This is a genomic window from Pseudomonas sp. P1_A1 (genome assembly GCF_056406935.1).
Map to the genome: position 1 here is coordinate 88731 of NZ_JBFTZE010000013.1, position 57236 is coordinate 145966.

The following is a 57236-nucleotide window of genomic DNA, read 5'->3' on the forward strand; positions in this document are numbered from 1 at the left end:
CAGGCATTGACGGGTGAGGCAGAGGTTGCGCGACATGGCGGCGACCCTCGGTAGATCCGGTATTCAGCCTCCACGGGAAGGCTGTCTCGATCCAGTGATAACTGTCGATATCCTTGAGCAGAGAATAGAAGAAAAGTTCAGCTCGCACGCGGCCCGTAGCCAGAAGGCGCCGAGTGGTCGCCGTGCAAATATTGACGCCAGAGATGTGACGAAATGCTAATCCTTTGAGGATCGCATTTCGCTGAAAAGATCGCAGCCTGCGGCAGCTCCTACGCCGAACGCGTTTCCCTGTAGGAACTGCGGAAGGCTGTGATCTTTTGCTTCACATCAGGCCGGTTTGACTTCCAGCAATGCTTCCTGCGCCAACTCCTTTTCGGCCTCCTTGAGGTCTTCGTCGCTGACCATTTCCGCGATCACCCGCAAGCGTTCCACCACCCGCGCGTTGACGCTGCCCTCGGGAAAGTCGCCATTCTCATCCGGCGTACCGGCCGGCTCGCCGACCAGCAGGCTCAGGGCTTCGTCGGCCTGGCGCACCGCGTAGACATGGAACTGCCCCGCGCGCACCGCCGCCAGCACCTTCTCGTCAAGCATCAGCGTGGCGACGTTGGCCTGAGGAATGATCGCTCCCTGCTCGCCCGTCAGGCCGCGAGCCTCGCAGAGCCGGAAGAAGCCTTCGATCTTCTCGTTGACCCCGCCTACCGCCTGCACTTCACCGAATTGGTTGATCGAACCGGTAATCGCAAAGCACTGCTTGAGTGGAGTTTTCGACAAAGCCGAGATCAGCGTGCAGGCCTCGCCCAACGATGCGCTGTCACCGTCGACATAACCGTAGGACTGCTCCAGGGCGATGCTTGCGGAAATCGCCAACGGGAATTCCTGGGCATAGCGGCTGCCTAGGTACCCGGTGAGGATCATCACGCCTTTGGAGTGAATCGGCTGGCCGAGGTTGACCTCGCGCTCGATGTCGACGATGCCGCTGCCGCCCGGATACACCGTGGCGGAAATCCGCGCCGGTATCCCGAAGGCCGAATCGCCGACTTCCAGGACCGTCAGCCCGTTGCACTTGCCGACCGCCGCGCCATCGGTGTCGATCAGAATGATCCCGGCCAGCATGTCATCGAGAATCCGCGCCGAAACGCGCCCGGTACGGGTGGCCTTGGCCTTGAGCGCACGCTCGATGTGCCCGGCGTCAGTCATCTCGTCACCCGCCAGGTGGCGAATGAAATCTGCCTCGCTGACCAGTTGGAACAGATCGCCGATCCGCGCCGACAAGCGTCCCTGATGCTCGGCCAGACGTGCGCTGTAAGTCGCCAGGCGCGCCACCGCATCGGCGGTCAGCGGCGCCATGCCTTCTTCCGAGGTACGGGTTTTGAGTAGCTGGGCGAACTGCTCCAGGCTTTCGTCGACCATCGGAATGTCTTCGTCGAAATCCACCAGGACGCGGAACATCTCCTGGAAGTCCGGATCGAGGTCTTGCAGCGTGTAGTAGAGCTGCCGGGCGCCGATGATCACGACTTTGACCTGCAACGGAATGTGTTGCGGCGTCAGCGTCACGGTGGCCAGACGGCCCAGCTCACCCAGTGGCGATTCCATTTTCAGCTTGCGCGATTGCAAGGCACGCTTGAGCGCATCCCACACGAATGGCTCGCTGAGCATTTTTTCCGCTTCGAGGATCAGGAAACCGCCGTTGGCCCGGTGCAAAGCACCCGGTCGCAGCTGCCGATAGGTGGTATAGAGCGCGCCCTGATCGGTGCTGTATTCGATGCGGCCGAACAGGTTGTCGTAGGTCGGGTGCGGCTCGAACACCACCGGCGCACCGCCGCTGTGCGGATGCCCGACCACCAGGCTCGGGGCGTATTGCTCCTCAAGCAATTTGCGGGCGATGGCGTCGGTCTTGCTGTCGTCCACCAGTTGCTCGACCACCGTTTTAAGCAGGTACACCTGCATCGCTTGCAAATAACCGCAAACGCCTGCGTTTTCCGCGTACTTTTCCGACAGCGGCGCCAGCAATGGCTGCAAGGCCAGGGTGATGGTTTCTTCGTTGAGCTGGCGCAGCTGATTGCTCGATTCGCGCTTCCATTGCGGCAGGCTGGCGAGCTCTTCGTTCAACCGCTCTTCGAGCCCGGAAATGTCATCATGAAAGCGCTCGCGCTCGGCTTCCGGCAACTGGGCGAATTCCGCCTCATCCAGGGCCTTGCCTTCGCTCATCGGGGTGAAGGCAATATTGCTGCTGTCGCGGTAGAGCGCGACGTCTTTCTCCAGCGCCAGACGCTCGATCACATCCAGCGCACGGTCATAACGCTGGTTGAAGGCGCGATCGATGGCGCTCTTCTTCTGCTGGTAAGACGGGTGCTCGAATACTGCCGGAAAGGTCGCCAGCAGGTTGTCGATCAAGCCATTGATGTCACCGATAAAGGCGCCAGCGGTACCCGACGGCAACTCCAGGGCGCGAGGCTCGCGCGGTTCATCGAAATTATTGACGTAGACCCAATCGGCCGGGGTCTGCAGGCGTTTGCCTTCGGCCTTGAGGTAGCGTTTGACGAACGAAAACCGGCCGGTGCCGGGCTCGCCCATGACAAATACGTTGTAACCGGGGCGTGGCATGGCCACACCGAACTGCAAGGCTTCGACCGCACGTTCCTGGCCAAGCACACCGCGGAAGGGCTCCAGATCATTGGTGGTAGAGAAGCTGAACTGTTCAGCGGAAAACGGACGGGTCAGCGCTTCAGGCGCTAGACGCAAGCTGGCAGCAACAGGATCAGGCATCGGGCTTCCTTACATCAGGCGGGGCAGATAACGGCATTCTGGCGCTGCCCGTACCCACTGGCAAGGCGCACCTCAAGCCAAAGCTTAGACAAGCCCCCATCCTCGGGCCGCGCGGGTCAAAATCAAGGTTTTCAGGGAATGTTTCGCAAAAAATCACGGAACCCCTGGAACCTGCCTAAACTCCAAACTGCGCGGCTGGAACGAATAACCGGCCCACTGGCACCATTAGGGGCCAGCACCCTGTCCATTGGTATGCACACAAAGAGAACATAGCTATGAAACGGATTCTTCTTGGTACTCTCTTCACCGTTGTATCCATCAACGCCATGGCTCAGGCGCCAGGCGGTCCGGACTGCGGTTGGGGCAACATGCTGTTCGAAGGTCAGCGTGGCACCCCGGCACACTTCCTGGCATCCACCACCAACGGCACCTCAGGTAACGCAACTTTCGGCATGACCTCCGGTACCAACGGTTGCTCGACCAATGCGGCGCTGACCTATGGCGGCAAATCCTGGATTGCCATGAATGGCATGATGAACGAGCTGTCCGAAGACATGGCTAAAGGTCAGGGTGAAGCGCTGACCACTTACGCCGTGGTACTGGGTGTGGCGCCGGAAGACCGTGCGCACTTTGCCGCCGTGACCCATCAGCACTTCCAGCAAATTTTCAGCAAAGCTGATGTGACCGCTGAGGATGTGCATACCAATACCCTGGCCGTATTGAAGAACGATCCTCGTCTGGCCAAGTACGCCACTCAAGCTTAAGCTCGACCCGTCCCGCTCTCTTTGGGGAGCGGGTTTTATTTTTTGACCCTGGCCCTTTTTCGCCTGCCTCTTTGGGTCTTTGTTTCTTTCGACTTAAGTTGCTCACTATGCTCAAACGCCTTGCCTGGCTGGCGCTCTGTGTCTGCGCCCCGCTGTCCGCCGCGCCTCACATCGACAATCAACGTTTGCAGCAACTGGCCAACGACCCCTTCTGGATTTCCCTGGGTCATTACGAAACCGCCAAGCTCGGTGGCTGGCGCAGCTATGTCAGCGACAAAAAATTCTTTGTTGCCCCCGACGGCAACGAACACCCCGACCGTGAACTGGCGGCGACCGTACAGGCGTTGTATGCCCCGGCCAGTGCCGGCGAGCAGCATGCGCAATGCGTCTACCCGGCCCGTACTCGCTGGCTCAAGGCGCAACTTGAGCTGACGGATCTGCCGTCGCTGGACTGTGCTGAATTCAAGCAATGGTTCAAGGACGTTTCCCCCCACAGCGCGGTGATGATTTTCCCGGCCGCCTACCTGAACAGCCCGTCGTCGATGTTCGGCCATACCTTGCTGCGCATCGATCAGGCCGATGTGCAGCGCGACAAGACCTCGCTGCTCAGTTACGCGATCAACTTCGGCGCCTACATCGAAGGGTCGGACAACAGCATTTTGTACGCGTGGAAAGGCCTGATGGGTGGTTATCCAGGGCTGTTTGCGCTGGTGCCCTATCAGGAAAAACTCTCGGAATACCGTAGCCTCGAAAACCGCGACCTGTGGGAATACCGCTTGAACCTGACCCAGCAGGAAACCGAGCGCATGGTCGAGCATGTCTGGGAGCTCAAGCAGATCCAGTTCGACTACTTCTTCTTCGATGAAAACTGCTCCTATCGCCTGCTTGAGCTGCTGCAGGTGGCGCGGCCGGGCCTGAAGCTGACCGAGCAATTCCCGTTGACCGCCATTCCCACCGACACCGTCAAAGCGGTGAAACAGGCCGGGCTGGTGGAGTCGATCGAATATCGCCCGTCCCGCGAGCGTGAACTGCTGAGCCGCGCGCAGCCGTTGACCGATGAAGAGCAGCAGTGGGTGCTGAAAATCAGCGCCGATCAGAAGCAATTGCAGGAACCGGCGTTCAAGGCGCAACCGCGCGAGCGTCAGACGTTGATCATCGATGCGGCCTATCGTCTGGAGCGTTATCGCGCCAACGGTCAGGAACGTGACTCGCAACGGGCTCAGCGCAGTTTCGAATTACTGCGCGCGATCAATCAAAACCCGCCTCCGGAACTCGCCATCGCGCGACCAGGCTTGCCCGAGGACGGCCACGAGTCCCGCACCTGGCAGGCCGGCATCGGCACCCGGGGTGACAAAGCCTTCGGCGAATATGGCCTGCGCATGGCCTACCACGACCTCAACGACAACGCCGAAAGCTTCCCCCTTGGCGCGCAGATCGAAATCCTGCAGATGAAACTGCGCCAATACGAAGGCAATCACTGGCAGTTGCAGCAACTGGACCTGGCGACGATCCGCTCCCTGACCCCGCGCAACGCGCTGTTGCAGCCGCTGTCGTGGCAAGTCACCGGCGGCCTGGAGCGTGTGCCGGGCAAGCATGATGACGAAACCCTGGTCAGTCATGTCAACGGCGGCGGCGGCGGGACCTGGCAACTGAGCGACGACATGCTCGGGTTCGCCTTGGGCACTGTGCGCGTGGAGCACAACAACGACTTCGCGGGCTTCATTGCCCCGGCAGCGGGCTTCAACAGCGGTCTGCTGTGGAAAAACCCGCTGGGAAATTTCAGCCTGGAGGCCAAGGGCGATTATTTCACCAATGGCGAAGTGCGCCGGAGCATGAGCCTGAATCAGCAGTGGGAATTGTCGCGTAACCTCGGTTTGCGCCTGAGTGCCCAACGCGAATTCAGCCACTTGGCATCACCTGAAAACGAAGTGATGCTTGAAGTGAAGTGGTATCACTATTGATCTTTTGACCTTTCTTTCACTCCCATCCGACAAATCCGCTTCTAGACTTCCCCTATAGGCCGTTGAACGGCCCTGGAGTCCGAGATGTGGCGTTGCGTGGGTGTGTTGGGGTTATCGGTCCTGATCACAGGGTGTCAGTCAACCCACGAGGATCTGATCGCCAAGGGGTATCCGCCGGCGTTCGCCGATGGCTTCGATGACGGTTGCAGCAGTGGTCGACAAGCCGCCGGGGCGATTACCGGTGAATTTCGCAAAAACGTCCCACGCTACCTCAAGGACAAGCAATACGCCGAAGGCTGGACCGATGGCTTGCGTCAATGCCAGGCCATGCGGGAAAGCGAGGATCGCAACGAGTACAGGGAACGCCATTGGGATGAGCGCGAACGGGCCTGGCAACGAGAGAAAGACCGGGACGCCGCGCGAGCCTATCGCTCGCAATAAGTCGTTTACAGACATTCGTCGAAACTTAAAGCACGCGACCATGGCCCAAACCCTATAACGGGAGAACAACATGAGTCGCGCCTTCGTCAATGAAGATAACGCCGCTGCGCAAGCCGACCTGCCAGTCGAACGACAGGTCAGCGCGCAGCCCAATTACGTCACACCCGCCGGGCTCGCGCAGCTTCAGGCGAAAGTCGCCGCGCTGCAAAGCCTGCTCGACGAGGAAAGCGCCAAAGGTGACCTGGCCGACAAGCAGCGCCAGGCTGACCTTGATCGCGACTGGCGCTACTTCAAGCAGCGCCTGCAAAGTGCGCAGGTGGTTGCACCAGCCTCCTCCACCGACAAAGTGCAGATTGGCAATTGGGTAACTTTTGCCGACGAACACGATCACGAGCAGCGCGTGCAATTGGTTGGAGAAGACCAGGCGGATGCCGCCCATGGGTTGATCAATTGGAGTTCGCCGCTGGGACGGGCGTTGCTGGGTGCGCACGTGGGCGATGAAGTGTCGTGGAAACGCCCGGCGGGGGATTTGGTGATTGAGGTGCTGGCCATAGAGATTGGGTGACCCGAAGCCGCCTTCGCGGGCAAGCCTCGGTCTTACTGAGCGCCCATAAAAAAAAGGAGCCTCGAAAGGCTCCGTTTTTTATGCGACCAACCTGAAATCAGGCCAGTTTCTTGTGCCGTACCCGGTGCGGCTGGGAGGCCGCTTCACCGAGGCGTTTCTTGCGATCGGCTTCGTACTCGGTGTAGTTGCCTTCGAAGAACACCGCTTGCGAGTCGTCTTCGTACGCCAGGATGTGAGTCGCGACGCGGTCAAGGAACCACCGATCGTGAGAGATCACAATGGCGGCGCCCGGGAAGTCCAGCAAGGCTTCTTCCAGGGAACGCAGGGTTTCAACGTCGAGGTCGTTGGACGGTTCGTCGAGCAGCAGGACGTTGCCGCCCTCTTTCAGGGTCAGGGCCAGGTGCAAGCGACCACGCTCACCGCCGGACAGGTCCTTGACGAACTTCTGCTGATCGCCACCCTTGAAGTTGAAACGACCGACGTAGGTACGCGATGGGATCTCGTAGTTGCCGATGCGAATCTGGTCGGAACCGTCGGAGATCTGCTGGAACACAGTCTTGCTGCCATCCAGGTCTTCACGGCTCTGGTCGACGCACGCCAGTTGCACGGTTTCGCCGACTTCGATGCTGCCCGAATCCGGCGTTTCCTTGCCCATCAGCATGCGGAACAGGGTCGATTTACCGGCACCGTTACCACCGATCACGCCAACGATGGCGCCTTTAGGCATGGAGAACGACAGGTTGTCGATCAGCACGCGATCGCCGTAGCCCTTGGTGACGTTCTTGAACTCGATAACCTTGTCGCCCAGGCGTGGACCGGCCGGGATGTAGATCTCGTTGGTTTCGCTGCGCTTCTGGAATTCCTGCGATTGCATTTCTTCGAAGCGTTGCAGACGAGCCTTGGACTTGGACTGGCGGGCCTTGGCGCCTTTGCGCACCCACTCCAGTTCCTCCTTCATGGCCTTTTCGTGAGCCGATTGCTGCTTGGATTCGGCCGCCAGACGATCGGACTTGGCTTCGAGCCAACCCGAATAGTTGCCCTCGTACGGGATACCGGCGCCGCGGTCGAGTTCGAGGATCCAGCCGGCAACGTTGTCCAGGAAGTAACGGTCGTGCGTGATCGCAACCACGGTGCCCGGGAAATCGTGCAGGAAGTGCTCCAGCCAGGCGACGGAGTCGGCGTCCAGGTGGTTGGTTGGTTCGTCGAGCAGCAGCATGTCCGGGGCGGACAGCAGCAGGCGGCACAGGGCCACACGACGTTTTTCACCACCGGAAAGATGTTCAACCCTGGCATCCCAGGCCGGCAGACGCAGCGCATCGGCGGCGACTTCCAGTTGACGATCCAGGTTGTGGCCATCGCTGGCCTGCAGGATGGCTTCAAGTTTGGCTTGCTCTGCAGCCAGCTTGTCGAAGTCGGCATCCGGATCGGCGTAGGCCGCGTAGACCTCGTCCAGACGCGCCTGGGCGTCCTTGATCACGCTGACCGCTTCCTCGACCACTTCACGCACGGTCTTGGTCGGGTCCAGGATCGGTTCTTGCGGCAGGTAGCCGATGTTCAGGTCCGGCATCGGACGGGCTTCGCCGTCGAACTCGGTGTCGACGCCTGCCATGATTTTCAGCAGCGTGGACTTACCCGAACCGTTGAGACCGAGGACGCCGATTTTGGCGCCGGGGAAGAACGACAGCGAAATGTTTTTCAGGATTTCCCGCTTCGGCGGAACAACTTTGCCCAGCCGATGCATGGTGAAGACGTATTGAGCCATGGAGAACCTAGGGTCAGTGACTGATGAATGATTGGAGCGCAGGCGATGCCCGGCCAGGCCATGCGCGTCGTTCGTTTGATGGGTATCAAGGCGGCGCGCTGAAAAAACCTAGGAGCTGGAACGCTCCCGCGTAACCGGCAAAGCTACCTCATTGACAGAAGTCAGTCCAGCCGAGCGGGGCTGGCACTTCGCCACAACTCAAGGCATGCTAGCCGCCCTTCGGGCGTCCGGCTTATAGTGCACGCCGCGCCAGTCCAGCCAAACCGCAGGATTACAGTTTGTCCAATGTCACTCCGCCACCGTCCGCGAGCGTGCTCACCCCTGGGCTCGGCTCGCCCCTGCGCGGAAGCTTGAAGGGCGCGCTGGCGACTCTCGTACTGTTGTTGCTCGCACTGCTGTTCTGGCAGTTGCTGGATCAACTGCGCGAAACCCAGAAAAACCAGCGCCAGTACACCATCGACTACACCGCCGACCTGGCTTCGCAAGTCAGCCTCAACATGGCGCTCAACGCCCAGATCGCCCTTAATCTGCTACCGATCGTCGAACAACCGCAAAGCGCCGACGAACAGCAGGCGTTGCTGCGCAAACTGCAACAATCGCTGCCCGACCTGCGCAGCCTGGCGCTGCTCAGCCCCTCCGGGAAAGTCCTGAGTGACAGCGCCGTCGACAGCCAGGACGCCAACTACCTGAGCGAACTGGTCCAGCGCAGTCGCGCCCAGGCCCACTATTTCAGCAATGCCGATGACGGCTCGGTGGTGCACCTGCTCCTGCATCAGGCCAGCGGCAGCACGCGCGGCTACTGGGCCCTGCGCCTGACACCGACATTTTTTTCTTCATTGACCAAACAGGGCGACGCCGGCCTTCGCCCCCTGTGGCTGGTGGAAAACCGCATCAATCATCAGATCATCAGTCGCGATGACGCCCTGCCTTCAGCCAAACCCGCGGCGCTGACACCCGACGAACTGACCAACAGCGTATTGATCGTCCCCCTGAGCAGCAGCGACTGGCAACTGCGCGGGCTGTTTGACCGGCAACGGGTGATCGAACAAATGCTGCCGGCGTTCATCGGCAAATGCCTTCTGGGCCTGGCGTTCTCGCTGTTACCGTTCATCGCTTTGCTGAACATTCGTCGCCGCCAACGCCAACTGCATGAAGGCCGCCGACGCTATCAGGACATCTTCGAAGGCACCGGTGTTGCCCTGTGCGTGCTGGACCTGTCCGGGCTCAAAAGTTTTTTCGACAAGGCGCAACTCACCAGCAGCGAACAGCTGAGAACCTGGCTCGAGATACCGGAGCAACGCCAGCAACTGTTGCAGGAACTGCGCATCACCGAGGTCAACCAGGTCGCCCTGCAACTGCTCAATGTCAATTCCTGTGAGCAGGCCTGGAAACTGCTGATCAACGGCTGCCCGCTGGACTGCACGGCCATCGGCAATCAAGTGCTCGAAGCGGTGCTCCACCAGCAGAAACAGCTTGAGCTGGAAATCAAGCTTCAGGACGCCAATGGCCGCGACCAGCACTTGTGGCTCGTGCTGCGCCTGCCGGAAGATCAGCCCGACTATAGAGCGGTGATCCTGAGCATCAGCGACATCACCAGCCGCAAACTCATCGAGCTCTCGCTGCTGGAGCGCGAAGGATTCTGGTCCGATGTGGTGCGTACCGTGCCGGATCACCTATATGTGCAAGACGTGATCAGCCAGCGGATGATCTTCAGCAACCATCACCTGGGGCAGACGCTGGGTTACAACCGCACCGAGCTGCACCAGATGGGCGAGTACTTCTGGGAAATCCTCTTGCACCCGGAGGACGCCGACTACTACCACCGCTCGCGCCAGTCCCAGCGTCAGGCGGGTTACACCCAATTGCTGCAGTGCCAGCTGCGTTTCCGCCATCGCGATGGCAAATGGCGGCGTTTCGATATTCGCGAACAGGCCCTGGCGCGGGACAAGCACGATCAGGTCACGCGCATCATCGGCGTGGCCAAGGACATCACCGAGCAGATCGAAGCCAGTGAATCCCTGCGCGACAGCGAGCAGCGCTACCGGATGCTCGCAGAAAGTATCAGCGACGTGATTTTTTCCACTGACAGCAAGATGGCGCTCAATTACGTCAGCCCTTCGGTGCAAGCGGTGCTGGGCTTCGACGCCGACTGGATATTCCAGAACGGCTGGCAATCGACCATCGCCAACCCGCAACAACTGAGCGGCATCTACAGCCTGATGGACCGGATCAGCAAAGCGCTGGATAAACCCGATCAACTGACGCTGCTGCGCAGTCAGGTGCAGACCCAACTGTTTTTGTTCGACTGCCTGCGGGCCGACGGACGCAAGATCCCTATCGAGCTGCGTCTGGTGTTGGTCTGGGACGAACACGGCGCCTTCGAAGGCGTGCTCGGGGTCGGTCGCGACATCAGCCAGCAACGCCGGGCCGAGAAAGACCTGCGCATGGCGGCCACGGTATTCGAGCACTCGACCTCGGCGATTCTGATTACTGACCCGGCCGGCTACATCGTCCAGGCCAACGAGGCCTTCAGTCGCGTCAGCGGCTATGCGGTGTCCCAGGTGCTCGATCAGTTGCCGAACATGCTCACCGTCGACGAGCAGCAGGAAACTCATCTGCGCTACGTGCTCAAGCAGTTGCATCAGCACAGCACCTGGGAAGGCGAAGTCTGGCTCAAGCGTCGCAACGGCGAGCACTACCCGGCCTGGGTCGGGATTACGGCGGTGCTCGACGACGAAGGCGATCTGGCCAGTTATGTGTGTTTCTTCAGCGACATCAGCGAACGCAAGGCCAGTGAGCAACGGATTCACCGCCTCGCCTATTACGACGCCCTGACCCACCTGCCCAACCGCACGCTGTTCCAGGATCGCCTGCACACCGCGCTGCAATCGGCCGAACGGCAGAAGTCCTGGGTGGTGCTGATGTTCCTCGACCTGGACCGCTTCAAGCCGATCAACGACTCCCTGGGCCATGCCGCCGGCGACCGCATGCTCAAGGAAATGGCCACGCGCCTGCTCGGCTGCGTCGACGATGACGACACCGTGGCGCGCATGGGCGGTGATGAGTTCACATTGCTGCTGCAACCCCGGGTCAACCGCGACATCGCGCTGAACCGAGCCATTCACGTGGCCGAACAGATCCTCGCCAGCCTGGTGAAGCCGTTCGTGCTCGAAGGCCGCGAGTTCTTCGTCACCGCCAGTATCGGCATCGCCCTGAGCCCTCAGGACGGTAGCGAACTCAGTCAGCTGATGAAGAACGCCGACACCGCGATGTACCACGCCAAGGAGCGCGGCAAGAACAACTTCCAGTTCTATCAGGCCGACATGAACGCCAGCGCCCTGGAGCGTCTGGAGCTGGAAAGCGACTTGCGCCACGCCCTGGAGCAAAACGAATTCGTGCTGTACTACCAGCCGCAATTCAGCGGCGACGGCAAACGCCTGACCGGTGCCGAAGCCCTGCTGCGCTGGCGCCACCCGCGCCGTGGCCTGGTGCCGCCGGGGGACTTCATTCCGGTGCTCGAAGAGCTCGGGCTGGTGGTGGATGTCGGCGACTGGGTGATCGGTGAGGCTTGCCGTCAGCTCAAGACCTGGCACCTGACCAAGGTGCGGGTGCCGAAGGTCTCGGTGAATATTTCGGCCCGGCAGTTCTCCGACGGGCAACTCGGCACGCGGATCGCCACCATTCTCAAGGAAACCGGCCTGCCACCGGCGTGCCTGGAGCTGGAGCTGACCGAAAGTATCCTGATGCGCGAAGTCAGCGAGGCGATGCAGATCCTCGCCGGACTGAAAAACCTCGGCCTGAGCATTGCGGTCGATGACTTCGGCACCGGTTATTCATCGCTCAACTACCTCAAGCAATTCCCGATCGATGTGCTGAAAATCGACCGCACCTTCGTTGATGGCTTGCCGTCGGGCGAGCAGGATGCGCAGATTGCCCGGGCGATCATCGCCATGGCCCACAGCCTCAATCTGGCGGTAATCGCCGAGGGCGTAGAAACCCACGAACAGCTCGACTTCCTGCGCGAGCATGGTTGCGATGAGGTTCAGGGCTACCTGTTCGGCCGTCCGATGCCGGCCGGCCGGTTCGAAGCGCAGTTCAGCAATGATGCGTTGTTCATGTTCGACTGACTGATCGTTCCCACGCTCTGCGTGGGAACGCAGCCCGTGACGCTCCGCGTCACATGCCAAAGCGGACGCAGAGCGTCCAATGAGGCATTCCCACGCAGAGCGTGGGAACGATCACCTGACACTGGCCAGCCCAGACACCGTAAATCCTGCGCATGAACACCACTTGTCTGCGACATGATGTCCTTTCATATGCCATCTAAAAGCGGTTGGGTTAGAATGCCCCCCTTTTCTGCCCCGATCCTTGAGGACCGCCATGTTCAGCCGTGATTTGACTATTGCCAAGTTCGACGCCGACCTTTTTGCCGCCATGGAGCAAGAAGCTCAGCGCCAGGAAGAACACATTGAGCTGATCGCTTCGGAAAACTACACCAGCCCTGCGGTGATGGAAGCTCAAGGCTCGGTACTGACCAACAAGTACGCCGAAGGTTACCCGGGCAAGCGCTACTACGGTGGTTGCGAGTTCGTCGACGTGGTTGAGCAACTGGCCATCGACCGTGCAAAAGAACTGTTCGGCGCCGATTACGCCAACGTTCAGCCGCACGCCGGCTCGCAAGCCAACAGCGCCGTTTACCTGGCCCTGCTGCAAGCGGGCGACACCATCCTGGGCATGAGCCTGGCTCACGGCGGTCACCTGACCCACGGTGCCAGCGTTTCGTCCTCCGGCAAGCTGTACAACGCCGTTCAGTACGGCATCGACGCCAATGGCCTGATCGACTACGACGAAGTCGAGCGCCTGGYCGTTGAGCACAAGCCGAAAATGATCGTGGCCGGTTTCTCTGCCTACTCGCAGATTCTGGACTTCCCACGCTTCCGCGCTATCGCTGACAAGGTCGGTGCGTACCTGTTCGTCGACATGGCCCACGTGGCTGGTCTGGTCGCCGCTGGCGTCTACCCGAACCCGGTACCTTTCGCTGACGTGGTGACCACCACCACCCACAAGACCCTGCGCGGTCCACGTGGCGGCCTGATCCTGGCTCGCGCCAACGCCGACATCGAGAAGAAGCTGAACTCCGCAGTATTCCCGGGTGCCCAGGGCGGCCCGCTGGAGCACGTGATCGCTGCCAAGGCGATCTGCTTCAAGGAAGCGCTGCAGCCTGAGTTCAAGGCCTACCAGCAACAAGTGGTGAAAAACGCCCAGGCCATGGCCGGCGTATTCATCGAGCGCGGTTTCGACGTGGTGTCGGGCGGTACTCAGAACCACCTGTTCCTGCTGTCGCTGATCAAGCAGGAAATCTCCGGTAAAGACGCCGACGCTGCGCTGGGCAAAGCGTTCATCACCGTGAACAAGAACTCGGTACCGAACGATCCACGCTCCCCGTTCGTCACCTCCGGCCTGCGTTTCGGTACCCCGGCTGTGACCACTCGCGGCTTCAAGGAAGCAGAGTGCAAAGAGCTGGCCGGCTGGATCTGCGACATCCTGGCTGACCTGAACAACGAGGCGGTGATCGATGCCGTTCGCGAGAAGGTCAAGGCCATCTGCAAGAAACTGCCGGTGTACGGCGCTTAATTGCCCCGCTAAACCGCAGCAATGAAAAAACCGGCCAGTGATGGCCGGTTTTTTTTCGTCCGCCATAAAGATCAATGAGGGTTGGCACCACTGGTCAGACCGGTCATGCCAATTTTGCTGCGTCCTCTTGTCATCCTGAAAAAATCCAGCGTAGACTGCGCCTGAACTGGACATACCGGTAAGACCACAATAATTAAGTCCTGAATCTGATGCGCTTGGCGCACGGCAGCCAGGACACCGACCAGGATTCCTCCCATGCTCAGATGGTGCTCGCGTTCAATCTTCCTTCAAGTGGTTCTCGGACTGGTGCTCGGCATCGTCTGCGGGCTGACCCTTCCCGAATACTCCGCCCAACTCAAACCCCTTGGCGACGGCTTCATCAAACTGATCAAGATGCTTATTGGCCTGATCGTGTTTTGCGTGGTGGTCAGCGGCATCAGCGGTGCCGGTGACCTGAAGAAGGTCGGACGCATCGGCCTCAAATCGGTCATCTACTTCGAAATACTGACCACCATCGCCCTGGTGATCGGCCTGGTGTTCGCCTTCACAACCGGCATCGGCAGCGGCGCGAACATTCATCTGGAGCAGCTCTCCGCCGCCGACATGGGCGACATCGCCCAGCGCGGTCAGCACATGCACACCACCACGCAGTTCCTGATGGACCTGATTCCGACCTCGGTGATCGGCGCCTTCGCCGACAACAACATCCTGCAAGTCCTGCTGTTTTCGGTGCTGTTCGGCAGCGCGTTGAATCTGGTGGGTGAAGCGGCGTCGGGTATTTCCCGGCTGATCAACGAGCTGAGCCATGTGATCTTCCGCATCATGGGCATGATCGTGCGCCTGGCGCCGATCGGCGTGTTCGGCGCCATCGCCTTCACCACCAGCAAATATGGCCTGGACTCGCTGCAACACCTGGGCAGCCTGGTCGGCCTGTTTTACCTGACCTGCGCGGCCTTCGTGGCGCTGATTCTCGGCCTGGTGATGCGCCTCTCGGGCCTGCGGATGTGGCCACTGCTCAAGTACCTGCGCGAAGAACTGCTGATCGTCATGGGCACCGCTTCTTCCGACGCCGTGCTGCCACAAATCATGCGCAAGCTTGAGCATCTGGGCATCGGCAGCTCCACGGTCGGGCTGGTGATTCCGACCGGGTATTCGTTCAACCTTGATGGTTTTTCGATCTACCTGACCCTGGCCATTGTGTTCATCGCCAATGCCACCGGCACACCGCTGGCCATGACTGACCTGCTGACGATTCTGCTGGTGTCACTGATCACCTCCAAAGGCGCCCACGGAATTCCCGGCTCGGCGCTGGTGATTCTCGCCGCCACCCTGACCGCGATCCCGGCAATTCCGGTGGTGGGCCTGGTGCTGGTGCTGGCGGTGGACTGGTTCATGGGCATCGGTCGGGCACTGACCAATTTGATTGGTAACTGCGTCGCCACGGTGGCCATCGCCCGCTGGGAAAAGGACATCGATATCCAACGGGCAAACAAAGTGCTGTCCGGCCAGGTGGGATACACCTTCCAGCCGAGAAAACCGGTGGTCCCGGCGCATCAGCAGGAATTTTAAACAACGTGTGCCTGCCCACGGGCAGGCACATTTATCGCGATTTGGAGCGAACAGTGATTACCTCGTCAACCGTCGTAAATTCAGTGGTAGAAAAACTTCGGGCCGCGCTGGCCCGCGGTCAGTGGCGTTCCGGCGACATGCTGCCGGGCCAGCGTGAACTGGCCGAACAACTGGGCATCAGCCGCCCAAGCCTGCGCGAAGCGGTGATCGTGCTGGAAACCCTCGGGCTGGTGCGCTCGATGCCGGGTAAAGGCGTAGTGGTGCTGGAAGCCAATCTCAGCGACAGCCAAAGCCACGACAGCGCAGTCGCCGGGGCCAGCCTGGAAGACGTGCTGCAACTGCGCTACACCCTTGAGCCGTTCATCGTCGGCCTGGTGGCACAGTCCATCAGCAACAAGGAAGTCGGGCAACTGCGCCTGACCCTGATGGACATGCGCGAAGCCTTGGAAGCCAATGACAGCGAGGCCGGTGTGAACGCCTACATCGCGTTCCACGAAGAGTTGTTCACCCTGACCTCGAACCCGATTTTCCAGAGCGTGGTGCAGCAGACCAGCAATGCCCTCAAGCAAAGCGCCAACGTGCTGCGCAATTCCCCGGAGCATCTGGCTGAGCGCCTTGAAGAAAGCGAAGCCATGGTACGAGCGATCCGCAGCAAAAACAGCGCCCAGGCCAGCGCCGAAATGCGTCGGCACATCCTTCGCGAAGGCCAACGGATGGGCATCGAATTGAATATCCCGGACGACCACCTCGGCAGTTGACCCCCCTCTTCGAACTGGAGACAGGCCATGAACAGCTTCGCCTCACCACAAACTCTTGTTGCCCTGCCCTTTCGCCCGTCGGTGGATGATCTCTATTCGCGAATCTTCGACGCCATTCTCGAACAGCGCATCAATGCGGCCAGTCGCTTTACCGAAGAAAGCCTGGCGCAGATGTTCGGTGCCAGGCGCAGTGACATTCGTGGTGTGCTGACGCAGCTGTCCCACCAGCAGATCATCATCCTGCGGACTAATCATCGCCCCCGGGTCGCCGATCCCGATGCCGAACAGACCCGTCAGACGCTTCATGCTCGCCGTCTGACCGAAGTCACGCTAGTGAAACTTGCCTGCCAGCAACCTCGTGCGCAAAACCTGAAGCGCCTGCGTGCCTTGATCGAAAGCGAACGCCAATGCAAGGAGCGTGGTCCAGCGATCCGGTTATCGGGGGAGTTTCACTTGCAACTGGCCGAAATGGCGGGAAATGCACCGCTGGCGCATTTTCTTGGCAGTTTGGTGCCGCTGACTTCATTGGCGATTGCGCGATCTGGCGAGAAGACGCGCAGTTGTTGCGCATGGCAGGAGCATCTGACCATTGTCGACGCGGTTGAGCGCGGGGATGAGGCGAAGGCGGTCATGTTGATGAGCCGGCATTCGGATCACCTTGAGCAAACATTGCTGAACTCCGGTTATGTCACCAGCCTGGACTGTCGTGTCGCCGGTTAAATGGCTATCGCGGGCAAGCCCGCTCCCACAGGTATTGCATATCCTCTGTAGGAGCGAGGCTTGCCCGCGAAGGCGTCATCACCGACGAGCACATTTTCAATCCGCCGCAACCCGCGAAAACCCCTCGCGAATCTTCTCTTCCGGCAACTCATCGGCAATGAACACGATCACGCTTTCGCGCGTGTCATCGTCCGCCCACTCGGTATCCCAATCGAAGCCGTACAGTTTCAGCACGCCCTGGAACACCATGCGCCGCGGCTCACCAAGAATGTTCAAAACGCCTTTGTAGCGCAGCAATTGCTTGCCATGGTCTTCCAGCAGTTCGTTCATGAACTCGCTGAGCTTGTCGATATCCAGCGGCTTGTCGGTACGCAGCACCAGGCTGGAAATGCGATCGATGGAGGGCGCCTTGCTCACTGGGCGCAAATTCACGCCACCACCGAGGTCGGCATTGAGGTTGAAGCCACGCACATCGAGCAATTCGGCCAGATCAATCTTGCCGTGGTCGACCACGCGAATCGGTGCGCGACGGTTGATGCGGGTCAGGCGTTCGCTGAGGGCAGCGAAGGTCGGCTCATCCACCAGATCGCGTTTGCTCACCAGCAAGCGGTCGGCAAAACCGATCTGCGCCTGGGCGATGGTCTGAGTCAGGTGGTGTTCGGCATGTTTGGCGTCGACCAGGGTGATGATGCCGTCAAGGATATAGCGCTCGCGCAGCTCTTCGTCGATGAAGAAGGTTTGCGCTACCGGTGCCGGGTCGGCCAGACCGGTGCATTCGATCACCAGGCGGTCAAAGGCGATTTCGCCACTGTCCAGGCGCTCCAGTAGCAGATACAGCGCTTTGGTCAAATCGGTGTGGATGGTGCAGCAGACGCAGCCGTTGGACAGCGTCATCACTTGCACCGGCTCGTCGCCCAACAGTTGGGTGTCGATGCCGGCGTCACTGAACTCGTTTTCGATCACGGCGATTTTCAGGCCGTGCTCGGCTTTGAGCAGGTGGCGCAACAAGGTGGTTTTACCAGCGCCGAGAAAGCCGCTGAGGATCGTGACAGGGATTGGCGCTAACAAAATAAGATCTCCCGGACGCAAAAAAACTGTAGGAGACAGCGATGCGGCGATCCGACTTGCCGGCGAAAGCGTCCTGAAGATCGCCTTCGCCGACAAGCCGTGCTCCTACAGTGGTGTGTTACCTAAACCGCGTACATCAACAGCACTTTGGTCCACCCTTGCCGCCGTAACGAGCCTCCTGGCGCTCCCGAAAGAACGCCTCGTAACTCATCACCGGTTTGTCCGGGTGTTTGGTTTGCATATGCTCGACGTAGTTGTCGTAGTCGGGCATCCCGACCATCAGGCGCGCGGCCTGACCGAGGTATTTACCGAGGCGACTCAGGTCATTGAACATGGTGCAATCCTCAGGTTACGCATCCGGCTGAGCCTGGAATGGCGATTCTTTATCCGTGCGTTCTTTGGTGCCCCAGGCGGCAATACCGACCTTGAGTGCATAGAACAGGATGCTGAACACCACGAACAGGAACAGCGCGGTCAGCGTTGCGTTGGTGTAGGCGTTGTAGATCACGTGCTGCATCTGCTCGATGCTCTTGGCCGGCGCGAGGATCTGACCACCGGCCAGCGCATCACTGTACTTCTTGGCCAGCGACAGGAAGCCGATCGCCGGGTTGGCGTCGAACAGCTTGATGAAGCCTGCGGTGGTGGTGCAGATCAGCAACCAAACGGCTGGCAGCATGGTGACCCAGATGTAGCGTTGGCGTTTCATTTTGATCAATACAACGGTTGCCAGCATCAGCGCGATACCGGCCAGCATCTGGTTGGAGATACCGAACAGCGGCCACAAGGTGTTGATGCCACCCAGTGGATCGATCACGCCCTGGTACAGCAGGTAGCCCCACATCGCCACGCAACCAGCGGTGGCAATCAGGTTGGCGGTCCAGGACTCGGTGCGTCTCAGCGCCGGTACGAAGGAGCCGAGCAAGTCCTGCAGCATGAAACGTCCGGCACGGGTACCGGCATCGACCGCAGTGAGGATGAACAGCGCTTCGAACAGGATCGCGAAGTGGTACCAGAACGCCATGGTGTTTTCACCTGGCAGCACGCTGTGCAGGATCTGCGCGATACCGACCGCCAGGGTCGGTGCGCCGCCGGCACGGGCCAGGACGGTGGTTTCACCGATGTCCTTGGCCACCGCTTGCAACGCTTCCGGCGTGATGGCAAAGCCCCAGTTGCTGACCGCTGTCGCTACCGCCACCACATCACCGCCGACGACCGCGGCCGGGCTGTTCATGGCGAAGTACACGCCCGGTTCGATCACCGAAGCGGCAACCATCGCCATGATCGCCACGAAGGATTCCATCAGCATGCCGCCGTAACCGATGTAACGGGCGTTGACTTCGTTATCCAGTAGCTTCGGCGTAGTGCCGGAAGCAATCAGTGCGTGGAAACCGGACACTGCGCCACAGGCAATGGTGATGAACAGGAACGGGAACAACCCGCCCTTCCACACCGGCCCGGTGCCGTCGATGAACTGGGTCAATGCCGGCATTTTCAGCTCGGGCATGGTGACCAGAATGCCGATCGCCAGCGCAACGATGGTGCCGATCTTCAGGAACGTGGACAGGTAGTCACGCGGCGCCAGAATCAGCCACACCGGCAACACCGCCGCCACGAACCCGTAGCCGATCAGCATCCAGGTGATCTGGACCCCGGTAAAGCTGAACGCCTTGGCCCACACCGGGTCAGCGGCGATCTGCCCGCCCAGCCAGATCGAGCCCAGCAACAATGCCACGCCAATCACCGAGATTTCACCGATGCGGCCCGGGCGGATGTAGCGCATGTAGACGCCCATGAACATCGCGATCGGGATGGTCGCCATCACCGTGAAAATGCCCCACGGGCTTTCGGCCAGGGCCTTGACCACGATCAGCGCCAGCACCGCGAGGATGATGATCATGATCAGGAAGCARCCGAACARCGCGATGGTGCCGGGGATGCGGCCCATTTCTTCRCGGACCATGTCGCCCAGGGAACGGCCGTTGCGGCGGGTGGACATGAACAGGACCATGAAGTCCTGAACCGCACCGGCCAGCACCACGCCGGCAATCAGCCACAGCGTACCGGGCAGRTAGCCCATCTGCGCCGCCAACACCGGACCGACCAGCGGCCCCGCGCCGGCGATGGCCGCGAAGTGGTGGCCGAAAAGAATGTGTTTGTTGGTCGGCACGTAGTCCAGACCATCGTTGTTGATTACGGCAGGTGTAGCCCGACGCGAATCGAGTTGCATCACATTGTTAGCGATGAACAGGCTGTAGTAGCGGTATGCGACAAGATAGATAGCGACGGCTGCGACAACGATCCACAAGGCGTTGATCGCCTCGCCTCGACGCAATGCCACTACGCCCAGGGCGCACGCTCCTACGACTGCCAGCAGCAGCCAGGGTACGTGGCGTAGCAGGCTATTATTATTTTTCATTTTATGATTCCAGCCAGAGTGGACAAGAAAGACAGCCATCCCGAGTTTAGCGCTACTGGCCTCAAAGGCCACCCCCAACGTTGGTCTAGATAAGGGATGGCGACCGTGGCGGTTGGTGCAAAGCCCGGTCTATAGTCATTGCACCACGCACAGAGGTCAGGCCATGAGCGAACAGCATTCCAATCGCCGCCGTTTCAAGCGCATCGCCTTCAGCGCACAGACCGAACTGAGCCAGGATGGGCAGCGTTGGCCGGTGCAATTGCTCGACTTGTCGCTCAAGGGCATGCTGATCCAGCGTCCCGAGCCTTGGCAGGGCGATCCCAGCAAACCCTTCGCAGCCGATATTCATTTGAACCCCGAGACAGAGATCAGAATGGATGTGCGGTTGGCCCACAATGATTATGGCCAGCTGGGTTTTGTCTGCCTGAATATCGGGCTGGAATCGATCGAGCACCTGAGGCGGCTGGTCGAGCTGAACCTCGGCGATCCCGAGGAACTGGACCGGGAGTTGGGGGCACTCATCGAAATCTGATTGCTGGTGTAGGAGCTGCCGTAGGCTGCGATCTCTTGATCTTGATCTTCAGCGACCTGTGAAAGCGCCCAGATCAAAAGATCGCAGCCTTCGGCAGCTCCTACAGGGTTTGGTGTTCAGGCGCAAATGTGTGTTTATTCGAACAGTGCGTCGAGGGCCTGCTCCAGACGTGTCACGGCAATAATCTGCAACCCCGGCGGCGGCTCTTTCGGTGCGTTGCCCTTGGGTACGATGGCGCGTTTGAAGCCGTGTTTGGCGGCTTCTTTCAAGCGTTCCTGGCCACTCGGTACCGGGCGCACTTCACCCGACAACCCGACTTCACCAAACACCAACAGATCGTGCGGCAGCGGCCGGTTGCGCAAACTGGACATGACCGCCGCCATCAGCGCCAGATCAGAAGCGGTTTCCAGGACCTTCACACCGCCGACCACGTTGAGGAACACGTCCTGATCGTGGGTCGGGATGCCGCCGTGGCGGTGCAAAACCGCCAACAACATGGCCAGGCGATTCTGATCCAGACCGAGCGTCACCCGGCGCGGGTTGGCCAGATGGCTGTCGTCCACCAGCGCCTGGACTTCCACCAGCATCGGCCGGGTGCCTTCCCACGTGGCCATGACCACACTGCCCGGGACTTCTTCCTGAGCGCGTGTCAGGAAAATCGCCGAAGGGTTGGAGACTTCTTTCAGGCCTTTGTCGGTCATGCCGAACACGCCCAGTTCATTCACCGCACCGAACCGGTTTTTCACCGCCCGCAGCAAACGCAGGCGCCCATCGGATTCGCCTTCGAAATACAGAACGGTGTCGACCATGTGCTCCAGCACTCGGGGGCCGGCCAGCGCACCTTCTTTAGTGACATGGCCCACGAGGAAAATCGCCGTGCCGCTTTGCTTGGCGTAACGCACCAGCAATGCCGCACTTTCGCGCACCTGGGAGACGCCCCCCGGTGCCGACTGCAGTTGCTCGGTGAAGATCGTCTGAATCGAGTCGATCACCATCACCTTGGGCTTTTCCTGCCGGGCGGTGGCAATGATGGTTTCAATGCAGGTTTCAGTCATCACCCGCAGTTGATCCTGAGGCAAGCCCAGCCGTCGGGCACGCATGGCCACTTGTTGCTGGGACTCTTCGCCGGTGACATACAGCGCCGGCATGCTCTTGGCGAGGTTGCACAAGGTTTGCAACAGAATGGTCGACTTGCCGATACCGGGGTCACCACCGATCAACACCACCGAGCCATCCACCAGACCGCCGCCCAAAACACGGTCGAGCTCACTGGACGCCGTGGAGAATCGCGGAATTTCTTCGACGCTGACTTCGGCCAGGGTCTTGATCTGCGCCTGCTGGCCGGTCCAGCCGGTGCGACCGCTGGGGGCCGCGGCGCCGCCACTCTCCACCATGGTTTCGGTCAGCGTGTTCCAGGCCCCGCATTCGCCGCACTGGCCGGCCCACTTGGGGAAGGTTGAGCCACACTCGGTGCAGCCGTACATGCGCTTGGCCTTGGCCATCTGAACTCCCGGCAAAAACCGCGATGATAGCTCAGCTGACGCGGATCAGCGCGGCGCCGCCGTGCGGATTTCACCGCTGGCCAGACGCGCGGCACTGTTGCCCAACGGATCTTCAGCGTTCAGGTCCGCCCCTTTGGCCTTGAGTGCGTCGAGCAACTCGACGCGCTTGAACAACCCGGCATACATCGCGGCAGTCTGCCCGGCGCCGTTGCGTTGGTCGGGGCTGCAATTGGCGGCCAGCAGGGTTCGAGCGATCTGCACTTCGCCTTTGAAAATCGCGCCCATCAGCGCGGTATTGCCGCGTTGATCCTGAGCGCAGGCGTCCGCCCCGGCCGCCAACAAACGCTCCACGGCGGCACCCTGACCGTGATAGGCGGCCAGTATCAACGCGGTGTAACCCTTGCTGTCGCGGGTGTCGAGGGAATAGCCGGCCTCGATGAAGGTATCGAGCATCGGCACATCCCCCCGTCTAGCGGCATCGAAATAGTAATCCTGTAATTGCGCTTTCAGCGCCCCGGGGTCCTTCGAGACTGGCGCGTCAGGCCCGGCAAATACACCGAACGACACGCACGCCAGAAACACAGACAGATAAACACGCATGGCGGGACTCCTTGGTCAGACGGGACCTCGTACGAGGCCCCGCTTCAGGCAGATAGATCAGTCGACCAGTTTGGCCGCCAACGCCTTGACCCGGGCCAGATCACCCTTGGCCACTTTGGTTACGCCTGTCCCGTATTCCGGGTCGGCCTTGTACAGGAAGGACAGGATGATGTGCTTGCTCTCGTCATCGGTGGTGGCCAGTGAGCCGCCGAAGCTGTCGATCAGGTCCTGACGCTCCTTCTGGCTGAACGAGCGATACAGATCGCCGGCCTGCTTGAAGTTCTGCTCACGCTGAATCTTCGCCTGCTGTGTACTGCCCGACAGGGCCGACTGGCTGTAACGCGCGGTTTGCGGCTCCTCGCGGGGCAGCAGACGGCTCGGCTGGTAATTCACCCCCGTGTTGCTGGCGCCGATGTTCATCGCGCCATCCTGATTACCGTTGTTCACGGTGATTTTCGGTGCGTTGATCGGCAACTGCAGAGCGTTGGCCCCCAGGCGATACAGTTGGGTATCGGCATACGAGAACACTCGCCCCTGCAATAAGCGATCTTCCGAAGGCTCGATACCGGGCACCACGTTGGCCGGTGCCATTGCCACTTGTTCGGTTTCCTGGAATACATTCGCCGGATTACGGTTCAATACCATCTGTCCAACTTTTCGCTCAGGAACACCGGGCCAGATCTTGGTGGCGTCCAATGGATCGAAATCAAACTTGGACAAATCTTGAGGATTCAGAACCTGGACGTACAAGTCCCACTTCGGAAAGTCCCCCTTGTTAATATGAGCAACCAAGTCGTTGGTCATATGGCTGTAATCTTGACCTTGAACATTGGCGACTTCTTTAGGAGTGAGATTTTTTATCCCCTGCAAACTTTTCCAGTGAAACTTTACATAGTGAACTTCGCCCTGGGCGTTAACCAACTTGTAGGCATGGACACCATTGCCGTCCATCTCCCGATAACTGGCCGGGGTGCCGGAGTTGGAATACAACTCGGTCAAGGTGCGGGTGGCTTCCGGAACGTGAGAGAAGAAATCGAAACGACGGGAGTCGTCGTCAAGATTGGTGCGCGGGTCCGGCTTGAACGCATGGACCATGTCCGGAAACTTGATGGCATCCCGGATGAAAAAGGTCGGGAAATTGTTGCCGACCAGGTCCCAGTTTCCGTCCGCGGTGTAGAACTTGGTGGCGAACCCCCGCGGGTCACGCAGGGTTTCCGGCGAATGGTTGCCATGGACCACCGCTGAGAAACGCACAAATACCGGCGTGCTCTGGCCGCCGGCGAATACCTTGGCCTTGGTCAAGTCACTGAGGTCGTCAGTCACGGTGAACGTGCCATGGGCGCCGGTGCCACGGGCATGCACCACGCGCTCAGGAATGCGTTCACGGTCGAAACGCTGGAGCTTCTGAATCAACTGTACGTCTTGCAACAGCACCGGCCCGGTCGCGCCGGCGGTTTGCGAGTTCTGGTTGTCGCCTACAGCGGCACCATTATCACGGGTCAACGTCGCAGCGTTGATGGAGAAGGACAGCAGGCTGACGGTCAGAACGCCGAAGGTACGACGGAGGGGAAAAGCCCCGAGGCCAAGGGGAGTTATCATGGAAGTTTCCTCTGGTTTTATTAAGCGCATCCTGGTGCGCACCACAGAGGCTAGTGACCCAAAGGCCAAAACATAAATAGAAATCCCGTACCGGGCCGATAGCGAAAAGGTTCTGGAAAGCCCGGTCTAGAGCGGGTAGACGCGCGCGAAGAGTGGCGTTTTGTAAACTAATTACCGGAAGATGTGTCGATAGACACGGGCATTGTAAGAAGGCGTTTCAAGCAACGGGCGCTTTGCTGATTTACACTGCGTTCACCAACCTCATCTGTAACAAGGAAATAACCTATGGGCGTGATAAGTGAGTTCAAGGCCTTCGCGGTCAAAGGTAATGTGGTCGACATGGCGGTGGGTATTATCATCGGCGCCGCCTTCGGCAAAATCGTTACGTCATTTGTCGGCGATGTGGTGATGCCACCCATCGGACTGCTGATCGGTGGGGTGGACTTCAGTGACCTGGCCATTACGCTCAAGGCTGCCAACGGTGATGTCCCGGCGGTGATGCTGGCCTACGGCAAGTTCATCCAGAGCATGATCGACTTCATCATTGTCGCCTTCGCGATCTTCATGGGCGTCAAGGCCATCAACCGTCTGAAACGCGAAGAGGCCGTTGCGCCAACCCTGCCGCCGGTTCCGACTAAAGAAGAAGAACTGCTGAGCGAGATCCGTGATCTGCTCAAGGCTCAGAACAATCGGCCTGATAGTTGATTACCCAGAGAAACGGCGCCCTCGGGCGCCGTTTGTTTACCAGTAGTTTTCCACCGCCACTTGGCCAGGTCGACGACTGAGGCTCAAGTGCATGTCCCGTTGTTTCAGTAGCTTGCGCGTCTCATCGATCATCTGTGGGTTACCGCAGAGCATCACCCGCGAATGCTCGGCTGTCAGCGCTACACCGGCCGTCTGTTCCAGTTCGCCATTTTCCAGGAGTCTGGTGATCCGCCCATTCAAGGCACCCGGATGCTGTTCGCGGGTGACGGTGGGAATGAATTGCAGTTTGTGCGCGTACTCGGTGAGATAGTCACGCTGCACCAGCCCCGCAATCAGTTCCTGGTACGCAAGCTCCCGCGCTTCGCGCACGCTGTAGACCAGGGTGATTCGTTCGAATTTTTCCCACACTTCGAAATCCTGCAGGATCGACAGGAACGGCGCCACGCCCGTGCCTGTGGATAACAACCAAAGATCACGGCCATCGACGAAGCGATCCAGCGTCAGATAACCGAAGGCCTGACGATCGACCAGCAGCGTATCGCCAGCTTCCAGTCGACTCAGTTCACTGGTGAACTCCCCTCCCGGCACAACAATAGAGAAGAATTCGAGGAACTCGTCATAGGGCGACGAGACCATGGAGTAAGCCCGCCATACCGTGCTGCCGTCTGCCTTGGTGACACCCAGCCGGGCGAACTGCCCCGCTCGGAAACGAAAGCCCGCATCCCTGGTGGTACGCAGGGTGAACAGGTTCGGAGTCAACGGCTGGACCTCAAGCAAGGTCTGACGAGTGAATTTTTCAACACTGGCAGTCATGGGCCGCTCCGATCAACAGATGACACCAGTGTCCCCCAAAGCAGACGACGTAAACACCGATGGTTTGTAGTGTTATTCGTGCAGAGACTTGGGCAGTGCAATAAGGAATTAATACCGGAGTGTTGATTTTGTATAACCCTAAAACAACGCTAAGAACCAGTTATGCAGCTACGGGATTTTTCAAGAGCAAAATAGTTCAGCATGCCTGTAAGAACTCTCCTACACTCTGGGACGTGCCGGATCCTGGATCCAATCGGCACCCCCCCAAGAAAGTTCGCATGGAGTTACCAAATGAAAGTGTGGAAGGAGTCACAGCTAACACAGCTTTCTTGCGCTCAAAAAATAGAGCCCGCGTACGAGATATCGCTTAACCTCGTTAAAAATCTGGGCTTTAATTTTTGTGCATTTTCAATAACATCCCCAACAACAGGGGCACACCACCATAAGATATATCTGAATAATTACCCTAGCGAATGGAACACGAAATATCAAAACGAGCATTACGATGCGATTGATCCAATACTAGCCCACTGCCATGAATCCGAAGTGCCGATTCTCTGGCAAGAAGAGTGCTATTCAAAAACACCACGGCTGTGGCAAGCGCAAAAAAACCAGGGGTTGCACTACGGTTGGTCCCAATCCGTTCATGATAAGAACGGGCTTTGCAGCATCCTGAGCGTGGCCAGAACCCATTGCCCGATTACCGCTTATGACCTGTACAAAAACCTGGGCTACGCGATGTTCATTGGCCGTCACCTGCACGGACTTGTCGCGAAAGACCTGCCAGCCTCCTCGCTGAAGCCGCCCACAGTGAGTTTGTCATGCAGAGAAATCGAGGTGCTGAAATATTCAGCCGACGGCAAGACGGCCTGCGAGATCGCAATCATCCTCTGCCTGAGCGAAAGCACTGTGCGTTTCCATATACAGAACGCTATCCACAAACTTGGCGTCAATAACAAGATCGCGGCGGTGATCAGGGCAGCGAAAGCAGGCGTCATCTGAAGCTGTTCGAATCAGGTAATCCCTGCAAGTAATCCAGACCAAAAAAACGTACCATCTGCGCTCCATCCCGAGTGATGTCGTGTGAAGCGTCCACGACGCAGTCCGCTCGGATGGCTCCGCCCGCTACAACGTCCGGCGGCCACTCATTGATTATCTCCGCTGACTACCCAGAGCCCTCCGCCTCATGCCTCTGCTCGAAACTTCTTTCGCCAAACTCGACCTGATCCGCCAGCCAGAACAGCAGAACGAACCGCTGCAAGCGTTTGATGCCGCAGACGAATACCTGCTCAATCATCTGGCCGGGCAACAACCGACAGCTGATACTCGCGTACTGGTACTCAACGACAGCTTCGGCGCATTGGCCGTTAGCCTGGCGAGCAAGGTCCGGGTGACCAGCAGCGGCGATTCATTTCTGGCCTTTCAGGGGCTCGAAAAAAACCTCATGCGCAACGGCCAGGCGTTTGACGCGGTGCCGAGGGTGCCTGCCAGCGAAGCCTTCGTCGGGCCGTTTGACCGGGTATTGATCCGGGTACCGAAAACCCTGGCCTTGCTGGAAGAGCAACTGATCCGGCTACAGGGTCAATTGGCTCCCGGTGCTCAAGTGATTGCCGCCGCGATGGTCAAGCACCTGCCACGTGCCGCGGGCGATCTGCTGGAGCGCTACATCGGCCCGGTGCAAGCCTCGCTGGCCGTGAAGAAGGCTCGGCTGCTGATCGCCACGCCCGAAGCCAAAGCCCCCGCGGTCTCTCCATACCCGACGCGCTATCGACTCGACACGCCTGCAATCGAACTGCTCAATCACGCCAACGTGTTCTGTCGCGAAGGGCTGGATATCGGCACGCGAGCCTTTCTGCCGCACTTGCCGAACAACCTCGGCACAGCGCGGGTCGCCGATCTGGGGTGTGGCAACGGCGTGCTGGCGATCGCCAGCGCCCTGCAAAACCCCGAGGCCCGTTACACATTGGTGGACGAGTCATTCATGGCCGTGCAATCGGCCGCTGAAAACTGGCGCGCGGCGCTGGGTGATCGTGACGTGATCGTGCGTGCCGGCGATGGGTTGGCGGGGCAGGAACCCCAATCCCTCGACGTGGTGCTGTGCAATCCGCCATTCCACCAACAGCAAGTGGTCGGCGATTTCCTGGCCTGGCGGATGTTCCAGCAGGCGCGCGAAGCGCTGGTGGTGGGCGGCGCGCTATACATCGTCGGCAACCGTCATCTGGGCTATCACAGCAAGCTTGCGCGGTTGTTCCGCGGCGTCGAACAAGTGGCCGCCACCCCCAAATTCGTGATTCTCAAGGCACGCAAATAAAAGCAGGCAAAAAAAACCCTCCGTCGCAGGAGGGTCATAAATCCGTGCCGCAAGGCAACGGGATGGGAATTTCAGTGGGTGCTCAGGCCCGCGGCATTCATGAACATGCGCATCAGCGTGGCCACGATAAACAGTGCCCCAACGCTGCCGGCCCAGATCAACGCCAGCCAGCCAAGCCGTTGCCAGAGCGGCTTTTTCTCTGCGGCTTCGATTTCCTGCAAATCAGGTTTGCCAGCCATCATCGCGTTCTCCTCTGCAACGGCGCAGGTATCAACCTTGCGCCGTACTCGTATGGGCTAGTGGTAACCGTCTTCGTGGGTGACCTTGCCGCGGAACACGTAGTAGCTCCAGAAGGTGTAACCCAGGATGAACGGGATGATGAACAGCGTGCCCACCAGCATGAAGCCCTGGCTCTGCGGCGGCGCGGCAGCGTCCCAGATCGAAATAGACGGTGGCACGATGTTCGGCCACAGGCTGATACCCAGACCGCTGTAGCCTAAGAAGATCAGCACCAGGGTCAGCAGGAATGGCGTGTAATGCGCATTGCGAGCCACCGCGCGAATCAGACCGTACAGAGTTACCAGGACCAGAATCGGCACTGGCAGGAACCAGAACAGATTCGGCAGGGTGAACCAGCGTGCGGCGATCTCGGCGTGGGCCAACGGCGTCCAGACGCTGACGATGCCAATCACCGCCAGCAACACGAAGGCCAATGGTCGCGCCAGGTCATGCATCTGTTCCTGCAGCTTGCCCTCGGTCTTCATGATCAGCCAGGTGCAACCGAGCAGCGCATAAGCTACTACTAGCGCCGCGCCACAGAACATCGTGAACGGTGTCAGCCAGTCGAGTGAACCACCGGCAAACTGACGATTGACCACCGGCAGCCCATCGATGAACGCACCCAATGCCACGCCCTGGAAAAAGGTGGCGGCGATCGAGCCGCCGATGAATGCCTTGTCCCAGAGATGGCGCTTGGCGTTCTTGGCCTTGAAGCGAAACTCAAAGGCCACGCCACGGAAAATCAGCCCGATCAGCATGAAAATCAGCGGCAGGTACAACGCCGAGAGCACCACCGAATAGGCCAGGGGGAAGGCGCCGAACAAAGCCGCGCCGCCCAATACCAACCAGGTTTCGTTGCCGTCCCAGACCGGGGCGACGGTGTTCATCATCACGTCACGGTCGGTCTTGCCCTTGATGAACGGAAAAAGAATCCCGATCCCCAGGTCGAAGCCGTCCATGACCACGTACATCATGATGCCGAAGATGATGATCACGGCCCAGATCAGCGGAAGATCAATACCCATGATTCAAATCTCCTTGGTCAGGCTGTGGTTGTGATCGCCGTCACCGTTGTCGTCGGCGGCGGACAGCGGACGGGCCGGCGTGCGTTTCTGGCCAGGACCACCCTCGTTGGTTTCCTTGCCTTCGTCGATCTTCGGCCCTTTGCGCACCAGGCGCATCATGTAGCCAAGGCCGGCACCGAACAGCGCGAAATACACCACAACGAACATGATCAAGGTGATGCTCATCTGCACGAAGCTGTGCCCGGAGGACGCATCCGCCGTGCGCATCAAGCCATAGACCACCCACGGCTGACGGCCGATTTCAGTGGTGAACCAGCCAGCGAGAATCGCGATCAGGCCGGATGGGCCCATCCACAGCGCCAGGTACAGGAACGGACGCGAGGTATACAGCGTGTCGCGCTTGCGCAGCCACAGGCTCCACAAACCGGTGAAGATCATCAGGAAACCCAGGCCGACCATGACCCGGAACGACCAGAACACGATGGTCGAATTCGGCCGGTCTTCAGGCGGGAACTCCTTGAGCGCCGGCACTTGTTTGTCCAGGGTGTGGGTCAGGATCAGGCTGCCCAGGTACGGAATCTCGACCGCGAACTTGGTCTTTTCGGCTTTCATGTCCGGCCAGCCGAACAGGATCAACGGGGTCGGTTCATTGCCGACATTTTCCCAGTGACCTTCGATTGCAGCGATTTTCGCCGGCTGATGCTTGAGGGTATTGAGACCGTGGAAGTCACCGATGACGGCCTGAATTGGCGCCACGATCAGCGCCATCCACATGGCCATCGAGAGCATGGTGCGGATCGCCGGGTTGTCCTTGCCGCGCAGCAAATGCCAGGCCGCCGACGAACCGACGAAGAAAGCGGTAGCGACGAACGCCGCCGTGGCCATGTGCATCAGCCGGTAGGGGAACGACGGGTTGAAAATCACCGCCAGCCAGTCCACCGGGATGACTTGCCCGTTGACGATTTCGTAACCTTGCGGGGTCTGCATCCAGCTGTTGGAAGCCAGAATCCAGAAGGTGGAAATCAGGGTACCGATGGCGACCATGACCGTGGCGAAGAAGTGCAGGTTGCGTCCGACCCTGTTCCAGCCGAACAGCATGACGCCAAGGAAACCGGCTTCCAGGAAGAACGCGGTGAGTACCTCGTAGGTCAGCAACGGCCCGGTCACGGAACCGGCGAAATCCGAGAAGCGGCTCCAGTTGGTGCCGAACTGATAGGCCATGACCAGGCCGGACACCACCCCCATGCCGAAGTTGACGGCAAAGATCTTCGACCAGAAATGGTACAGATCGCGGTAAGTGTCGTTGTGCGTCTTCAGCCACAGGCCTTCGAGTACCGCCAGGTAACTCGCCAGGCCAATCGTGATGGCCGGGAACAGGATATGGAACGAAATGGTGAACGCGAACTGAATCCGGGCGAGATCAAGTGCCTCCAAACCGAACATAAGTCTTCCTCTGTCAGGTAATACCGGCTGAAGGCTTGCGGCCTACACCCACTGCCCCCACGGATATGGAGTGTGGCGAACTTGAATTCGTTCTTTTTCTACCATCATCACAACGTAGGGAATCTGGCCATCTGGCCTCCGGATCATTTCCACGAAGGGTCTTGATCTGGATCAAGCAACGTTGAAAGAGTAGTCGCATTTTTGCCGATGGACGGTGTGGTCTATTGCCGCGTGACAGGTTGCCTCACGGGTTTGGCAACGACATGAAATACATTTATTGGGAGGATCACTCACTGTGGCGAGGGGGCTTGTCGGAACGCCGCATCGCCACAAGGAGACAGCAATACCTGGGATCGGTGTCTAGCTAACTAAATTTTCCGCGCTCGCAACCTCTGGTTACAGGTTGGTGATAATCTCGCCCTTCCCCTCACCCAGACTTGCCTTCAGATGCCCAGCCAAGCGCCCCTGCTGTTACGTCATCACCGCCCCTTTATCGCGTTCTGGCTGGCTCGGGTATTTACCGCCAGCGGCTTTCAAATGCTGACCGTGGCCATCGGCTGGAATCTGTATCAACTGACCGGCAATGTGCTCGATCTGGGTCTGGTGGGTCTGGTGGAGTTTGCCCCGCGGGTGTTGTTCATGCTGCACACCGGGCATGTCGCGGATCGCTATGACCGGCGCAAGGTCGCGGCGATCTGTCAGTCCGTGCAAGCGCTGATCGCCCTGTCGCTGGCCATCGGCAGCGCGACTGACCATGTCACCCGGGAGATGATCTTCATCCTCGCATTCCTGCTCGGCGCCGCCCGCTCCTTCGAGATGCCAACCACCCAGGCCTTGCTGCCGAGCATCGTGCCCAGTGCTCTATTCCCGCGCGCGGTTGCTGCCGCGCAATCTGCGCAGCAATCGGCCACCATCGTTGCCCCGGCACTGGGCGGCTTGCTTTACGCCTTCGGCAGCGTCTGGGTGTATGGCCCGACGGTGATCCTCTACCTCATCGCCTGTGCGCTGATGCTTAACCTACCGGCTCGGCAGACACCGCTGAACAAGGGCAAGGCAACCCTGGATTCGCTGCTGGCAGGCATCCGTTTCATTCGCAGCCGCCCGGACATTCTCGGGGCGATTTCCCTGGATCTGTTTGCCGTCTTGCTGGGGGGCGCGACTGCGCTGCTGCCGGTGTTCGCCAAAGATATTCTGCTGACCGGCCCTTGGGGTCTGGGCCTGCTGCGTTCGGCCCCTGCGGTGGGCGCACTGCTGATGTCGCTGTTTCTGGCGCGATTTGCCGTGGAACGCAACGTCGGACGGGTGATGTTTACCGCCGTGGGTGTATTCGGCGTGGCAACCATCGCTTTCGGCCTGTCGACTTCGTTCTGGTTCTCTCTCGCTGTGTTGGTGGTTTTAGGCGCGGCAGACATGATCAGCATGGTGATCCGCGCCTCGTTCGTGCAGCTGGAAACCCCGGACGAGATGCGTGGTCGGGTCAGTGCCGTGAATGGCTTGTTCATCGGTGCTTCGAATCAGCTCGGCGAATTCGAGTCTGGCTTGACGGCCCACTGGTTCGGCACCGTGCCGGCCGTGGTGATGGGCGGCATCGGCACACTGATGGTGACCGGGGTCTGGGTCAAACTGTTCCCGACCCTGGCCAACCGCGACCGCATGCATGTGCCGATGGAAGAGGTCAGGGCCTGAAGCAGTCTTCTACACCAGCAACTCCCCCGCCACCGCCGACCGCGTGGCTTTACCGCAGAGTTGCTCCACCAGCGTCAGCGCAAACTCCAGCGCCGCGCCCGCCCCCTGGGCGGTGATGCAGTTGCCGTCGACCACCACCGGTTGATCGACGAAGTTGCAGCCCGACAATTGATGGCTGGCGGAAGGCAGGCACGTCATACGCCGCTGACGCAGCACGCCAAAAGTCTGCAGCGCCAGCGCCGGCGCTTCGGCAATGCCGGCGAACAAGCGTCCGGCGGCGACCTGGTCCTTGATCAATTGTTGCAGGGGTTGATGGGCCGCCAAATGCTGCGCCCCCACGGCGCCGCCGGGCAAAACGATCAAGTCGAAGGGTTGGGCCAGCAAATCGACCAGCATCGCATCGGCGGTCAGGCGGGTGCCGCGAGCGCAGGTAAGCATGCGCCGCGACTCGATACTGGCCACCACCACTTCAACCTTGGCGCGGCGCAGCACATCGATCAGGGTCACGGTTTGCAGATCGTCGATGCCCTCGGCGAGGGTAATCAGGGCTCTAAAGGTCATGGGCGCGGTCCAGAGAATAATCTTTAAAGCGTAGTCAGCTTTCCTGACCCTTGTTCGAGCCTGGCCGTTACTTGATGTAAAGCTGCGTCGACATCGTGTTGCCCGGTGCATTGATCGAGGTGTTGCTGAACGTGAAGATGCCGTCCTGCTTGCCTGCCAGGTTGAAGATGTACAGATAGCCGACAGTTTTTTTCCCGACTGAGCACTCGGTCAGGTTACCGGTATCAAAAGCACAGACTGGGGTCCGGGTGCCATCCACCTCGAAACCGTCCAGGGCAACATGGGCTTCGCGACCGTAGCCGACTTCCAGCACGTACACCTTGATGTTCGGCCCCTTGTGATCGCAACGGGTCTGCTCCTGCTTGTCCGCAATATCTTCAAAGCCACAGCTGGGCGACTCGACCTTGAGTACCTTGACCTGACTCAGTGGTGGAGCCGTCGCTGCCGAGGCGGTTTGGGCACCCAGGAACAACGCGATCAATATTGCGGATGCGGCAACCACGCGGGTGCTCATGTACTTCATATTCCGCCCTTCCCTACCCCAAAAAAACAGCGCGCAGTATGGCGCAGTTCCCTTTTTGGCAAAACATCGACGACGATCGCAGCCATAAGCAGCCATAGCCCCACGCTGCTGGTATGATGCGCGGCTTTTTCCGACCCACAGAAAATTCCCCAGGCGCCTGCAGCGGTCTGTGCTTTGCTGTTGAGGTCGATACATTCACGGCGCCGGGCGCGCCACGGGGAGCAGACATGCTGGAAAGGCTGTTTCAACTCAAGGCACACAACACCAACGTGCGAACCGAGATTCTGGCGGGCGTCACGACCTTTTTGGCCATGGCCTACATTCTGTTCGTCAACCCGAGCATCCTCGGCGAGACCGGCATGGACAAGGGCGCGGTGTTTGTCGCCACCTGTCTGGCAGCTGCCATCGGCTCGACGACCATGGGCCTGATCGCCAACTACCCGATCGCCCTGGCACCGGGCATGGGCCTGAACGCCTTCTTCACCTACACCGTGGTCCTGCACATGGGCCACACCTGGCAAGTGGCGCTGGGTGCGGTGTTCCTCTCGGCGGTGATGTTTTTCCTCCTGTCGATCTTCCGCATCCGTGAATGGATCATCAACAGCATCCCGCTGGCGCTACGCTCGGCGATCGCCGCCGGCATCGGCCTGTTCCTGGCACTGATCGCCCTGCACAACGCCGGCATCGTCGTCAGCAACCCGGCGACCATGGTCGGCCTCGGCGACCTGAAGCAACCGGCGCCGATCCTCGCGACCCTGGGCTTTGCCCTGATCGTTGCCCTGGAGGCCCTGAAAGTGCGCGGTGCGGTGCTGATCGGCATTCTGTCGGTGACCATCGTTTCCATCCTGCTGGGCTTCAGCCCGTTCGGCGGCGTGATGTCGATGCCACCGTCGCTGGCGCCGACCTTCCTGCAACTGGACATCAAAGGCGCACTGGACATCGGTCTGGTCAGCGTGATCTTCGCGTTCCTGTTCGTCGACCTGTTCGACAACTCCGGCACCCTGATCGGCGTCGCCAAGCGCGCCGGCCTGATGGGCAAGGACGGCCACATGCCGAAAATGGGTCGTGCCCTGATCGCCGACAGCACTGCGGCCATGGCCGGTTCGTTGCTGGGCACCTCGACCACCACCAGCTATATCGAATCCGCAGCCGGCGTGAGTGCCGGTGGCCGCACCGGCCTGACCGCCGTCGTGGTGGCGATTCTGTTCCTGCTGGCGCTGTTCTTCGCACCACTGGCCGCCAGCGTACCGGCCTTCGCCACCGCACCTGCCTTGCTGTTCGTCGCCGTATTGATGACCTCGGGGCTAGCGGAAATAGACTGGGACGACATCACCGTCGCCGCACCGGTCGTGGTCACCGCCCTGGCCATGCCATTCACTTACTCCATCGCCAACGGTATCGCGTTCGGATTCATTTCCTGGACCGCCATCAAGTTGCTGTCCGGCCGTGGCCGTGAGCTGAACTCGGCGTTGGTGGTTCTGTCGATTCTGTTCGTGATCAAGTTAGGTTGGTTCAACGCATGACTTTTGATTCCCAGGCCTACGCCGTTCAGCTCGAAGAAAAGGTCACGCGCCTGCGCGACCTGCTGGCCCCGTTCGGTGCGCCCGAGCCAGCAGTGTTCGATTCACCGCTGAAAAACTTCCGCCTGCGTGCCGAATTCCGCCTGTGGCGTGAAGCCGGCGAGCGCCACTACGCAATGTTTTCCCAGGAAGACAAACGCACGCCGATCCTGATCGAAGAGTTTCCGATCGCAAGCCTGCGCATCAACCAGTTGATGCCGCAGCTCAAGGCGGCGTGGCAAGCGAGTGCCGCCCTGAGCCACAAGCTGTTCCAGGTGGAGTTCCTGACCACACTGGCCGGCGATGCGATGATCACCCTGTGCTACCACCGCCCGCTGGACGAACACTGGCACGCGGCAGCGTCGAAGCTGGCAGCCGACCTGAACGTCAGTATCATCGGTCGCTCGAAGGGCAAACGCGAAGTGATCGGTCACGATTACGTGGTCGAGAAACTTGAAGTCGGCGGCCGTACCTTCAGCTATCGCCAGCCGGAAGGTGCGTTCACCCAACCCAACGGCACGGTGAACCAGAAGATGCTCAACTGGGCGTATGACGCCCTTGGCGATCGTTCCGACGATTTACTGGAGCTGTATTGCGGCAACGGCAACTTCACCCTGCCACTCGCTACCCGCGTGCGCAAAGTGCTGGCCACCGAAATCAGCAAGACCTCGGTCAACGCAGCGCTCAGCAACCTGAGCGAAAACGCGGTGGATAACGTCACGCTGGTGCGTTTGTCTGCCGAAGAGCTGACCGAAGCCCTGAACGAAGTTCGCCCGTTCCGTCGCCTGCACGGCATTGACCTCAAGAGCTACGAGTTCGGTAGCGTGTTCGTCGATCCGCCCCGTGCCGGCATGGACCCGGATACTTGCGAACTGACCCGGCGCTTCGACAACATCCTCTACATCTCCTGCAACCCGGAAACCCTCGCGGCCAACATCGCCCAACTAAACGACACCCACCGCATCACTCAATGCGCGATGTTCGACCAGTTCCCATGGACCCATCATATGGAGTCCGGAGTGTTGTTGACCCGTCGTTGATTGCTCCCCCCCCTACAAATCAGCCGTCCTAGGGACGGCTTTTTTGTGGGCGATCAAAGAGCCGTATCGACCTTGCGCGGCCGACCGCCCTTCTTGCCGTTGGCCCGTGCCGCCTCGGCCTTGGCGGCGCTACTCTGGCGACCATTGCGCGAGGCGATCACCGAGGCCGCCATATCCATCAGCGGTTTGCTCGCCGAAATCAAACCGGCGATGGACACCTGCAGATCCTTGTCTTCATGGCAAAGTGCGGCTCCGGCGAAACCGACTTTCAGACCGGCGAAATCCTCGGGCTCGAAACCATCGAATTCCGGGTAGTTTTTCACTGGCAACAACACACCGCTGCCATCCTCGAAACCGACAGCGAGACATGGATCAAGGAAGATCACTGTTGTCGCATTCAATCCAGTGCGACGGCGTAATTCCCCACTCTCAATTGCTTCATCCAGAGCGCCTTCGGTCACTGGATGATCCACCTGCATTCTTGCGCTTATCGTTTTCATAATTCGATCTCCACGTCCTCCGGCGCTCCCATCAGAGCCAGCAAGGTCCTGTTGCTTTCCGGTTCATAGTGAGCCGAACCAATCACGTAAGTCGTGCTGGCAACCCTCTTCATCACGACCACTTCATTGCCCTGCCAATCCCATAACTGATTGTCGAGGCAGGCCGTCTGCAATTTGCTCCACCAGATGCCACGGGCTCGCCGCAAATGGGCAGGTTGTCTGAGCGCCTGACGCAATCCCTCCAGCACGGCCAGAGGAGGTCGATGCGAATGAGGGACGACATCCCAAAGCTCGACGCCGTTGTGCCAGAAGCTGAACCTGAAGCGTGCGCACCACGTACCGGCATCGACGTGAACATGTGGCGGGCAATGCTCGTCACGCAACATGACTATCAGTGACAACCCCTTGTAGCGGCATACATTCATGCTAACCCATCCGTTAGGTTATAGAATCCGAAGATTCGCCATTCCCTGAAAAATCCGATAACTGGCGCTAACCGTTCGATCAGTTGACCATCTTTGAGCCTAGCGTTTCAGGTCGACCGAGCCCTGCCGATCAGGGCAAAAAAGAGTAAGCAATCCTTTCACTGCCAATATCTGGCCGGTGATGAACTCAACGGCGCTTGTTGTTGAAACGAACCCTGTATTTGTACGTCTGCATTTGATAAATACCACCTCAGGCATCCCATTTGATTCTTGGTGTAATCAATCATGCAGCGACATTTCGACGATCTTCAACTCGGCAGCATCGAACTGTTTTGCCTGGCCGCCGAAGCCGGCAGCTTTACCGCCGCGGCCCTGGTGGCGGGCGTGACACCGGCTGCCGTCAGCCGCTCGGTGTCGCGGATGGAAGAACGTCTGGGTGTGCGGCTGTTCGCGCGCACCACCCGCAGCGTCAAGCTGACCGACAGTGGTCGGCGTTATTTCGACGAATGCCGTCAGGCCCTTGCGCAATTGGTCGAGGCTCAGCGCGAAGTCATGGGCCAACAGCAGGAACCCTCCGGCACCTTGCGCATCAGCATTCCCACCACCTATGCCCACCACCGCATCCTGCCGCTGCTGCCGGCGTTCCGGGCGCGTTTTCCCGCCGTGAAAGTCGAGGTGCACATCAGCAATCGCAACATCGATTTCGTCGGCGAAGGCTATGACATGGCCATCCGTGTGCGGGCGATTCCCGACTCCGGGCTGATTGCCCGGCCGCTGGAGGATGCCGCACTGGTGATGATTGCCAGCCCTGACTATCTGAAGCATGCCGGCACGCCACAGACCCTCGACGACCTGGCGCACCACGAATGCATTCAGTTCGAACTGCCCAGCAGCGGACGGCGGATTGCCTGGCTGTTCAACGATAACGGCGTACCGCTGGAGATTTTGGCCGAGGGTAATTACTGTTGTTCCGATGATGTATTGGGCGGCGTGACGCTGGCGAAACACGGCGCCGGGCTGTTTCAAACCTATCGTTTCATCGTCGAAAACGAACTGGCGGATGGCTCGCTGGTGGAAGTGCTCAAGCCCTATGGCGGGCGCTCCCGCCCCTTCACTTTGCTGTATCCGCAAAGCCGCCATGTGCCGTTGCGGCTCAGGGCATTCATCGACTTTCTGGTTGAGCATCTGCCTCGCTGAAAAGATCGCAGCCTTCGGCAGCTCCTGCATTTGAAACGCGTGCACCTGTAGGAGCTGCCGAAGGCTGCAATCTTTTTACACATGTCCGATCACCGCACAAATAATCCAGGGCTGGCGCCTCTTCAATTGACCTTATTAACCAGTTAGTACAATTTATCTCCACAGGCTGAGACGCTCGGCCAATGCCAAAAATAATAAGTGGAGAGACCCGATGTCCCCTATCGTTCTGGTGCTCAACGGCCCGAACCTGAACCTGCTCGGCACCCGTGAACCGGCGACTTATGGCCACGAAACCCTGACGGATATTTCAGCGCTGTGCGGTCGCGCCGCCGAAGAGTTCGACTTGAAGGTGGAGTTTCGCCAGACCAACCATGAAGGCGAACTGCTCGACTGGATTCATGCCGCCCGTGGCCGCTGCGCCGGGATCGTCATCAACCCGGCTGCCTGGACCCACACCTCGGTCGCCATTCGCGATGCCCTGGTCGCCAGCGAACTGCCGGTGATCGAAGTGCACCTGTCCAACGTCCATGCCCGCGAACCCTTCCGGCACCACTCCTTTGTCTCGTCCATCGCCACGGCGGTGATGTGCGGTTTCGGCAGCCACGGCTATCGTTTGGCGCTGGAGCATTTCAGCCAACGTTTGAAGGGTTAAGCGTGATGACACAGAACACCGTGGTATTGGCCGGGCTGATCGGCGCCGGCATTCAGGCTTCCCGCACTCCGGCGCTGCACGAGCACGAAGGCGATGCGCAGGGTTTGCGCTACCTGTATCGGTTGATCGATCTGGATCAGCTGAAACTCGACAGCGGCGCCCTGCCCGACCTGCTGATGGCCGCCGAGCGGATGAATTTCACCGGGCTGAACATCACCTTCCCGTGCAAGCAGACCATCATCCCGTTGCTCGATGAGTTGTCGCCGGAAGCCCGCGGTATTGGCGCGGTGAACACGGTGGTGTTGAAGGACGGTAAACGCATCGGCCACAACACCGATTGCCTGGGCTTCGCCGAAGGGTTTCGTCGCGGCCTGCAGGACGTTGCCCGTGAGCGAGTGGTGCAAATGGGCGCCGGAGGCGCAGGCGCGGCGGTGGCCCACGCGTTATTGAGCGAAGGCGTACAACTGCTGAGCATTTTCGATGTGGATCACAGTCGGGCTCAGTCTTTGGCGGACAACCTCAATCAGCATTTCGGTTTTGGCCGCGCCGTGGCCGGTCATGACTTGCCGGGCACGCTGGGTCAGGCTGACGGGCTGGTGAATACCACGCCGATGGGTATGAAAAAACTGCCGGGCATGCCGGTACCGGTAGAGCTGCTTCGGCCGCAGTTGTGGGTGGCGGAGATCGTTTACTTCCCGCTGGAAACCGAACTGCTGCGCAATGCTCGCGCGCTGGGTTGCCGAACCCTGGATGGCGGCAACATGGCGGTGTTTCAGGCGGTGAAGGCGTTTGAATTATTCAGCGGCGTGGTGCCGGATGCCCAGCGGATGCTGGCGCATTTTCAGAGCATGAATGGTTGAAAAGCATCGCAGGCAAGCATCGTCCGTAGGAGCGAGGCTTGCCCGCGAAGGCGTCAGGCCTGCAGATACCGCAACACCGACTCGCAGATCATCTCCCGATGACGCTGCTTGATACTTTCGTCCGGCAAGTCGATCTGAAAGATCTCACCGAAGGTATGACGGTTCGACACACGGTAGAAGCAAAACGAACTGATCAGCAGGTGCACATCCAGCGGATCGAGGCCAGCGCGGAATACTCCCTCTGCGACCCCGCGACGCAAAATCTCGCCCAATGAATCGAGGATGGTGTTGTTCATCGCCTTGATCGCATCGGAGCGCTTCACATACTCGGCGTTGTGAATGTTCTCGATGCAGACGATACGCACGAAATCGACGTTGCGATCATGGTGATCGAAGGTGAATTCCACCAACCGCCGAATCGCCTCCATCGGCGCCAGTTCCGCCAGATGCAAGCGACTTTCGGTGCTGCGGATATCCCCGTAGAGTTTTTCCAGCACCTCGACGTAGAGCTGCTCCTTACTGCCGAAGTAGTAATAGATCATGCGTTTTGAGGTGTGGATGCGCTCGGCGATCGCATCGACGCGCGCACCGGAAAGCCCCTGCTGGACGAACTCGACAATAGCCTCTTGAAGAATGTTCTCGCGGGTTTTTTCCGGGTTGTTCTTGCGACTCTTGCGAGGCTCGGCAATTGGCTTTTCGGGCGCTGCGGAGAGTTCTGAAATTATTGTCATTGCGGGCTCACGGCCATCACTGCACAAGTGGGCGATTATGGGCCGCTGCGCACAGTGAAGGAAGCCACGTGGCAGCGGTTTTGTACCCGTGTTTACGATTTTCCTACAACTTTGTCTGACGTACGCCACCACTTCGGGATTTGGCCATGGCCGCCAGTCGCACGGCCACGTTGGCCGCGCCGTAACCCGCATAGCCGTTTTTGCGCTGGATGATTTCAAAGAAAAACCGCCCTTCGAACGGCTCGGTGTACACGTGAAACAGCTCGCCGCCCTGGGCATCACGGTCGTAGAGCACGTTGAAATACGCCAGCTCGCTGAGGAACTCATCGTCGAAATCGAAGCGCGCGGCGAGGTCATCGTAGTAGTTGAGCGGGATATCCAGCAGCGGTACGCCTGCCTCCTTGGCGCGGCTGACTTCGGCAAAGATGTCGTCGCAATCGAAAGCGATGTGATGCACACCGGAACCGCGATAACTCGACAGCGCGTGTGAGATCGCGGTGTTGCGGTTCTCGGAAATGTTCAGCGGCAGGCGGATCGAACTGCAACGGCTGCGCAAGGCACGGCTCTTCACCAGACCATACGGGTCGGGCAGCACCACTTCATCGTCGGCTTCGAAATCCAGCAGGCTTTTATAGAACAGCACCCAGCTGTCGAGACTGTCGGCGGGCAGTGCCATGGCCATGTGGTCGATGCGCTTGAGGCCACCGCTGGCCACGGCCGCCGGTTGCAGATTGAAGTCGGTGCCATAGACGTCGGCGTCCTGGTCCACCAGGTAAATCAGACTGCCGTCCGGCGCACGCACGGCGGCGAGTTCCAGCTCATTGGGGCCTACCAGCCCGCGATACGGCTGGCCTTTGTAAGCCACGGCTCGGGCCAACGCACTGGCGCTGTCCTTAACCCGCACGGCGGTGGCGCACAGCGATGGCCCATGGGCCTCGAAAAAACTGTGGGCGAAGGAATAAGGTTCGGAGTTGAGGATCAGGTTGATATCGCCCTGACGCAACAGGCTGACACTCTTGGAACGGTGTTGCCCGGCCTTGACGAAACCCAGTCGCTCCAGCCAATGGGACAGCTTGGCGCCGAGGCTTTCGTCCACGGCGAACTCAAGAAACTCGATGCCGTTGTATTCGCTGGCGTCTGGGGTATCGAACAGAATGTCGCGATTGGCCACAGGCGTGGCCTCCTGTTCCAGACGCTCGCGGGTTTTCTCCTCCAGGTACAGCAACGAACGCAAGCCGTCGGCGGCGTTGGCCCGGGGTGGCGCGGCGCGGAAGCCGTCGTTGAAGATCTCCAGCGACAGCGGGCCGGTGTAGCCACTCTTGATGATCGGTGCGAGGAACCCCGGCAGATCGAATTCGCCCTGGCCGGGGAAACAACGGAAATGCCGGCTCCACTCCAGCACGTCCATGGCCAGGATCGGTGCATCGGCCATTTGCACGAAGAAGATCTTGTCACCGGGAATCTCGGCGATCGCCTTCGGGTCACCCTTGAGCGACAGCGTATGGAAACTGTCCAGCAACACGCCGAGGTTCGGATGATCGGCCTGGCGAACGATGTTCCACACCTGTTGATACGTGTTCACGTGGCGGCCCCAGGCCAGCGCTTCGTAACCGATCCGCAAACCACGAGCGCCGGCCCGTTCGGCGAGCAAGCGCAAATCGTCGACCAGGATCTGCTCATCGCCGATGGAGTCGGCCGAGGCGTTGCTGCACACCAGCACCAGGTCGGTGCCCAGCTCTTGCATCAAATCGAACTTGCGCTCGGCCCGCTCCAGATTGCGCGGCAGACGATCGCGGCGGCAACCTTCGAAATCCCGAAAGGGTTGGAACAGTGTGATCGCTATCCCGAGATCAGCGCACATCTGCCTGATTTCCCGTGGGCTGCCGTCGTAGTAGAGAAGGTCGTTCTCGAAAATTTCCACCCCGTCAAATCCGGCGGCGGCGATGGCTTCTAGTTTTTCCGGCAGGGTACCGCTCAAGGAAACGGTGGCAATGGAACGCTGCATGTGTCGACTCCCGGTGGTGGGGACATTCTTGTTGGGCAAATTATTGGCTTGACGAATCCGCACAGCAATTCAAAGTGTACTACCCGGTTAGTTTTGCGGGCGATTATCGAACACAATGGCGGTTGGCGAATTGACGATTTTTCGTCCACTGCGCACCATCGACACCACATTGAGTCCGGTCACGACCCCATGGACTCGGTTACCAAAGACCCTGAACACCACATAAAAATTTCAAAAAACGGGTACACGCTCATGCGCTCATTCAACGCCTTGTTTGCTTGCTCCACCGATCTCACGCCAGACCTGGTGTCCATCCGAACCTTGCGCCCACTCGGCCGAACTGCGCCGCTMGCTGAATAAAACGTTGTCGTCACCTGACGAGAACACCTCAGCCGATCAATCTCACCCGCGCCCGTCGCCATCGATTGATCACGCGCCCTTGAAGTCCCGACAAGCCTCGCTTGTCAGTCATTGAACGGATGGCACCCACATGTTTCCTTCTCAAAGCTCTCGCGTGGCTTCGGCCCAAAGCGTCGCCACTGGCGGCATCGGCGACAAAATCCGCGGCGCCATGGCCGTCGGCAAAACCCGCTGGGGAATGCTGACGCTGGTGTTTTTCGCCACCACCCTGAACTACATCGACCGCGCCGCCCTGGGCGTCATGCAGCCGATCCTGGCCAAGGAAATGAGCTGGACGGCGATGGACTACGCCAACATCAACTTCTGGTTTCAGGTCGGCTACGCCGTCGGTTTCGTGCTGCAAGGCCGGTTGATCGACCGGGTCGGCGTGAAGCGCGTGTTCTTCTTCGCGGTACTGCTCTGGAGCCTGGCCACCGGCGCTCATGGCCTGGCCACTTCGGCGGCGGGCTTCATGGTCTGCCGGTTCATTCTCGGCCTGACTGAAGCCGCCAACTACCCGGCCTGCGTGAAAACCACCCGGTTGTGGTTCCCTGCTGGCGAGCGCGCCGTGGCCACCGGTATTTTCAACGCCGGGACCAACGTCGGCGCGATGTTCACACCGATGCTGCTGCCACTGATCCTTCACGCCTGGGGCTGGCAAGCCGCGTTTCTGTGCATGTCGGCACTGGGCGGCGTCTGGTTGCTGTTTTGGGGTCTGAAGTACTTCAACCCGGAAGATCATCCGAGCGTTAAACAATCGGAACTGGACTACATCCAGAAGGAAGTCGAGCCGGAACAGTCCCGCGTACCGTTCTCGCGAATCCTGCGCATGCGTGGCACCTGGGCCTTCGCCCTCGCCTACTCGATCACCGCGCCGGTGTTCTGGTTCTACCTGTACTGGTTGCCGCCGTTCCTCAATCAGCAATACAACCTGGGGATCAACGTGACCCAGATGGGTATCCCGCTGATCATCATCTACCTTACGGCTGACTTCGGCAGCGTCGGCGGCGGGATCCTGTCTTCGTTCCTGATTGGCCGCGGGATCAACCCGATCAAGGCCCGACTGATGTCCATGTTCCTGTTCGCCTGCTGCATCATCGGCGTGGTCATGGCCGCCGGTTCGAGCAGCCTGTGGCTCGCGGTATTCGCCATCTCCCTGGCCATCGGCGCGCACCAGGCCTGGACCGCGAACATCTGGAGCCTGGTGATGGACTACACGCCTAAACACATGATGAGTACGGTGTTCGGCTTCGGCGGCATGTGCGCAGCGATCGGCGGGATGTTCATGACCCAGTTGGTCGGCCACATTCTGACCATCACCAACAACAACTACACCGTGCTGTTCACCATGATTCCGGCGATGTACTTCATTGCATTGACCTGGATGTACTTCATGGCACCGCGCAAGATTCCGACCGTAAAAGATTGATACACCACAAACGCAGGCCTGATCCCGGGCCTGCGTTTTTTTATGGGCGCGGTTTATCCATTTCACCCTTTTTTCTCACAGCCACAGAGGCACACCATGTCGCCAGGTAACTTGAGCATCGCCAAGCGTGCCGTGATCAGCTTCGGCGTCATCGCCCTGCTGGTCCTGTTGCAGGGGCTGTTCGCCCTTAAACAGGTCGCGCAGGTCCGCGCCACCGGCCAGCACACTGAAAACGTCTCCCTGCCCAGCATTCGCCACCTGGGTGAAATCCGCGACTACATCCTGAGTGTTCGCGTGCTCAGCCTGCGCATGGCGCTCAACCGCGATCCAAAAGTGCTCGACGCCACCGTCACACGCCTGCATCAAGTGCAGGGGTGGCTTACAGAAACGCTGGAAAAATTCACTCCACTGGTCGGTGATTACAACCGGGGGCCGTACGAAAAGTTCGTCGCCACCGTCACCAGCTACCGCCAGGCGCTGGCGCAATACGAAGCGCTGTCGCGGGAGAACCGCAGCGAAGAAATGACCGCGTTGCTCAATGGAAAAATCCAGGACTACTCGACCCAGACCGGTGACCAGTTCGCCGAATTGATGGCGCTTTCCGCCAACGAAGTCAGCCTGTCGGCCAACCAGGCTGACTCGCTCTACAACCAGGTAAAAATCACCGTGATCGGTGCGCTGATCGCGGTTGCGCTCCTGACCCTGTGCCTGGCCTGGCTGTTGATTCGCAGCATCGTTGTGCCAATCCGTCAGGCGGTCGAAGTGGCCGAGCAAGTGGCCGCCGGTGACCTGAGTCAACCGATCCGCAGCCACGGCGCCGATGAAACCGCACGCTTGCTCAAGGCCCTGTCGGCCATGCAGACCAGCCTGCGGGAAACCCTGCAACTGATCAGCGGCACGTCGACTCAATTGGCGGCCGCCGCCCTGCAGATGAATCAGAGCACTCAGCAGGATTCCAGTCGGCTGCAACAGCAGCACAATGAAATCGAGCAGGCCGCCACGGCCGTCAACGAAATGACCGTCGCGGTGGAAGAAGTGGCGCGCAACGCGGTGTCGACTTCCGACAGCACTCGCCAGTCCACACAGCAAGCCAACCAGGGCCAGGCGCGGGTGATTGAAACCCTGGATTCGATTCAGGCGATGAGCGGCAATGCGGGCATCGCGCTGCAACAGGTTCAGACCCTGGCCGAGCAGTCCCGGGAAATCGGCAAGGTGCTGGACGTGATCCGCGCCATCGCCGAACAGACCAACCTGCTCGCGCTCAATGCCGCCATCGAGGCTGCGCGAGCCGGGGAAGCCGGGCGTGGTTTTGCGGTGGTGGCCGATGAAGTTCGGGCGCTGGCGCATCGCACTCAGCAATCAACCCGGGAGATCGAACAGATGATTGGCCGGGTTCAGGGCGACACCGACAGTGTGGTGGTGTCGATGCACGACAACAGTCAGCGTGTTGCTGAAACCTTGTCGATTGCTGAACAGGCCGGGTTGGCGCTGGCAGAAATCACCCGGGCGATGGAGCAGATCCATGAACGTAATCTGGTGATCGCCAGTGCCTCGGAAGAACAGGCGCAGGTGGCCCGTGAGGTGGATCGTAATCTGCTGAACATCCGCGACCTGTCGCTGGAAAGCGCCGACGCCGCGACCCGGACCAGTGCCACCAGCCAGGAGTTGTCGCGACTGGCGGCGGGCCTGCAAAACCTGGTGGTGCGTTTCAAATTTTGACCGGTTTCAGCGGCGGCTTTGCTGCCACGCCGCCGCCAACCCGCTGCAGCAAATCACTGCGATCCCGACCACCGTGGTCAGGGTCGGCGTGTGAGAAAACAGCAACCAGCCCAGCAAACCGGCAAAGACAATCTGGCAATAGCCGAATGGCGCCAACAGCGCGGGAGCGGCGTGGCGGAACGCCTGGGTCAGAAACAGGTGCGCCGTCATCCCGCAGGCGCCCAGTGCAACCATCATCAATCCATGCCCAAGGCTTGGCACTTTCCAGAAGAATGGCACCAGTGCGCTCATCACCAGGGTGTTGCACAGGCCGGCGAAGAAGTTGCTGGTGGTCGGGCTGTCGATTTCACTGAGCTTGCGGGTGAGCAATTGATAGAAACAGAAAAACAGCGCCGAACAGAGCGGCAGCAAGACTGCTGGCGTGAACAGATCACCGCCGGGGTGGACGATGATCAATACGCCGACAAATCCGCAAATCACCGCGATCCATTGGCCACGGGTGACCCGCTCACGCAGCAGTGGCACCGACAGCGCGGTGACCAGAACCGGTGCGAGAAAGTTGACCGCCGTGGCTTCGGCCAACGGGATGTACTGCAAACCGGTGGTGAAAAACAAACTGGTGCCCAACAGGCACAACGCCCTCAGTAACTGCAGCAACGGCCGTTTGGTGCGCAGGACGCGCAACCCGGATTGCGGCAGGAAAATCCCGGCCATCAGCAAGGTATGAACCACATAGCGGGCCCAGACCACCATGACGATCGGATAGAACCCGGATAGATATTTCGACAAGGCGTCGTGACTGGAAAACAGAAAGGTCGCGACGACAATCAGCAGAATCCCTTTGAAGGGTTGGTTTACACCGGAGAGCGGGGTGCTGATGGTCATTGGCGATCCTTTTTTTACATCGAAAGTCAAAAGCTTCGCGGGCAAGCCTCGCTCCTACATAACCTGTGGGAGCGTGGCTGCCCGCGATAGGTGCGCAGCACCGCTTACCGCCGCGCCAACAATTCCCGGGTTTTATCCAACGCCATCTGCGCCCGCTGCAACCCGCTCACGCCCTGTTCCAGCAACTTCACGGTGGGAATCTCCAGGCTTAACGGGATCTCGGCCGGCAAACACTGCAACAACCCCACCAGATCACAATCGCCATCGCCCGGAAAACGTCGCTCGTTACGTGCCTGACGCAAAATCTCCGCCATGTCCGTTGGCCGTGGCCCCGCGACATCGCATAACTGTGTGTACCGTAACCGTGACGGGGCAACTTTGGCCAGATCTTCCAGCCGCGAACCCGATCGGTCGAAATGGAACGCGTCCACCAACACCGCGCCGTTTTCACGGTCAGCGTTTTCGACGATACGCACCGCTTGTTCGAGATTGCGTGCATCGGTCCACGGCATGAACTCCAGGTGCGGATGCAGCCCGTAAGGTGCCGCCAGATCGCACAACCGGGCGAAGTTCTCGGTGAGTCGTTGTTCGTCGGAATCGTTACCGGCCACCAGCAATTCACTGGCACCCAATTGCGCCCCGACCGCCAGAATCTTCTCGAAGTCGGTGACGACGGTTTGCGGTTTAAGACGCAGGATTTCAACATCCAGTACACGAATGCCGGTGTCGCGCAGCCGCGCCAGCGTCTCACGCCGTAGGCCGACATCGGCTACCAGCGCAAAGTGATGTTCTTCCGCTGTCGCCGGTTCAAGGCGTAGTCCGACATGGCTGTATCCGGCCCGTGCTGCGACTTCGACCATCTGCGGCGGAGACAACTCCAGCACAGTCAGGCTGGCCAGGGAAAAGATCCGCTCACTCATGCTCATTCCTCGATATCGGCAGCGCTCACCAAGGGTTCGACTTCCCGCCGCGCCGACCTGCCGCTTGTGGGCCGGGATCGGCCACCGCACACAACGTCGCTTGTGTCAGGGTTTGCAGATGCCGGTAATGCTGCTGGCCCATGTTGCCGGCACCGATCAGGGCGATGCGAAGGGGCGAAGTCATGGTCGGTCCTCTTGTGATTATTGTCGGAAGGATGAATTCCGATAATTTAGAACCTGGTTCCAGATTCTTACACGGACGAACCACAAAAGTGTGCGAACAGCGCACACGATCTTTTGAAACGTCAGCTGAACAACTCAGATGCCAGGCTTGCCGCCGACAGCTCTTCAGTAAATTTCAACAACAACGGCGCCAACTCATGCAACCGCGCCCCCGGCATCCGCGCGCTTGGCCCGGCAATGCTCAGCACACCGATCACTCGACCATCGCCTGGGTGGCGCACCACCGCCGCAATCGCCGAGGTGCCTACGGCCGAACTCTCTTCGACCCAGGCGTAACCCTGCTCACGCGCCAGACGCAGGCGTTCCAGTAACTCAATGTTGGAGCGCGGCGCGTTCGGCCCCAGGTCTTTCGGCCGTTCGCTCCCCTGACGCTCCACCAGCGACAACGCTTCGGCATCGCTCATGCACGCCAGCCATGCGTGGCCCGAAGCGGTATAGAACAAGGGCGCATCACGGCCCATGTCCGGGTCGTAACGCAGGCCCGAGCGAGCGCCCTGAGACTTGGCGATCCAGACCTGGCGCTCGCCTTCAATAACGCCAAGGCGCACCAGTTCACCGGTTTCCTCGGCCAGGCGATCGAGCACCGGCTGCACGATATCCGCGCCGCTGCTCGACAGGTAACGGAAACCCATCGCCACCAGTTTGGTCGACAGGTGATAGCGCAGGTTCTCCGGATTCTGTCGCACGTAACCCAATCGAATCAGCTCGGCGAGCAGCCGGTGAGTCGCGCTTTTAGGGATGTCCAGTTGCTCCGCCAACGTCTGCATCGGCAGGCCGCGAGGATCACTGGTGAGGCTTTCCAGCACGCTGAAAACACGTTCGATCTGACTGCCGGCCATGGGGGTTCCACTCGAAATTTTGCCGATTCTAGAAGACAAACCACCTAATGCGAAATCTGGAACCCGCTGTCCGATAACCACCCTCTTTACGCAGTGAATGGTTGCCGGGATCAATCAAGTCTCTATATTTTCTGGAATCAAATTCCAAAAATAATCTGGAGCTTTTAAACGATGCCTGCCGATTCTCCCCTCCTTGCGGACATCGAATGCGATGTGCTGATCGTCGGCTCCGGTGCGGCCGGCTTGTCCGCAGCCGTTACCGCGGCCTGGCATGGCTTGAAAGTGATCGTGGTCGAGAAAGACCCGGTATTCGGCGGCGCCACGGCGTGGTCCGGTGGATGGGCCTGGGTGCCGTGCAATCCCCTGGCGCGTCGTGCCGGCATCGTCGAAGACGTCGAGCAACCGCGCACCTACCTGAAACACGAGTTGGGTGAGCGTTACGATCCGGCGATGATCGACGCGTTCCTGGAGGCTGGCCCGCGAATGGTGGCGTTCTTCAAGCAGAACACCTCCCTGCAATTTACCGACGGCAACGCCATCGCCGACATTCATGGCGACACGCCGGGTGCCGGCACCGGCGGACGGTCGGTAATTGCTGCGTCTTATGACGGGAGAAAAGTCGGCAAGCTACTGAAGCGTCTTCGCAAAACCATGCGGGAAACTTCGTTCATGGGCATGCCGATCATGGCGGGGGCGGACCTGAGCGCATTTCTCAACCTGACCCGCTCTTTGCCCGCAGCATGGCACGTGACCCGGCGTTTTACCCGGCACTTGTTCGACCTCGCCGTTCATGGCCGGGCGATGCAACTGGTCAACGGTGTTGCGCTGATTGCACGGCTGGCAAAGTCCGCCGAAGACCTGGGCGTCTTGCTCTGGGAATCGGCACCGGTGACCGAGTTGCTTCGCGAAGGCGATCAGGTGCAAGGCGCGATCGTCAGTACCGCCAAAGGTAAAACCCGCATCCATGCACGCAAGGCCGTGGTGCTCGCGACCGGAGGTTTCGCCAATGATATCGAGCGGCGCAAGGCGCTGTTCCCCCGCACTCCGACCGGCAACGAACACCTGGCGCTGCCGCCTCTCGGCGTCGCCGGTGATGGTTTACGACTGGGCGAAAGCGCCGGTGCGCGGGTCAACACCGACATGGCATCGCCCGTGGCCTGGGCGCCGGTTTCGCACGTGCCGCACAGTGACGGCAGCATCGGTCACTTCCCGCACATCATCGAACGCGGCAAACCGGGGATCATCGGCGTACTGAGCAACGGCCAGCGCTTCGTCAACGAAGCCGATGGCTACTACGACTACGTGACGGCCATGGTCGCCGCCGCACCGCAGGGCGAAGAAGTCGCCTCCTGGCTGATCTGCACCCATGGTTTCCAGCGGCGTTATGGCTTGGGGATTTCTCGGCCTTTTCCAGTGCCGCTGTCATCCTTTATCCGCAGCGGTTATCTGAAAACCGGCAACACGGTCGAGGAATTGGCCCAGGCCTGCGGCATCGACCCGAACGGATTGCGCAGCACGGTGGATGAATACAACCGGCATGCACGCAACGGTGAAGATCCGTTGTTCGGTCGTGGCTCGACGCCCTACAACCGCAAACAGGGCGATGCGTTGCAGCAGCCCAACCCGTGCGTCGCGCCGATTGAGCAAGGCCCGTTCTACGCCGTGAAGGTTCAGCCTGGCTGCTTTGGCACCTTCGCCGGGCTCAAGGTCAACGAACACGCCCAAGTTCTCGATGAATCGGCACAGGTCATCGCCGGGTTGTACGCGGCGGGCGGCGACATGGCCAGCATCATGGGCGGGCACTATCCCGCTGGTGGCATCAATCTCGGCCCGGCGCTGACCTTCGGCTACATCGCTGCCCGGCACATCGCCGGTGTGGAGCGGACTTGATCAGTAACCTGCGAGACAAGTACTCGTCCAATCGATAAAAAACCATCGTCTGAGGGAATTCGATGGGCTATCCATGTTCAATACAAGTCTGAAATGTTCCGGGCCAGGTAAAAGACGGACGACCGGACTGGCGCCATACCTGCTCACCAGCAACACTCATCACCATGCGCTAACAGAGGATTCCCCCATGCTTTGGAAAAAAGGCCGACGCAGCGACAACGTGGTCGATGCCCGTGGCGATGATGTCGGCGGTGGGGGCGGCGGGATGCGCTTCGGTGGGGGCAAGGGCCTGAGCCTGACGGCGATCCTGTTGATCGTCGGGATCGGCTGGATCACCGGCCAGGATCCGATGCAGATCCTCGGTCAATTGACCGGGCAAATGAGCGAGCAATCGGCCCCGGCCACTCCCCAAACCCGCAAGGCACCACCGGCCAATGATGAAGGCGCCGAATTCGTGCGCTCGATCCTCGGCGACACCGAAGACACCTGGAGCCAGATTTTCCAGCAGGCCGGTCGGCAATATAAAGACCCGACCCTGGTGCTGTTCAGCAATCAGGTGAACTCGGCGTGCGGCCTGGCGACGTCGGCGACCGGTCCGTTCTATTGCCCGGCAGACCAGAAGGTCTACCTGGACATGAGTTTCTTCCAGGAAATGTCGCAACGCTTTTCCGCCGCGGGTGATTTCGCCCAGGCCTACGTGATCGCTCACGAAGTCGGACACCACGTGCAGACCTTGCTCGGCGTTTCGGCGAAGATTCAGACCGCTCGGCAGCAGGGCCGGCAAATGGAGGGCGACGGTGGTTTGCTGGTGCGTCAGGAACTGCAGGCCGATTGCCTGGCCGGAGTCTGGGCCAACAATGCGCAGAAGCGCCTGAACTGGCTGGAACCCGGTGACATCGAAGAAGCCTTGAACGCCGCCAACGCCATCGGCGACGACCGCTTGCAACAGCAAGGTCAGGGCCGCGTGGTGCCGGACTCGTTCACTCATGGTACGTCAGCGCAAAGGGTGCGCTGGTTCAAAGCCGGATTCGCACAGGGCGAGATCGGCCAGTGCGATACCTTTGCCGCGAAGAATCTGTAATGCACAAGTGGTTGTTGGCTCTGTTGATCACCTGCACAAGCACCCAGGCTGCCGAGCAGGGGGCCAAGGCGATCAGTTCCGGGCGCCTGCTATTGAGCGCCGGCGAAATCGCGGTGGGCATCGGCCCGACACCGGCGAAGAATATCGAACGGGTGTTGATCATCATCCATGGGCGTTTGCGCAACGCTGAGACCTACCGCCAGAGCGCCGAGCACGCGGCCGAGCAAGCCGGGCAAAGCGATAACACCCTGGTGCTCGCCCCACAGTTTCTCAATGAAACCGACATCGCGAGCCACCCGGTGCCTGACAGCGTTTTACGCTGGCAGGGCAATGACTGGATGGCCGGCGGTTTATCCACAGCGCCATTTACCTTGAGTTCCTATGCGGCGCTCGATGAAATCATCGCTCGCCTGGGCGATCGGCGACAGTTTCCGGACGTGAAGCAAATCGTCATCGCCGGTCACTCGGGTGGCGCTCAGGTGGTTCAGCGTTATGCCTTGTTGAGCCACCCTCAGCCCGCCCTCGACACAGCAGGGGTGAAGGTGCGTTATGTGATCGCCAATCCTTCGTCGTATGCCTATTTCAATGAGCAACGGCCGGTGGCGTTCAGTCACGCGGGGTGTCCGAACTTCAATCGCTGGAAGTATGGTCTGGCGGACTTGCCCGCCTATGCCAATGGGCAAACGCCTGCGCAGCTGGAAGAAAACTACGTCAAACGTGACATCGTTTATTTGCTCGGGCAGCAGGACATCGACCCGAATCACCCGGCGCTGGATAAAAGTTGCGAAGCCAAAGCCCAGGGCGCTTCTCGATTGATTCGCGGGCGCAATTATTTCAATTATCTGAAACGGCGCCATCCTCAAGGGTTGAGCCAGCAGCTGATCGAAGTGCCCGGGGTCGGGCACAATGGGGACGGGATGTTTACCTCGCCCGAAGGGCAGAAGGCGTTGTTCGGGCAGTGAGCTTTGGGGCGTCTGATCGGACGCCCCCCTCTCTCAAGCCGAAAGCAGCTGCCGCAACTCCACGCAATCGCGCGCATGCCAATCGGTCAATTCCGGCCACGGATTATCCGGCAGGTTCACCAACACCGTCCGCGTCCCCGCCGCCCGGCCGCAATCCAGATCGAAGCGGTAATCACCGACCATCACCATTTCACTCGCCGGCACCTTCCAGGCCTCGGCCAGTTTCAGTAAACCACCGGGGTGCGGTTTGGGCGGTGCCTCATCGCGCCCCAGTACATCCTCCACCGCAAAGCAATCGGCCAGGCCAATCGCCTCCAGCGTGACATGCGCCAGCTCGCGAGCATTGCGCGTGAGAATGCCCAGGCGATAACCGCGCCCCGCCAACTCACGCACCAGTTCCACCGCGCCCGGCGCCGGTTTCGAACCCCGTGCCAGATCCCGTTCATGCTCCAGCAGCCACGCATGTTTGGCCGCCGCTTCTTCGGCCGGCAGCCCAGCGAGGTGAGTGAGGATGTCGTGTTCTGCAGGAATCGCCAACGCCACGCGGATCGCCGCGAAGTCATGTACGGCCACGGTCAGGGTGCCGTCCATGTCGAACACCCAGTGCCGCACTTCGGCCAGGCTCATGCCCAATCCTTGCGATGACGAATCAGGCCTTCCTGAGTGACCGAGGCCACCAGTTGCCCGGCACGGTTGAACACGCTGCCACGGGAGAACCCACGCGAGTTGCCGGCCCACGGGCTGTCCATGGCGTACAGCAACCAGTCATCGGCGCGCAGGTCGGCGTGGAACCACAACGCGTGATCAAGGCTGGCGACCTGCATGTCTTTCTGCCAGACCGATTTGCCATGGGGCAGCATTGAGGTGGTCAGCAAACCGAAGTCCGACGCGTAGGCCAGCAGGTATTTGTGCAGCGCCGGGGTGTCGGCCAACGCACCGTCGGCGCGGAACCAGACGTATTTGACTGGATCGGCAGGCTGCGGGTTATAGGGATCTTTTTCGGTCACCGGCCGGAATTCGATCGGTTTCGGGCACAGCAGTTTTTCGCGCATGTGCTCCGGAATCAGGTGTGCGCGCTGCTGAGTGAGTTCCAGCTCCGACGGCAGGTTCTCCGGGCCGACCACTTGCGGCATTTCGCTCTGGTGCTGGAAGCCTTCTTCGTCGTACTGGAACGAAGCGCTGCAGGTGAAAATCGGGTTGCCCTTCTGGATCGCCGTCACCCGGCGCGTGCTGAAACTGCCGCCATCGCGCACCCGATCGACCTGATACACCACCGGCAACTTCGCATCGCCCGGACGCAGGAAGTAACCGTGCATCGAGTGCACATGGCGGGTCTCTTCGACTGTCTGACTGGCCGCCGACAGGGACTGGCCGAGCACCTGGCCGCCGAACAACTGACGGAAACCCAGGTCCTGGCTGCGGCCACGAAACAGGTTTTCTTCAATCGGTTCCAGGGTCAGCAGGTCTACCAGATCTTCCAACACTTGGCTCATTCAGACTCTCCTCACACAAAGCAATGCCGCGCAGTCTTGGCTGCGGCGGTCGATTCAGTTTATGGCCCGGTTCAACATGAGGGCCATTGTAAACGTCCGTGCCTGCTTATCCATGCAAGGTTTGCAGCCATTGCTCACGGGTGATGCGGTACAACACGTGCGGGCGCAGCGGATGATCGGCGGCAAGCCTGGGGTGCTCGAAGTCATCAACGGGGTCATGCTGCATGCCGATCGCCTGCATGACTTTTTGCGAAGGCAGATTGGTTTCGGTGGTGAACGCCACGACCTCTTGCAGCGCCAAGCGATCAAACCCACAGCGCAGAGCGGTCCACGCCGCCTCGCTGGCATAACCCAGGCCCCAGTGCTCGCGCGCCAGGCGCCAGCCGATTTCGATGGCTGGCGTGAACGRTGCGTCAAAGCCGACCACACCCAGCCCGGTAAACCCGATGAACGCCCCGGTGTCCTTGCGCTCCAGTGCCCAGAGGCCGAAACCATATTCGGCAAAGTGCCCGCGAACCCGACCGATCAGCGCGGCACTTTCCAGCCGACTCAAGGGCTCCGGAAAATACCGCATCACTTGTGGATCGGCGCACATCGCCGCAAACGCCGGCAAATCCTCATCGCGCCACTGCCGTAACGACAGTCGTGCGCTTTCGAGTTCCAGTATCGGCTCCATCGTGCCCCTCCCCTCTGTTTCCATGCCGCAAGTCTACATCGCTGGTAGGATCGTTCACTCATTCCTACATGCTTCCCCGATAAATCAGCCATGCCCCTGCCCCTGATCTACCACGAAGACTACAGTCCCGAGTTCCCGGCGGATCACCGCTTCCCCATGGACAAGTTTCGCCTGCTGCGCGATCACCTGGTGGACAGTGGCCTGACCCGCGACGCCGATCTGCTGCGCCCGGAGCTGTGCCCGGCGGATATTCTCGCCCTCGCTCATGACCCTGCGTATATCGAGCGCTACATGGGTGGCGAGTTGTCCCGCGAAGACCAGCGGCGCCTCGGCCTGCCCTGGAGCGAAGCACTGGCCCGGCGCACCGTGCGGGCGGTCGGCGGTTCGCTGCTGGCGGCCGAACAGGCGCTGGAACATGGCTTGGCCTGTCACCTGGCCGGCGGCACGCACCACGCGCATTACGATCACCCTGCCGGGTTCTGCATCTTCAATGACCTGGCGGTGATCAGCCATTACCTGCTGGAAAGTGGCCGGGTGAATCGGGTGCTGATCTTCGACTGCGATGTGCATCAGGGCGACGGGACTGCACGAATCCTGCACAACACCCCGGAAGCGGTGACCGTTTCCCTGCACTGCGAAAAGAATTTTCCTGCACGCAAAGCTGAAAGCGACTGGGACATCCCGCTGCCGATGGGCATGGGCGATGCCGATTACCTGAAGGTGGTGGACGATGCGCTCAACTATTTGCTGCCGCTCTATCAACCGGATCTGGTGCTGTACGACGCCGGTGTCGACGTGCACAAGGATGACGCCCTGGGTTATCTGAAGCTGACCGACGAAGGCGTCGCCGCTCGCGATGAAAGCGTGATGCGCCATTGCCTGGGCCGGGATATTCCGGTGGTCGGCGTGATCGGCGGCGGCTACAGCAAGGACCGCAAGGCTCTGGCGCGCCGTCATGGCATCCTCCATCACAGCGCCCAACGGGTGTGGCAGTCATCAGGTTGTCATTGATGTGTGAGTCTTTACCCACAATGCCTGTGGAACCGCCTGTGGATAACCTGAGTGAAAGGGCCTGCAGCCCATGCGGGGTATAGGTTACAGAGCGGTGGTTGTTTTTTAACCAGCCCTCGAATCCTCCCACAGGGAGCAGGGCTGGTAGAATGCGCGGCTTATTCCGCCACGCCGCAGCTCTCGCCATGACCCAGCCCTCCACTTCCCTCCCCCCTCACGTCGCCATCATCGGCGGCGGCCCCGCCGGCTTGATGGCGGCTGAAGTGTTGAGCCAGGCCGGGATCAAGGTCGATCTGTACGACGGCATGCCTTCAGTGGGGAGAAAATTCCTTCTCGCCGGGGTCGGCGGCATGAACATCACCCACTCCGAGGCCTACCCGGCATTTCTCTCACGCTATGCCGAACGGGCGCCGCAGATTGCCCCGCTGTTACGCTCGTTCGGCGCCGAAGCCTTGTGCCAATGGATTCATGACCTGGGCATCGAAACCTTTGTCGGCAGCTCCGGCCGGGTGTTTCCCACCGACATGAAAGCCGCGCCCCTGTTGCGTGCCTGGCTCAAACGCCTGCGCGATGCCGGCGTAGTTATCCACACCCGCCATCGCTGGCTCGGTTGGGATAACAACGGTGATTTGCTAATCGACAGCCCCGAAGGCGAAAAAACTGTTCAAGTAGACGCGACCCTGCTGGCCCTCGGCGGCGGCAGTTGGTCGCGCCTGG

At 59.9% G+C, this 57236-nt stretch carries 51 protein-coding genes and 1 pseudogene (2 of these 52 cut by a window edge); 26 read left to right on the forward strand and 26 right to left on the reverse strand.

The window, feature by feature from the left end; all coding sequences use genetic code 11:
- Both AC1D2Q_RS19695 and AC1D2Q_RS19700 read right to left on the reverse strand, forming a co-directional pair.
- Nucleotides 1–36 carry the start of a PA4575 family protein gene (locus AC1D2Q_RS19695; protein WP_019581273.1) on the reverse strand. 306 nt of this gene lie to the left of the window's left edge, so only the first 36 of its 342 coding nucleotides appear in the window; the start codon lies at nt 34–36; its stop codon lies beyond the left edge, outside the window.
- 291 nt (nt 37–327) lie between these two features.
- Nucleotides 328–2766 (reverse strand): Lon protease family protein, encoded by a 2439-nt coding sequence (locus AC1D2Q_RS19700; protein WP_477814254.1) that lies wholly within the window; start codon nt 2764–2766, stop codon nt 328–330.
- A gap of 275 nt (nt 2767–3041) precedes the next feature.
- On the opposite strand from AC1D2Q_RS19700, the gene AC1D2Q_RS19705 reads away from it, so the two are divergent.
- From AC1D2Q_RS19705 to AC1D2Q_RS19720, 4 genes are all read left to right on the forward strand, one after another.
- The gene (locus tag AC1D2Q_RS19705) at nt 3042–3530 is read left to right on the forward strand and encodes a DUF3015 domain-containing protein (RefSeq protein ID WP_018925873.1); all 489 of its coding nucleotides are present in this window, start codon (nt 3042–3044) and stop codon (nt 3528–3530) included.
- Nucleotides 3531–3637: 107 nt separating this feature from the next.
- On the forward strand, nt 3638–5491 hold the full coding sequence (locus tag AC1D2Q_RS19710; protein ID WP_477814255.1) for an Lnb N-terminal periplasmic domain-containing protein: 1854 nt from the start codon (nt 3638–3640) through the stop codon (nt 5489–5491).
- A gap of 84 nt (nt 5492–5575) precedes the next feature.
- On the forward strand, nt 5576–5932 hold the full coding sequence (locus AC1D2Q_RS19715) for a hypothetical protein (RefSeq protein WP_477814256.1): 357 nt from the start codon (nt 5576–5578) through the stop codon (nt 5930–5932).
- A 70-nt stretch (nt 5933–6002) separates the two neighbouring features.
- A complete protein-coding gene (locus tag AC1D2Q_RS19720; protein WP_019581276.1) occupies nt 6003–6497 on the forward strand; it encodes a GreA/GreB family elongation factor in 495 nt (164 codons plus the stop codon).
- A gap of 97 nt (nt 6498–6594) precedes the next feature.
- On the opposite strand, the gene ettA is transcribed toward AC1D2Q_RS19720, so the two are convergent.
- Complete coding sequence (gene ettA / locus AC1D2Q_RS19725; RefSeq protein ID WP_018925869.1) at nt 6595–8259, reverse strand: energy-dependent translational throttle protein EttA; 1665 nt, start codon at nt 8257–8259, stop codon at nt 6595–6597.
- 278 nt (nt 8260–8537) lie between these two features.
- Between ettA and AC1D2Q_RS19730 the strand changes: the two genes are divergently transcribed.
- The 5 genes from AC1D2Q_RS19730 (at nt 8538) to AC1D2Q_RS19750 (ending at nt 16940) form a co-directional block, all read left to right on the forward strand.
- Complete coding sequence (locus AC1D2Q_RS19730) at nt 8538–12386, forward strand: sensor domain-containing protein (RefSeq protein WP_477814257.1); 3849 nt, start codon at nt 8538–8540, stop codon at nt 12384–12386.
- A gap of 253 nt (nt 12387–12639) precedes the next feature.
- Nucleotides 12640–13893 (forward strand): serine hydroxymethyltransferase, encoded by a 1254-nt coding sequence (glyA, locus tag AC1D2Q_RS19735; RefSeq protein WP_477814258.1) that lies wholly within the window; start codon nt 12640–12642, stop codon nt 13891–13893.
- A gap of 255 nt (nt 13894–14148) precedes the next feature.
- Nucleotides 14149–15462, forward strand: coding sequence for a C4-dicarboxylate transporter DctA (locus AC1D2Q_RS19740; RefSeq protein WP_018925865.1), 1314 nt, complete (start codon nt 14149–14151; stop codon nt 15460–15462).
- Between the two features lie 53 nt (nt 15463–15515).
- The gene (locus AC1D2Q_RS19745; protein ID WP_477814259.1) at nt 15516–16220 is read left to right on the forward strand and encodes a FadR/GntR family transcriptional regulator; all 705 of its coding nucleotides are present in this window, start codon (nt 15516–15518) and stop codon (nt 16218–16220) included.
- A gap of 27 nt (nt 16221–16247) precedes the next feature.
- Nucleotides 16248–16940, forward strand: a complete 693-nt coding sequence (locus tag AC1D2Q_RS19750) for a GntR family transcriptional regulator (protein WP_477814260.1) — start codon at nt 16248–16250, stop codon at nt 16938–16940.
- A gap of 96 nt (nt 16941–17036) precedes the next feature.
- Here AC1D2Q_RS19750 and yjiA read toward each other — a convergent pair whose 3' ends face one another.
- The 3 genes from yjiA to AC1D2Q_RS19765 all read right to left on the reverse strand — a co-directional run bounded on the left by yjiA (nt 17037) and on the right by AC1D2Q_RS19765 (nt 20424).
- Nucleotides 17037–18008, reverse strand: coding sequence for a GTPase (yjiA, locus tag AC1D2Q_RS19755; RefSeq protein ID WP_477814261.1), 972 nt, complete (start codon nt 18006–18008; stop codon nt 17037–17039).
- 136 nt (nt 18009–18144) lie between these two features.
- Nucleotides 18145–18342 (reverse strand): YbdD/YjiX family protein, encoded by a 198-nt coding sequence (locus tag AC1D2Q_RS19760; RefSeq protein WP_007937254.1) that lies wholly within the window; start codon nt 18340–18342, stop codon nt 18145–18147.
- 15 nt (nt 18343–18357) lie between these two features.
- On the reverse strand, nt 18358–20424 hold the full coding sequence (locus AC1D2Q_RS19765) for a carbon starvation CstA family protein (RefSeq protein WP_477814262.1): 2067 nt from the start codon (nt 20422–20424) through the stop codon (nt 18358–18360).
- Nucleotides 20425–20587: 163 nt separating this feature from the next.
- Between AC1D2Q_RS19765 and AC1D2Q_RS19770 the strand changes: the two genes are divergently transcribed.
- Entirely contained in the window at nt 20588–20956 is a 369-nt protein-coding gene (locus tag AC1D2Q_RS19770; protein WP_477814263.1) for a PilZ domain-containing protein, read from the forward strand.
- 134 nt (nt 20957–21090) lie between these two features.
- Here AC1D2Q_RS19770 and radA read toward each other — a convergent pair whose 3' ends face one another.
- From radA to katB, 3 genes are read right to left on the reverse strand one after another with little or no spacing between them, the layout of a single operon-like run.
- A complete protein-coding gene (gene radA, locus AC1D2Q_RS19775; RefSeq protein ID WP_019581287.1) occupies nt 21091–22458 on the reverse strand; it encodes a DNA repair protein RadA in 1368 nt (455 codons plus the stop codon).
- Between the two features lie 45 nt (nt 22459–22503).
- Nucleotides 22504–23058: an ankyrin repeat domain-containing protein gene (locus tag AC1D2Q_RS19780; protein WP_477814264.1), complete on the reverse strand. Its 555-nt coding sequence runs from the start codon at nt 23056–23058 to the stop codon at nt 22504–22506.
- 57 nt (nt 23059–23115) lie between these two features.
- The gene (katB, locus tag AC1D2Q_RS19785) at nt 23116–24657 is read right to left on the reverse strand and encodes a catalase KatB (protein ID WP_477814265.1); all 1542 of its coding nucleotides are present in this window, start codon (nt 24655–24657) and stop codon (nt 23116–23118) included.
- A 285-nt stretch (nt 24658–24942) separates the two neighbouring features.
- Between katB and mscL the strand changes: the two genes are divergently transcribed.
- Nucleotides 24943–25362 (forward strand): large-conductance mechanosensitive channel protein MscL, encoded by a 420-nt coding sequence (gene mscL, locus AC1D2Q_RS19790; RefSeq protein ID WP_477814266.1) that lies wholly within the window; start codon nt 24943–24945, stop codon nt 25360–25362.
- Between the two features lie 36 nt (nt 25363–25398).
- Here the strand turns inward: mscL and AC1D2Q_RS19795 are convergent, their stop codons facing one another.
- Nucleotides 25399–26175 (reverse strand): ferredoxin--NADP reductase, encoded by a 777-nt coding sequence (locus tag AC1D2Q_RS19795; protein WP_477814267.1) that lies wholly within the window; start codon nt 26173–26175, stop codon nt 25399–25401.
- 291 nt (nt 26176–26466) lie between these two features.
- Here AC1D2Q_RS19795 and AC1D2Q_RS19800 point away from each other — a divergent pair, with 291 nt between their 5' ends.
- Together AC1D2Q_RS19800 and AC1D2Q_RS19805 are read left to right on the forward strand one after the other, a co-directional pair.
- Nucleotides 26467–27177, forward strand: a complete 711-nt coding sequence (locus AC1D2Q_RS19800) for an autoinducer binding domain-containing protein (protein ID WP_477814268.1) — start codon at nt 26467–26469, stop codon at nt 27175–27177.
- A 184-nt stretch (nt 27178–27361) separates the two neighbouring features.
- Entirely contained in the window at nt 27362–28486 is a 1125-nt protein-coding gene (locus tag AC1D2Q_RS19805) for a methyltransferase (RefSeq protein WP_477814269.1), read from the forward strand.
- Nucleotides 28487–28557: 71 nt separating this feature from the next.
- Here the strand turns inward: AC1D2Q_RS19805 and AC1D2Q_RS19810 are convergent, their stop codons facing one another.
- The 3 genes from AC1D2Q_RS19810 to AC1D2Q_RS19820 are packed head-to-tail and all read right to left on the reverse strand — an operon-like array spanning nt 28558 to nt 31233.
- Nucleotides 28558–28725: a DUF2474 domain-containing protein gene (locus AC1D2Q_RS19810; RefSeq protein WP_081625770.1), complete on the reverse strand. Its 168-nt coding sequence runs from the start codon at nt 28723–28725 to the stop codon at nt 28558–28560.
- 57 nt (nt 28726–28782) lie between these two features.
- The gene (gene cydB, locus AC1D2Q_RS19815; protein ID WP_477814270.1) at nt 28783–29790 is read right to left on the reverse strand and encodes a cytochrome d ubiquinol oxidase subunit II; all 1008 of its coding nucleotides are present in this window, start codon (nt 29788–29790) and stop codon (nt 28783–28785) included.
- Between the two features lie 3 nt (nt 29791–29793).
- Nucleotides 29794–31233 (reverse strand): cytochrome ubiquinol oxidase subunit I, encoded by a 1440-nt coding sequence (locus AC1D2Q_RS19820; RefSeq protein ID WP_477814271.1) that lies wholly within the window; start codon nt 31231–31233, stop codon nt 29794–29796.
- Between the two features lie 447 nt (nt 31234–31680).
- Here AC1D2Q_RS19820 and AC1D2Q_RS19825 point away from each other — a divergent pair, with 447 nt between their 5' ends.
- Nucleotides 31681–32919, forward strand: coding sequence for an MFS transporter (locus tag AC1D2Q_RS19825; RefSeq protein ID WP_477814272.1), 1239 nt, complete (start codon nt 31681–31683; stop codon nt 32917–32919).
- 9 nt (nt 32920–32928) lie between these two features.
- Here AC1D2Q_RS19825 and AC1D2Q_RS19830 read toward each other — a convergent pair whose 3' ends face one another.
- Both AC1D2Q_RS19830 and AC1D2Q_RS19835 read right to left on the reverse strand, forming a co-directional pair.
- On the reverse strand, nt 32929–33480 hold the full coding sequence (locus AC1D2Q_RS19830; protein WP_477814273.1) for a DJ-1 family glyoxalase III: 552 nt from the start codon (nt 33478–33480) through the stop codon (nt 32929–32931).
- A gap of 67 nt (nt 33481–33547) precedes the next feature.
- Entirely contained in the window at nt 33548–34003 is a 456-nt protein-coding gene (locus tag AC1D2Q_RS19835) for a DUF4879 domain-containing protein (protein WP_477814274.1), read from the reverse strand.
- Between the two features lie 227 nt (nt 34004–34230).
- Between AC1D2Q_RS19835 and AC1D2Q_RS19840 the strand changes: the two genes are divergently transcribed.
- On the forward strand, nt 34231–35526 hold the full coding sequence (locus AC1D2Q_RS19840) for an NCS2 family permease (protein WP_018925809.1): 1296 nt from the start codon (nt 34231–34233) through the stop codon (nt 35524–35526).
- Nucleotides 35523–36602 (forward strand): tRNA (uridine(54)-C5)-methyltransferase TrmA, encoded by a 1080-nt coding sequence (gene trmA / locus AC1D2Q_RS19845; protein ID WP_477814275.1) that lies wholly within the window; start codon nt 35523–35525, stop codon nt 36600–36602. Before AC1D2Q_RS19840 ends, trmA begins: the two co-directional genes overlap by 4 nt.
- Nucleotides 36603–36655: 53 nt before the next feature.
- On the opposite strand, the gene AC1D2Q_RS19850 is transcribed toward trmA, so the two are convergent.
- Complete coding sequence (locus AC1D2Q_RS19850; protein ID WP_477814276.1) at nt 36656–37102, reverse strand: DUF2442 domain-containing protein; 447 nt, start codon at nt 37100–37102, stop codon at nt 36656–36658.
- On the reverse strand, nt 37099–37527 hold the full coding sequence (locus tag AC1D2Q_RS19855) for a DUF4160 domain-containing protein (protein WP_477814277.1): 429 nt from the start codon (nt 37525–37527) through the stop codon (nt 37099–37101). The genes AC1D2Q_RS19850 and AC1D2Q_RS19855 overlap by 4 nt, the downstream gene beginning before the upstream one ends.
- A gap of 285 nt (nt 37528–37812) precedes the next feature.
- Here AC1D2Q_RS19855 and AC1D2Q_RS19860 point away from each other — a divergent pair, with 285 nt between their 5' ends.
- The 3 genes from AC1D2Q_RS19860 (at nt 37813) to AC1D2Q_RS19870 (ending at nt 40236) form a co-directional block, all read left to right on the forward strand.
- Nucleotides 37813–38724, forward strand: a complete 912-nt coding sequence (locus AC1D2Q_RS19860) for a LysR family transcriptional regulator (protein ID WP_477814278.1) — start codon at nt 37813–37815, stop codon at nt 38722–38724.
- A 211-nt stretch (nt 38725–38935) separates the two neighbouring features.
- Nucleotides 38936–39376, forward strand: coding sequence for a type II 3-dehydroquinate dehydratase (gene aroQ, locus AC1D2Q_RS19865; RefSeq protein ID WP_477814279.1), 441 nt, complete (start codon nt 38936–38938; stop codon nt 39374–39376).
- A 5-nt stretch (nt 39377–39381) separates the two neighbouring features.
- On the forward strand, nt 39382–40236 hold the full coding sequence (locus AC1D2Q_RS19870; protein WP_019581304.1) for a shikimate dehydrogenase: 855 nt from the start codon (nt 39382–39384) through the stop codon (nt 40234–40236).
- A gap of 53 nt (nt 40237–40289) precedes the next feature.
- On the opposite strand, the gene AC1D2Q_RS19875 is transcribed toward AC1D2Q_RS19870, so the two are convergent.
- Both AC1D2Q_RS19875 and quiC read right to left on the reverse strand, forming a co-directional pair.
- Nucleotides 40290–40967: a TetR/AcrR family transcriptional regulator gene (locus AC1D2Q_RS19875; RefSeq protein ID WP_477814280.1), complete on the reverse strand. Its 678-nt coding sequence runs from the start codon at nt 40965–40967 to the stop codon at nt 40290–40292.
- Between the two features lie 103 nt (nt 40968–41070).
- Nucleotides 41071–42972 carry a 3-dehydroshikimate dehydratase QuiC gene (gene quiC, locus AC1D2Q_RS19880; protein WP_477814281.1) on the reverse strand — a complete coding sequence of 634 codons (1902 nt, stop codon included), beginning with the start codon at nt 42970–42972 and terminating at the stop codon, nt 41071–41073.
- Nucleotides 42973–43462: 490 nt separating this feature from the next.
- Between quiC and AC1D2Q_RS19885 the strand changes: the two genes are divergently transcribed.
- Together AC1D2Q_RS19885 and AC1D2Q_RS19890 are read left to right on the forward strand one after the other, a co-directional pair.
- Complete coding sequence (locus AC1D2Q_RS19885) at nt 43463–44800, forward strand: MFS transporter (protein WP_477814282.1); 1338 nt, start codon at nt 43463–43465, stop codon at nt 44798–44800.
- 96 nt (nt 44801–44896) lie between these two features.
- Nucleotides 44897–46519, forward strand: a complete 1623-nt coding sequence (locus AC1D2Q_RS19890) for a methyl-accepting chemotaxis protein (RefSeq protein WP_477814283.1) — start codon at nt 44897–44899, stop codon at nt 46517–46519.
- Between the two features lie 6 nt (nt 46520–46525).
- Here AC1D2Q_RS19890 and AC1D2Q_RS19895 read toward each other — a convergent pair whose 3' ends face one another.
- From AC1D2Q_RS19895 to AC1D2Q_RS19910, 4 genes and pseudogenes are all read right to left on the reverse strand, one after another.
- On the reverse strand, nt 46526–47404 hold the full coding sequence (locus AC1D2Q_RS19895) for a DMT family transporter (protein WP_477814284.1): 879 nt from the start codon (nt 47402–47404) through the stop codon (nt 46526–46528).
- Between the two features lie 104 nt (nt 47405–47508).
- Nucleotides 47509–48324 (reverse strand): sugar phosphate isomerase/epimerase family protein, encoded by an 816-nt coding sequence (locus AC1D2Q_RS19900; protein ID WP_477814285.1) that lies wholly within the window; start codon nt 48322–48324, stop codon nt 47509–47511.
- 55 nt (nt 48325–48379) lie between these two features.
- Nucleotides 48380–48508, reverse strand: a pseudogene (locus AC1D2Q_RS19905) (gfo/Idh/MocA family oxidoreductase); the annotation flags it as partial.
- A gap of 121 nt (nt 48509–48629) precedes the next feature.
- Nucleotides 48630–49406 (reverse strand): IclR family transcriptional regulator, encoded by a 777-nt coding sequence (locus AC1D2Q_RS19910; RefSeq protein ID WP_019650918.1) that lies wholly within the window; start codon nt 49404–49406, stop codon nt 48630–48632.
- 171 nt (nt 49407–49577) lie between these two features.
- On the opposite strand from AC1D2Q_RS19910, the gene AC1D2Q_RS19915 reads away from it, so the two are divergent.
- The 3 genes from AC1D2Q_RS19915 (at nt 49578) to AC1D2Q_RS19925 (ending at nt 53339) form a co-directional block, all read left to right on the forward strand.
- Nucleotides 49578–51296, forward strand: coding sequence for an FAD-dependent oxidoreductase (locus tag AC1D2Q_RS19915; protein ID WP_477814286.1), 1719 nt, complete (start codon nt 49578–49580; stop codon nt 51294–51296).
- 187 nt (nt 51297–51483) lie between these two features.
- Entirely contained in the window at nt 51484–52377 is an 894-nt protein-coding gene (ypfJ, locus tag AC1D2Q_RS19920) for a KPN_02809 family neutral zinc metallopeptidase (protein ID WP_477814287.1), read from the forward strand.
- A complete protein-coding gene (locus tag AC1D2Q_RS19925) occupies nt 52377–53339 on the forward strand; it encodes an alpha/beta fold hydrolase (protein ID WP_477814288.1) in 963 nt (320 codons plus the stop codon). The genes ypfJ and AC1D2Q_RS19925 overlap by 1 nt, the downstream gene beginning before the upstream one ends.
- A 33-nt stretch (nt 53340–53372) precedes the next feature.
- Here the strand turns inward: AC1D2Q_RS19925 and AC1D2Q_RS19930 are convergent, their stop codons facing one another.
- The 3 genes from AC1D2Q_RS19930 to AC1D2Q_RS19940 all read right to left on the reverse strand — a co-directional run bounded on the left by AC1D2Q_RS19930 (nt 53373) and on the right by AC1D2Q_RS19940 (nt 55508).
- Nucleotides 53373–53966: an HAD family hydrolase gene (locus AC1D2Q_RS19930; protein ID WP_019650914.1), complete on the reverse strand. Its 594-nt coding sequence runs from the start codon at nt 53964–53966 to the stop codon at nt 53373–53375.
- Nucleotides 53963–54832: an acyl-CoA thioesterase II gene (gene tesB, locus AC1D2Q_RS19935; RefSeq protein ID WP_019581316.1), complete on the reverse strand. Its 870-nt coding sequence runs from the start codon at nt 54830–54832 to the stop codon at nt 53963–53965. The genes AC1D2Q_RS19930 and tesB overlap by 4 nt, the downstream gene beginning before the upstream one ends.
- A 106-nt stretch (nt 54833–54938) precedes the next feature.
- Nucleotides 54939–55508 carry a GNAT family N-acetyltransferase gene (locus AC1D2Q_RS19940; RefSeq protein WP_477814289.1) on the reverse strand — a complete coding sequence of 190 codons (570 nt, stop codon included), beginning with the start codon at nt 55506–55508 and terminating at the stop codon, nt 54939–54941.
- A gap of 90 nt (nt 55509–55598) precedes the next feature.
- On the opposite strand from AC1D2Q_RS19940, the gene AC1D2Q_RS19945 reads away from it, so the two are divergent.
- Together AC1D2Q_RS19945 and AC1D2Q_RS19950 are read left to right on the forward strand one after the other, a co-directional pair.
- Nucleotides 55599–56519 (forward strand): histone deacetylase family protein, encoded by a 921-nt coding sequence (locus AC1D2Q_RS19945; protein ID WP_477814290.1) that lies wholly within the window; start codon nt 55599–55601, stop codon nt 56517–56519.
- 185 nt (nt 56520–56704) lie between these two features.
- Nucleotides 56705–57236 carry the 5' end (the start) of a TIGR03862 family flavoprotein gene (locus AC1D2Q_RS19950; RefSeq protein ID WP_477814315.1) on the forward strand. Its footprint extends 710 nt past the window's final position, so 532 of the gene's 1242 nt are visible here — the first part of the coding sequence; its start codon is at nt 56705–56707; its stop codon lies off the right edge, out of view.

Coding starts and splice junctions, on each gene's coding strand:
- AC1D2Q_RS19700 (WP_477814254.1), bottom strand. CDS start 2,766: ATGCCTGATCCTGTTGCTGCCAGCTTGCGTCTAGCGCCTGAAGCGCTG.
- AC1D2Q_RS19705 (WP_018925873.1), top strand. CDS start 3,042: ATGAAACGGATTCTTCTTGGTACTCTCTTCACCGTTGTATCCATCAAC.
- AC1D2Q_RS19710 (WP_477814255.1), top strand. CDS start 3,638: ATGCTCAAACGCCTTGCCTGGCTGGCGCTCTGTGTCTGCGCCCCGCTG.
- AC1D2Q_RS19715 (WP_477814256.1), top strand. CDS start 5,576: ATGTGGCGTTGCGTGGGTGTGTTGGGGTTATCGGTCCTGATCACAGGG.
- AC1D2Q_RS19720 (WP_019581276.1), top strand. CDS start 6,003: ATGAGTCGCGCCTTCGTCAATGAAGATAACGCCGCTGCGCAAGCCGAC.
- ettA (WP_018925869.1), bottom strand. CDS start 8,259: ATGGCTCAATACGTCTTCACCATGCATCGGCTGGGCAAAGTTGTTCCG.
- AC1D2Q_RS19740 (WP_018925865.1), top strand. CDS start 14,149: ATGCTCAGATGGTGCTCGCGTTCAATCTTCCTTCAAGTGGTTCTCGGA.
- AC1D2Q_RS19750 (WP_477814260.1), top strand. CDS start 16,248: ATGAACAGCTTCGCCTCACCACAAACTCTTGTTGCCCTGCCCTTTCGC.
- AC1D2Q_RS19760 (WP_007937254.1), bottom strand. CDS start 18,342: ATGTTCAATGACCTGAGTCGCCTCGGTAAATACCTCGGTCAGGCCGCG.
- AC1D2Q_RS19770 (WP_477814263.1), top strand. CDS start 20,588: ATGAGCGAACAGCATTCCAATCGCCGCCGTTTCAAGCGCATCGCCTTC.
- radA (WP_019581287.1), bottom strand. CDS start 22,458: ATGGCCAAGGCCAAGCGCATGTACGGCTGCACCGAGTGTGGCTCAACC.
- AC1D2Q_RS19780 (WP_477814264.1), bottom strand. CDS start 23,058: ATGCGTGTTTATCTGTCTGTGTTTCTGGCGTGCGTGTCGTTCGGTGTA.
- katB (WP_477814265.1), bottom strand. CDS start 24,657: ATGATAACTCCCCTTGGCCTCGGGGCTTTTCCCCTCCGTCGTACCTTC.
- mscL (WP_477814266.1), top strand. CDS start 24,943: ATGGGCGTGATAAGTGAGTTCAAGGCCTTCGCGGTCAAAGGTAATGTG.
- AC1D2Q_RS19795 (WP_477814267.1), bottom strand. CDS start 26,175: ATGACTGCCAGTGTTGAAAAATTCACTCGTCAGACCTTGCTTGAGGTC.
- AC1D2Q_RS19800 (WP_477814268.1), top strand. CDS start 26,467: ATGAAAGTGTGGAAGGAGTCACAGCTAACACAGCTTTCTTGCGCTCAA.
- AC1D2Q_RS19805 (WP_477814269.1), top strand. CDS start 27,362: ATGCCTCTGCTCGAAACTTCTTTCGCCAAACTCGACCTGATCCGCCAG.
- AC1D2Q_RS19810 (WP_081625770.1), bottom strand. CDS start 28,725: ATGGCTGGCAAACCTGATTTGCAGGAAATCGAAGCCGCAGAGAAAAAG.
- cydB (WP_477814270.1), bottom strand. CDS start 29,790: ATGGGTATTGATCTTCCGCTGATCTGGGCCGTGATCATCATCTTCGGC.
- AC1D2Q_RS19820 (WP_477814271.1), bottom strand. CDS start 31,233: ATGTTCGGTTTGGAGGCACTTGATCTCGCCCGGATTCAGTTCGCGTTC.
- AC1D2Q_RS19825 (WP_477814272.1), top strand. CDS start 31,681: ATGCCCAGCCAAGCGCCCCTGCTGTTACGTCATCACCGCCCCTTTATC.
- AC1D2Q_RS19830 (WP_477814273.1), bottom strand. CDS start 33,480: ATGACCTTTAGAGCCCTGATTACCCTCGCCGAGGGCATCGACGATCTG.
- AC1D2Q_RS19835 (WP_477814274.1), bottom strand. CDS start 34,003: ATGAAGTACATGAGCACCCGCGTGGTTGCCGCATCCGCAATATTGATC.
- AC1D2Q_RS19840 (WP_018925809.1), top strand. CDS start 34,231: ATGCTGGAAAGGCTGTTTCAACTCAAGGCACACAACACCAACGTGCGA.
- trmA (WP_477814275.1), top strand. CDS start 35,523: ATGACTTTTGATTCCCAGGCCTACGCCGTTCAGCTCGAAGAAAAGGTC.
- AC1D2Q_RS19850 (WP_477814276.1), bottom strand. CDS start 37,102: ATGAAAACGATAAGCGCAAGAATGCAGGTGGATCATCCAGTGACCGAA.
- AC1D2Q_RS19855 (WP_477814277.1), bottom strand. CDS start 37,527: ATGAATGTATGCCGCTACAAGGGGTTGTCACTGATAGTCATGTTGCGT.
- AC1D2Q_RS19860 (WP_477814278.1), top strand. CDS start 37,813: ATGCAGCGACATTTCGACGATCTTCAACTCGGCAGCATCGAACTGTTT.
- aroQ (WP_477814279.1), top strand. CDS start 38,936: ATGTCCCCTATCGTTCTGGTGCTCAACGGCCCGAACCTGAACCTGCTC.
- AC1D2Q_RS19870 (WP_019581304.1), top strand. CDS start 39,382: ATGACACAGAACACCGTGGTATTGGCCGGGCTGATCGGCGCCGGCATT.
- AC1D2Q_RS19875 (WP_477814280.1), bottom strand. CDS start 40,967: ATGACAATAATTTCAGAACTCTCCGCAGCGCCCGAAAAGCCAATTGCC.
- quiC (WP_477814281.1), bottom strand. CDS start 42,972: ATGCAGCGTTCCATTGCCACCGTTTCCTTGAGCGGTACCCTGCCGGAA.
- AC1D2Q_RS19885 (WP_477814282.1), top strand. CDS start 43,463: ATGTTTCCTTCTCAAAGCTCTCGCGTGGCTTCGGCCCAAAGCGTCGCC.
- AC1D2Q_RS19890 (WP_477814283.1), top strand. CDS start 44,897: ATGTCGCCAGGTAACTTGAGCATCGCCAAGCGTGCCGTGATCAGCTTC.
- AC1D2Q_RS19895 (WP_477814284.1), bottom strand. CDS start 47,404: ATGACCATCAGCACCCCGCTCTCCGGTGTAAACCAACCCTTCAAAGGG.
- AC1D2Q_RS19900 (WP_477814285.1), bottom strand. CDS start 48,324: ATGAGTGAGCGGATCTTTTCCCTGGCCAGCCTGACTGTGCTGGAGTTG.
- AC1D2Q_RS19910 (WP_019650918.1), bottom strand. CDS start 49,406: ATGGCCGGCAGTCAGATCGAACGTGTTTTCAGCGTGCTGGAAAGCCTC.
- AC1D2Q_RS19915 (WP_477814286.1), top strand. CDS start 49,578: ATGCCTGCCGATTCTCCCCTCCTTGCGGACATCGAATGCGATGTGCTG.
- ypfJ (WP_477814287.1), top strand. CDS start 51,484: ATGCTTTGGAAAAAAGGCCGACGCAGCGACAACGTGGTCGATGCCCGT.
- AC1D2Q_RS19925 (WP_477814288.1), top strand. CDS start 52,377: ATGCACAAGTGGTTGTTGGCTCTGTTGATCACCTGCACAAGCACCCAG.
- AC1D2Q_RS19930 (WP_019650914.1), bottom strand. CDS start 53,966: ATGAGCCTGGCCGAAGTGCGGCACTGGGTGTTCGACATGGACGGCACC.
- tesB (WP_019581316.1), bottom strand. CDS start 54,832: ATGAGCCAAGTGTTGGAAGATCTGGTAGACCTGCTGACCCTGGAACCG.
- AC1D2Q_RS19945 (WP_477814290.1), top strand. CDS start 55,599: ATGCCCCTGCCCCTGATCTACCACGAAGACTACAGTCCCGAGTTCCCG.